Here is a 56458-nt window from a genome sequence, read left to right on the forward strand (position 1 = left end):
CGCATCCTGCGGCCGGTGCTGGCGGTGGTGGTGGCCTACCTGCTGTATCACTGGTTGTTCTGAGGCTGGCCTCAGGGGCGTGGTGCCCCGTTGTTCCAGCTGAGCCTTCAACGAGTAAGCCTGGGACCGTCTCCTGCTGGCCGGCGCGCATTCATCGGCGCCGGCCAGCCAGCATGCTTCAGCTCATGCCCGCTACCTGCCGTAGGGTGCCCGTGGCGGTCGATTCGCCCGTGATCACGGCGGTATGTGGGTGGAAGGTCCATGCGGTGTTAGCACCGATTGCCTGCCCCCAGATGGCCAGATCAGGTAGCCACTGGCTCATCTGGCTGTCGTATGTGCTTTTGAACAACGCCAACTCGGACTGACTCGGTACACGCATACCCAGCCCCCTGCACAGTGTCTCAGCTCTGCTGAAGGTCGCACTGCTAGCGAGCATTTCAAGCCCCACAAGGCCGGCTACGCTCAACGCGTACTGCCTCGTGACGCCACCCGCTAGGGTGGCGGTGATGGTGGTGTTCCCATTGCGCAACACGCTGACATTGCCCGTGCTGTCTACCGTCGCGACGCTCGCGTTACTGCTCGTGTAGCCAGTGGCACCCGTCAGCGGCCGGGCAAAATGCATTTGCGCGGGAAGGTTCTGGGGCAGTTTGATCACGCCATTGTGATAGAAAACCGGCAAACGCTGGGCTGACAGATCCACCGCGTGGACACCGGAAAAGCCGTCACTGATGTCGAGGTTCAAGGGCGCGCTTGGGCCATCCTGGCCTACCGTGTAATAGACCTGCAGCCTACCGCTGCCCCGGGTGAAATACTGGTTGGCAAAGCGCAGGGTGATGGCCTGGTCGTTGTGGTTGACCGGCAGGCTTTTGCTTGCCAGTTGCGTCCCATCTGCTTTGGCCAACACTACGGTGAGTTCCTGGCCTGCATACTCAGCGTCGAGCTGGATGTCGATCGCAGCGCCCTGCGGCGGCATACTTTCAGGGTCCAGCCAGCCGGCGACGGTGTGTTGGGAACTTGGCGCGTTGAGGTTGCTCATGCGGTGTCTCCTGTTGAGGCCGCGGCGCTTTCTTTGACGCGCCGGCCTTGTTGTTGGCCCTGTTACCTACGTTGAGCGCGCAGCTTCTGCACCAGCTGGGCCTGTAAAGGCAGGCTGTTGCCGCCATAACGGCTGTCGCCCCAGGTCACAACCCTGCCATCGTCGGTCAGGGCGATGAACGCGTAGTAGGTGGCATAGATAGCCCTGACGTTGATCAACTGCCCCGCGACAGCGCTTGAGTTGCTACCTGTCGATGCATACCCCCAGCTTTTGACCGAGCCGTCGGCAAACAGGGCCGCGAATGCCCTACCGCTAGCGGCGACCTGAATCACATCTGCACGCCTGGCGATGTCGGCTGGAAGGGTGCCCCCGTTGGACGGGTGCCCCCACGCTACGATGTGGCCATTTTTACGGCGAGCACAGAAGGCGGACGTTGTGGCCGTCACTTCTACGATGTCGGTCAGCCTGGCTATTTCGACAGGTACCGTACCGCCATAGCCTGCGTCTCCGAACGCCAGGACCTGACCCTGACTGGTCAACAGGCAGTATGCATAACGGGCATGCGCTTCGATCGACTCGATGTCCTCCCGCTGCTGGATGGCGGCGGGCATGTTGCCAGCGCCGGATACGTTACCCCAGGAGAACACTTTCTTGCGCCCATCCGCTGTCACTCGCCGGGCAATGAAACCTCTGCTACCGCCTTGGACTTCGACCACATCGTCAAATGCCGCGTAGGCTTGGGGAAGAACAGCGCCATAATCCGGATGCCCCCAGCAAGCCAGACGGCCATTACTGCGTAATGCTGCGACAGCATAAAAACTCGCGGCTACGTCAGTCACATCGCGCAGGTCGAGAATCTGTTGCGGAATCCTCCCGCCCTGCGTCGGCTGACCCCAGCCGGTCAGGCGACGTTCGCCAGCCTCACTGCCATACAACGCGACGAAAGCACCGTGGCTGGAGCGCACCTTGAGGAAGTCCCGCCTGGCGATGTCTTCAGGCCTCATGGTGCCGCCGTAGCCTGCGTGTCCCCAGCACGTAATCGCACCGTTGAGCCGCCTGGCTGCCCTCGCCATGAGAGTGACGGATAGATCGACTATGTCATCGAGCACCGGTGCAACACCTATGCTCCCCCAGGAATGGGCGCTGTAGGCACCCGGGGTCGATGTGTCGGCCAGGGCCGTGACGCCATTTGCATTGCCTATCACGTTCGCGACGTTAAGCACTACACTGTTGGCGCGGCTGCGGACCTCGAGCAGCCGTTCAGGCTGCGTATCGCGCCAAGTCTGCCCAGGCGTCCAATCGGCATCTCCGCTGTAGCGCCATTCGGCGAGCAACGGCACCGATGTCGACGCATGGACCGCAGTAAGCCGTTGTGGGGGTGTGATATCTGCCCTTCCATCGACGTTGTAACGCGCGCCCATGACCCGCAACGGTGCAGCGCTGATCTCCTGGTTGACCGAGTACAGTCGCTCGGCTGATTGCTCCTCCCGACCATCCAGGGAGCGTATGATGCGGTAACTGAGCTTCAAACCTTGATTGAGGTTGGCGGTGATGACGGCGGTCGGGACCACCACATGCAAGGCTCGATTTTCCTCGCCACTTTGCACGGGGTGAGTGAAGTGTTCCACATGATTGGAAACCAGCCCTACCAGCTGCACCACCACTATATCGCCAAGGGCCAGCCTGGCAGCTGCGGCAATGACGACCGTCGCCTGGCCTTGGAGGTCGAATGGGTTGATATTGTCTTGCACCGCCTCATTGATCACGGCCAACGGCAAAGGACCGCGTTGTACCCGGAAGGTGACCACGCCCGACCAGTCCGAAGGGCGCCTGCGATCGAAGCGGATAATTTCATATTGAACATCCACTTCGCCATTTTCACTGGCAAGTACATAACTCAGGTCAATCGGCAAGGTGCGCGGCCTGCCTTCCTCTCCGCGGGCGACCGAGTCATGTACCTCGGTCACACTGTTCGCGTGATCGCCATCCCAGTAGACCACCACCTTGTCACCGGCAGCGAGGCCCGCGGACGCCGGGATGGTCACTGTCGCGCCATGGGTGAGGGTGGAAGGGTCGAGCGTGCTCTGTTGCAGCTCATTGACAGTAGGCAGCGCCAGGTCCAACTGCGGTTGTGCGCCCAGCACCAGTTCGAGATCGTACGAGATCTGGTCGGGTTGGTTGGGCCGTACGATGCGGTAGTAGGCTGTCACGTCCTCGGCCTGGGTCAGGCCACCCACGAGCTGGGCCCGCGGAATCCGAAACCTTATGCTAGTGGCGTTCGCGTCGCTAACGCGTTGCGTGTCGTGGTGGAACCCGCCGCTGGATGTGCTCCATTCGATTTCCACATCATAGGGTACGGCGACTGTACCGGGTAGCGTCACCACCAGATCGACGCCTGCGGCATATTCCGGCAGTGACGGGTCAAGCACGCCATTTTCGGGGGCTGGATCGAGTGATGGCGGCGCCAGGGTTTCTGGCGTTTCACCGACATCCAGTAAAGCCGACTCGGACGGGAGACGCGCGTTGCCTCGGGTCACGGTATAGGAAATGTCCAGCGTACCGCCATCCAGCGGCAGCAGCGCCGTGGCCCTGTCGAGCCGGAACTCTACATCCTCCCCGGCCCGGCTGATAGGCAACGCAGTGCGCTGTATCAGCAGCAGTGTGGTGTCTGACCGCATACCGCGCCATGTCAGGTTGACTATATCGTTGGGCTGCAGTTGCGCGGCTGCTGGAATCACCACGATGACCGGATCCAGGTCGGCGTCCACATAGCCTTGGCTGATGCCGTTGAGCTGTGGCGGCGGCAAACGGAGTGGGGCGCCTACGAAGTTGACCCGGGTGCGCCTGGAGCGCTCCACCTGGCCGCCCTGGATGACTTCGTAGCTGGCCGTCCCACGCCCGCCCCATAACGGCTGCAGGTGCTCGGCAGGCAGGTCGAACACCAACGTACGGTTGCGCCGCACCACCCACTGTGTGCCCAGGTCGACCACGGTGATCACGCCTTGTGCGGTCTCTGCCGTCCAGGTCATGTGGACCTGCGCACCCGGCTCAAAACCCTCTGCAGGTGGGTCTACCTCCACACTCAGCCCGCTACTGCCAGGTTCGCCCTGCCTGAGGCGCAAGACGTTTCTTCCCGTTTGCGGATTGACTACGAAGGGCGCTGGCAACCCTGTTACCTGACCGTTCGGGATGACCGTGTCGGCCGACCAGTCAGCGGACTCGTTACCCACCTCGTCAACTACGTAATAGCTGATTTGCACGTTTGCATCCGAGGCTCCCTCGACCGCATCCTGGGGAATGTCGATGACCACCGCTCTGCCAACTTCGTTGGGCTTGACCTCGTGCCCAAGCTCGTGCCCCGACCAGCTCAGGTGTATGCGGTCGTGTCGACGCATCTTGGCGTAGGGCGCAATCGTTACTTTTACGTTTCTGCTATCCAACTCGATCGTGGTATGGGACACCTGGGGCGCCGCCAGCTCATCCGAATTGGCGGCATCTTCACCTGGATAATTGAACCGCACCAGCACGTTCAGGCGTGCGGACTGTTCTTCGCTATCGGTGCCTGTGCGCGTAAGGCCGTAGTGCAGTTCATTGATGCCCTCTGGGATATTTTCTGGCGGGATGTTCAGCGTTAGTGGAGAGCCGGGCTCACTGACCGTGTCAGTCCCGACCAGATCGTCACCCCAGTAGACCTTGATGACATCGCGCACCTGCATGTTCGGATACGCCTGGACAACCACCGGCAGGCCGGCACTGCCTTCGTTTATCAGATCACCACTGACACCCACTTCTGCGCCCCTGGTCTTGAGCGGTCGCACAGCGTCCGGAATGTAGATATGGCTCAGCGTTCCTGCAGTCACGTTGTTGGGGTCAAGCCCTCTCAGGTACTCGATGAAATCATCGATATCAGTTTGGAGGCCATTTTCGGTAGTCGTGTCAGTCATTACCCTATTCCTCAGCCGTTGCATGAGATATGTAATGTAGGGGTGGCGTCGATATGAAAGTTTGCAAGGGATAGACGCCTTTGTGCTCACTGTTCATCTTTGAGACGACTAGCGCTAACCTATTGCGGGTTGTTATTCGAAGTACTGATCTTCAGGTCGATAGGTAACCAATTCCCCATTTGGAGCCGCCCCATTAATTCGAAGCAGTGGCAGATACCCAGTGCCGGTATCTGCATGGTATTCGCGCTGATAACGCCTTCCGCCTTCCAGGCCCTCATCCAATCTTGAGAAAAAGGCTTCCAATGGCAGGCTGGCAGGAACATTGCTAGGCCAGGCTGCCATCAGCGCTTCATTCCACGCGGTACCCCCAGGCATGTTGTAGTTCGCCCTGATATCGGCGATGGTTTGAAATGAGGAAGCGTCTGTTCCGAAAGCACACGCATAGTTCTTAGTATTACGATACCTATTCAGCCACTGTTGAGCAGTTGCAATTCCCTGGGCGGCGCAAGTGCCTCTAAATGTACACCTGTCTGCCGAGTTCGTAGTGCTGTTGTTGTTGGCGTAAATGCAGCGTAATGAAACCCGTTGTTGCGTCGGGGTACCAGAGGCTAACAATATGAAACCTTGGCGGAATAAAACGTGAGTAACATTCATGTCGGCGGCAAAGTAACTAAAAGATACCCCGTTTCCCCTGATTGAATCAGGGCTCGGATTCCACGCCCTGAAATTCCCCAGACCCGTCGCACGAACCCACACCCCATTGCAGTTATAGCGGCTCGTACCATCGTCGCAGGTGGGTGCTGTATCAGCGAAGCGCGCATTGATGCGTGACGCTACTTCATAGCCTTCAAATAGCTGTTCTCGTTGGGCAAAACCGAACGGCGTCAGCGTGTCGTCCGGCAAATAGCGAAGTAGCGGTAGCCACTCCCCTGTTGCCTGGTACCACGCCAGTTGGTGCCTTTGCCCGCGCCATAATGCGCCCGGTGCACCTAACCGGTAATACAACGCCTGGATGGCTACTTTCCCTGGCACCGTAGCATCCCAGTTACGCACTTCTACGGTGTCCGGTTGCGGTCTTGCATGCACGTCATATTCTTTTTCCTGAGCCATCGCTTCAAAACGATTCATCAGGATAAAGCCGGTTTTCTCCTGCAGCGATGCAGCGGGCAGATCACTGCGCAGGTAGTTGAATGTTTCGCTGCCCCGCTGGCTGGCTGCCGCATCGTGTTCCCAGAAGTTTTGCGCATGAGTTTGCGGCAAAGGCCGGGCCAGTACCCCGCTGCAGGCATAATCGGGTTGATTGGCCGCGCATTGCTCGGGTGTATCGGCCAGGCGTAAATTGAGCGCATCAGCGGTTTCGGCACCACTCATGGCCCAGGTATCAAGAGTGAACAGGCAGAGCAAGGCTAAGCCGCAGGTTCGCAGCAATACAGGACTCATCTTCGACTCCTTGGCGCGTGTAGTGAGATGTTCGTTAGCGGCTTGATGCCTTGCTCCGGCATTTATTACAGGTAGGGGACTGCCGGCCAAGTATTGCACCCTTCAGCTATAGATTGCTGATGGCTGGCATCGGGTCGCACCGGCTCCAGGTTATATGTTGGTTTATTTCGTATTGGTCGACCGTTGTTAGTACCGGCCAAATGACAGACCAGTTGCCTGCGCATGCCGCCACCATACTTGTCACCGCTCCAACGTGGATCATCACCATATTTTCTCAGCAGTTCTGCATACATGGCTTCAGTTTCATCCGCTCCTATGGTTCGTGCATGCGCCGTGGGGGTAACCGATAGCGTCCAGACGCCATTACCCAAATGAGGATCGCCATCACGCTGGATCCATCTTGCGCTCTGAATGTAGCCCGCGGGAGAAGTCTTGTTGATCGGTCGCGGCAGGTCTCGATGCTGCGCGTCAGCCTCGCAGGAGAACCCCGCTCTGCTATTTGCGTCCCGCGGGAAGTCCATTTTGATTACCGGCACCCATCGCCCGGTCTGCTGGTAATAGTCAAACTGGTTTTTCATTGCTTGCTTTTTCCCAGTTTGAATGCTGTAGAAAAAGGCTGCTACTGGAGCTTTGTCCTTTTCCCAGGTGACAACGCGCAACTCTGTCTGTATCTCCTTCGCCTCTGGGGTATCGGCGATTGCTTGGCGGGCAGCAATGAAGTGTTCAAACGCCTGCGTGCGCTGTGCACGTGTCAGGTTCCTGTGCAGGCTAAAGCCACATTGTTTTCTATGCCGCGAATTGCGGCTACTCGCGTTTAATGAATTGTAGTGTTGGGTCCAACTCGTAGCATTGTTGACCCCCAGCGCTTGGCAGCTATCTTCCACTTCTACAGTGCGCGAATTATCCAAGCATCCTCTTCCACTTCGAAAGTCTGTCCAGGCGTCGATCGGAAACGCACAGACTACATTCAATTTTTTTTTCCTATCGTTAACGAATTGGCGTGGCGTAAATATGATCCCGTTATTTGCGCTCAAGCCCGGATCTTTAAAGGCGATACGGTCACTCCGCATCCAGGACACCGATACGCCTCCGGATTGCACCGATGCGGGGCTGGGATTCCAAACGTAGTATTTAAGTGGATCCGTGGGCGCGGGGATTTTTTCAGGGTTACCTGACCTTTCATCCCATCGATGAGTAGCCCTTAACATGACGCCACTGCAGTCGACTGCCGGATCTACACCGCACGTCGATCTTGTGTCGGAATACCAGTTAGTAATTTCCCTGGCAACACCTTCGCATGTCGCAGCGTCAGCAATTGTGGTAAAGAAAAACAGAGGTACTATAACGGCCGAGGCAAACCCGGTTTTCATGTCTTTCATAGCGGTTTCCATCCCGGTTTTTGAAACTGAGGCCCATGCTAGGACTGCGCTGAATCTGCGCCAACTGGCAAAAATGCTAGTTTTTGTGCGCTATTTTATTGCACTTAATTAATTAACTTGGCGTTCAGAGGTGAAGGTCACTCAATCGATGCCATAAGGCTCGGCGAGCAAAGCCTGGGTCTCAGGCTGCTTCGCTATTCACTGTGGAAGGAACAGGAGGAGTACCGCGCGTTCTACGAAAGATCAGGCAGCAATTGTCAGCCGCTAAGCGCCGGGCTATAGTCCAGTTCGTCAATGTCTTTTGAAGATCCGGTAATGCCAGCCATCCCTTCCACCACAAGCTTTGCCTTCGCGCCAGTCGCGGGCACGGTCGTGCGTGGCAGCCAGCAGCCGGCCATGATCAGTCATTACCCACCACCTGTAAGTGGCGTCTTAGGCGGCGTAGCTCCGCCTCCTTGCGTGGTCGTGCTGGGCTGATCGGCTTCTGGCCGCATCCCTTCACACGCGCAACCCACTGAACACGGTCGGCTCCTTCCCTGCTGAAGTTCACGCCCACCGTTCGGCTTCTTTGCCCGAATACAGGTGCAACCATGTCTGTCTTTTCCAAAGCTAGCGTGGCCTCTGCGGCTACTACCAGCCTGTTCGTCCTGCTGTGGAGCAGTGGCGCCATCGTTTCCAAACTCGGCCTGGCCCATGCCAGCCCTTTCGCCTTCCTGCTGTTGCGCTCGGCGCTGGCCCTGGCCGGGTTGTTGCTGATCGGCCCGTTGCTGGGCCTGCGCTGGCCGCGTACCGGGGGGGCGATGTTGCGGGCCCTGGGCACCGGCTGCGTGCTGCTTGGTGCCTACCAGATCTTCTACCTGCTGGCGCTCAATACCCAGGTCACCCCTGGTGTGATGGCCACGGTAATGGGTGTGCAACCGATTCTCACCGTCGTGCTGATGGAGCGCCAGCGCTCGTGGAGCCGGCTGTTTGGCCTGGGCCTTGGGCTTGGCGGGCTGGTGATGGTGGTCTATCAGGGCATCAATCTCGGCGGCGTGTCGCTGGCCGGGATGCTGTTTGCCTTGCTGGCGCTGGCCAGCATGACTTTCGGCTCGATCCTGCAGAAGCGCATCACCGACAACCCCATGGGCACCCTGCCGCTGCAGTACCTGGCGGGGTTTGCCATGTGTGCGGTGTTCGCGCCGTTGCAGCCGCTGCACATTGAGTGGGCCAGCAGTTTTATCGGTGCGCTGCTGTGGATGGGGTTGGTGGTTTCGCTGCTGGCGACCTTGCTGCTGTACCGGCTGATCGCCAAGGGCAACCTGGTCAATGTCACCAGCCTGTTCTACCTGGTGCCGGCGGTTACTGCGGTGATGGATTTCTTGATTTTCGGCAACCGCCTGGCACCGCTCAGCCTGCTGGGCATGGGGCTCATCGTGGTCGGTTTGCTGTTCGTGTTCGGCAAGCCTGCCAGTCGTCTGGCCCGAGCCTAGGCCGTCAGCGAAACTCTTCGGGGATGGGGTGGCGCAGCACGCCTTCCTCGAAGTCCAGGTTGCCGGCTTCGCGCTGGGTCAGCAGGTAGTAGAGCAGGGTGTCGAGTGTGCGCGTAGGCGGGACTTCGACGGCCAGCATCCTGACCGCTTTTTCGACTTCGCTGGTGCAGCCGAACTCTTCGAGTGCTGCACGTACCTGCTCAAGGTCGCCGGTTGCTTTCACAAGAATGCGAAATACCGAAGCGCCGCCACTGTGCAGCAAACCTTCGAACCAGGATTGCTCGCCCTCTTCGCTGATGCTGATGGTATCGCCGGGAGCGATGCCGTAGGCATAGAACGGGAGGCTGTCGACCTGGTAGCCAGCCGCGGTGCGTTTTGCCCACAGGCCTTCGACCGAGGCGGGTGGATAGCCTTGGGCGTCCTGCTCCAGGCGCCAGAGCACGATCTTGTAGGCTGGGGTTTGCTCGGGGGGCATGGGCGTTACGTGTCTTGAGGGCTGCTTATCGTAATGCCCTTTGGCGGCGTTGTCTGTACTGGCCCTATCGCCGGCAAGCCGGCTCCCACCGGGATTGCGCCAGCGTTCAGAAATTGGGCAAGACAGTTGCTTCCACAGTTAAAGCGCTGACCCGAAGAACTGCGCGATCGATGGAGGGAGCCGGCTTGCCGGCGATGGGCTGCGCAGCAGCCCCCTAGCAGAGCTGTAATACCCCGAGTGTGCTCGATGGGACCCGCGAGCATCTGGGGCCGCGTTGCGGCCCATCGCCGGCAAGCCGGCCCACTTGAATTGCGCCAGCTTTTAGAAGTTGAGCAAGGCAGTAGCTCTCTCTCAGGCCTGGGCGCGGCGCGTGGGCTTGAGGACCAGCCAGAGGGCGGCTGCAATCAGCACGCCGCCATACAGGTGGCCCATCGACAGCGATTCGTCCAGCAGCCACGCACCCCACAGCACGCCGAAAACCGGAATCAAAAAGGTCACGGTACTGGCCTTGACCGGCCCTATCTCGGCCAGCAGACGGAAATACAGGATGTAGGCGAAGGCCGTGCACACAAGGCCCAGGCCCAGCAGCGACAGCCATACCTGCCAGCCGCCCCAGCTGGCAGGCGGCTGGGTCAGCGCACTCCAGGCAAACAGGGGCGTCATCATCAGGGTGGCACCGAGCATGCTGCCGAGCGCTGACAGGCGGCTGTCCAGGCCACTGATCCAGCGCCGCGCCAGAAAGCCTGCGAAGCCATAGCACGTGGTTGCCGCCAGGCAGGCCAGGGCGCCCTGCAGCAGTGCCAGGTCCAGCGCCACCGGGCCCGCGCCACTGAGAATGCCGACACCGAACAGGCCAAGGAAGATGCCGCACAGCTTGGGCAGGGTCATGGCCTCGCGGAAGAACAGTGCGCCGATCAGCACACCCATCAGGGGCGTGGTGGCGTTGAAGATCGCCGAATAGCCTGCCGGCAGTACCTGGGCTGCCACCGAATAGAAGGTGGCGGGGATGCCTGAGTTGATCATGCCCAGCACCAGGCAAGCGCCGAGTTTGCCCTCGAAGTTCCAGCGTACGCGCGCTGCTGCGAGTATGGCGATCAGGCCCAGGCAGGCGATGGAGACGCGAAAGAAGGCGGTAGGCACGGTGCCCAGTTCAGGTGCGATGATGCGCATGAACAGAAAGCTCGCCCCCCAGACGGCGGCAAGGGTCAGCAGGCGGGTCAGGGCGATGGGGCTCACGGTGGTCTCCGGGTACAGGGCAGGGCGCGAGTGTACGCGATGGCGCTCGGGCTGATCTTGTCCTTTCTTGCGCTGCAAGCCGGTAGAGGCGTCGCAAAGTTCCACCGGCGGCTAAGCTGTCTATCTCACCCCGCACCGAGGTGTCCTGCATGACCCAGCACTGGCCGGCCGGCGAAATCGCCCGAATGATCCTCGATGGCTTCGATGACTACCGCGAACACTTTCGCCGCATCACCCTGGGCGCCCGCGAGCGCTTCGAGCAGGCGCGCTGGCAGGATATCCAGCGGGCAGCAGCGGCGCGGATCAACCTCTACGAGCAGAAGGTCGGTGAGGTCAACGGCTGGCTGCGGGACGGGTTCGACGAGGAGGTGCTGCTGGAGGTCGAGCAGTGGCCGTTGGTGAAAAGTGCCTATATACGCCTGATCGACCCGCGGCTGGACGATGAGCTGTCGGAGACCTGGTACAACTCCTTGTTCTGCAGCCTGTTCAGCCATGATCAGATCAACGATGGCTGCATGTTCATCCATACCACCCGGCCTTCGATACGCAGCCACGAGCGCGCCGCACAGACCCACACCTATAGACCCGACGGCAGCCTCAAGGGCCTGTTGCGGTCTATCTTCTGCGCCTATGCGTTCGGTTACGGTGATCTCGAGAGCGACCTGTCACGCCTTGAAGAGCAGTTGCGCGACTGCCTGCCTGACTGGGTGTGCAAGGACCCGGCGCTGGCCGTTGAGTTGTTCGTGCCGGTGCTGTACCGCAACAAGGGTGCCTACCTGGTGGGCCGGCTGTACAACAGCGATGAGCAGTGGCCCCTGGTGATACCGCTGCTGCACCGCGAGGGCCATGGCATCGAAGCGGATGCGCTGATCACCGACGAGGCCGAGGTGTCGATCATCTTTTCCTTCACCCGCTCGTACTTCATGGTCGACGTGCCGGTGCCGGCGGAGTTCGTCAATTTTCTCAAGCGCATCTTGCCAGGCAAGCACATTGCCGAGCTGTATACCTCGATCGGCTTCTACAAGCATGGCAAGTCGGAATTCTACCGCGCCCTGATCAACCACCTGGCCAGTACCGACGATCGTTTCATCATGGCACCCGGTGTGCGCGGCATGGTCATGAGTGTGTTTACCCTGCCGGGCTTCAATACCGTATTCAAGATCATCAAGGACCGCTTTTCGCCCTCCAAGACGGTCGACCGCGCCACCGTGATCGACAAGTATCGCCTGGTGAAGAGTGTCGACCGGGTCGGGCGCATGGCCGATACCCAGGAGTTCGCCGACTTTCGTTTCCCCCGGGGCAAGTTCGAGCCAGAGTGCCTGGCCGAGCTGCTGGAGGTGGCGCCGTCCACCGTGACCGTGGAGGGCGACACGGTGCTGGTCCGCCATTGCTGGACCGAACGGCGCATGATCCCGCTCAATCTGTACCTGGAGCAGGCCAGCGCAGCCCAGGTACACGAAGCGCTGGAGGACTATGGCCTGGCCATCAAGCAGCTGGCCGCAGCCAACATCTTTCCGGGGGACATGCTGCTGAAGAACTTCGGGGTTACCCGCCATGGTCGTGTGGTGTTCTACGACTATGACGAGATCAGCTACCTGACCGAGGTGAACTTCCGCCATATCCCACCGCCGCGCTACCCGGAGGACGAGATGTCGGGGGAACCGTGGTATTCGATCGGGCCGCACGATGTGTTCCCGGAGGAGTTCCCGCCGTTTCTGTTTGCCGATATGGGCCAGCGGCGTTTATTCAGCAAGTTGCATGGGGAACTGTACGACGCGGACTACTGGAAAGGGCTGCAGGCGTCCATACGCGAAGGCAAGGTGATCGATGTGTTCCCGTATCGGCGCAAAGGGCGCTGAGGCGGGTTGTCGGGCCGCCTGCCTAGCCCTTCAGGCACTTGAGCTCACTGAAGTCGGTACGCACCTTGGCCAGCCGCTGCTCAAGGTACTGCCGCTGGGCCGGGCTACTCTGTTGCAGCAGGTCGATCAACAGGCTGCGTGTCTGCTGCTCGCTGTTCTCAAAGGCGGCGCGGTATTGCGGGGTCCACAGGCTTTCCTTGCGCTGCAGCAATTGCGCCAGGCGCGGTTCGAAACTGGCATCGCTGCGCTGGTTCATGGCCAGCATCAGCTGTTGTTGCCAGTGCGCACGGTTGGCGATCCACTGGCGGTTCTGGTCGCCCAGCGCCTGTGCCCAGGTTTGCACACGCTGGCGTTGTGCGGCGGTGAGTTCGCCGAACCAGGGTGCCAGGCGCTTTTCCATGCGCTCGGCGCGGCGGGCGACTTGTTTGGGCAGGGGGGTATCGACGTATTTCTTTTGCCGTTCACTGATGTCTTCACGGAATGCATCGCCCATCTGTGCGACCTGGGCGTCGCTCATGCCACGCAGCAGCTCGGTGGCCGACGGGGTGATCGCTTCTGCGACCCGACCGATCGCCTGGCGGGCTTCATTCATGCGCTGTTGCAGTGCCTGGTCAGTGACCTGCCCCTCGGCGACCATGGAGCGTATGCGGTCGAGCCAGTCCAGGTAGCCAGGCAGTTGGGTCGTGCAATGCCAGGCCAGGTGCTGCTTGAGCCGTTCGTCGAGCAGCGACCGCTGGTCGCGGTTCATGGCCAGGTAGTCGTCCAGCGACCACGGGACCAGCCGGTCGAGGTTGCGGTAGGCCAGGTCTATACGGCTGCAGGCCACCAGTGCCAGCGCGAATGCCGTGGCGATGATCAGGGCTTTGGACAGGCGTAGAAACATGTGCTGATCCCTTGCAGATGGCTGGCCACACGGTAGACGCGAGTACCCCGCGACGGTTCCGCCGAATCAGCGGTCGGGCGGCGCGCTGGCTTCAGGTGTAGAATAGTCGCCTTGTCTTGAGGAACATCGGAAATGGCTCTGCTTGGGCGTTACAACAGTTTGCAAATCGTGAAACACGTGGACTTCGGCCTCTACCTGGACGGCGGCCCCGACGGCGAGATCCTGCTGCCCGGGCGCTATATCCCGAAGAACGCCGAAACCGAGGTCGATGACTGGCTCAACGTGTTTCTCTATCTGGACAGCGAAGACCAGCTGATCGCCACCACCGAAAAGCCCAAGGTGCAGGTGGGCGAGTTTGCCAGCCTCAAGGTCAAGGACATCAACGGTGCGGGCATCTTCCTCGATTGGGGCCTGTCCAAGGACCTGCTGATGCCGTACTCGGAAGAGGCGCGGCCACTGAAGGTCGGCGATTACTGCGTGGTGCATGTCTACCTCGACAAGCGCACCCGGCGCATCACCGCCACGTCACGCCTGGACCGCTATCTGGACCGCACCCCGGCCGATTATCAGGTCGGTCAGCCGGTCGAGCTGCTGGTGGCGGGGGAGACGCCGATGGGCTTCAAAGCCATCATCAACAACCGCCATTGGGGCCTGATTCACAAGAATGAGATCTTCAAGTTCATGCGTTCGGGCATGCATGAGAAGGGTTTCATCAAAGAAGTGCGCCATGACGGCAAGATCGCGTTGAGCCTGCAGCCGGTCGGCCAGGCCCTGGCGGACGGGCTGCATGAGCAGATCATGCAGCGCCTGGAGGCCGAAGGGGGCGTGTTGCCGGTGTGCGACAAGAGCGACCCAGCGGTGATCAGCCGCATGTTCAACGTCAGCAAGGGCAACTTCAAGAAGGCCATCGGCGCGTTGTTCAAACAGGGCCGGATCGTCATCCATGACGATCGCATCGAGCGGGTCTGAGGTCAGGCCTGCACGAATGTGCTGAAGTCGAGCTGCTCGCCGCCCGGGCGGGTGTCGCGCAGCAGCGAATCACGGTCGGCGCTCAGCGCCAGGCTGATGGTCGAGCGGCGCTTGCCAGCATTGCGCACTTCCATCTGCTCCTGATGCGCCTTGAGGAAGTTGGTGGGGACCTTCAGGTGCTGCAGTTCGTCGCTTTCAGGGGTGTGCAGCAGCAGGTTGACCCAGTCGGGCTGACCCTTGCGCAGCAGCGCCACCGGCACTTCGAACCACCACAGGTTGCGTTTGGGGTCGAGGATGGCGAACAGCGTGTTGGCACTGGTCAGCACTGGCTTGGCCAATGCTTCGTTGCGCCGGGCAATGGCGGCGGGTTTGTCGAGTTTCATGCAGGTTCCTGCGGCGTGACGCTATAAAGGGCTGCATTGTGAGGCGTGGCGGGTGGCGGAGCAAGGTTTGCGGGCCTCCTCGTCGCGTACCGGCGAGGAGGCCATCGACCCTAACGGCGAAGCGGCTGGCTCAACGCGGAGGTCGCGCCGTCTGCCGTGGTCACGGTGGCGGTGAAGCTGCGCATCCCCTCGGCATTCTCCAGCACCTGGGCAAACTGCGCCTGCCCCTTGGCATCGCTGTTCACCAGCACTTCCCCTAGGTACTGCTCGGCCTCAGTGCCTTGTACCTGGGCATTGCCAAACAGCTCGATCCGCAGCAGGCTCGATGCCGGGCCCTGCACTTCACCGCGCAGCACATTGCCTTCCAGGGCCAGCAGCCGTGGGGCTTGCTGGTTGTGGTTGGGCAACGCCTGGCAGGGCTTGGGCTGGCCCTGGGCATCGCAGATCACGGCCTGGTCCTTTTTCGGCAGCTCTGCACCGACCCCGCGTGAACCTACGTACAGTGCATGGGCCTGGGCTGGCACGCCAAACACGATGGCGCCTGTGCGCTGATCGGGTACGCAGGAGCCGCCAGCTTCGCAGCGGCGGATAGCCTGGCTGTTGCCCCAGATCCGGTTACCGGTCAGGCGCGTGGTGGTGACCTCCGGCTCTGGGCGCAACGCCACGCCGATGCGGTTGCCGTGGATCAGGTTGCCGTCGAGGATATTGCCTTGGCCGGTGACGCTGACCCCGATCGAGTTGCCGCTGAAGGTGTTGGCGCCCAGATAGTTATGGTTGCCCCAGTTGATCTGCAAGCCGTCGGAGTAGTTTTCGAAACGGTTGCGGACCACGCTGTTGTCGTTGCCCAGCAGAATCTCGATGCCTTGGGACGGCTCTGGGTTGGCGTCAGTCGAGCGGAACAGGTTGTCGGCCACCAGGTTGAACGCTGCGCCGCGGGTCAGCTCCAGGCCGTCGCCATTGTCGATCAACTGGTTGCGCAGCACCTTGTTGTTGACCGTGGTGGTGGCTGTGGGGTTACCGGCACCGTCATCGCCGGTGAGCATGATGCCGGCACCGCCCTTGTTGGCGACGATGCGGTTGTCTTCGATGACGTTGTGGCTGGCGCGGTTGACCAGAATGCCGATGCAGAAGTTACGCACTTCCAGGCCACTGAGGTGGACGCCCTGGGTGTCGCGCAGCACCAACCCGGGGTTGGTGGTGGTGCGCACGTTGGTGCCGAACTGGCCGGGCAGGGCGCCGGGGCAGGTACGTACACCCTGGTCCTTGATGTAGCCGGCGCCGTCAATGGCGATGTATTGGCCGTCGCGCGCCCAAGGCAGGCCGGTGATCTGCACCGGGCCTTTGATTTCAGGCAAAGCGCGGGTCGGCCGGATGACGAACGGCGCTTGGCCGACTGCGGCGATGTCGATGCGGTAGTGGCCGGGGTGCTGGTTGCTGGTTTCGATCGCCCAGCGCAGGGTGCCTGGCTGGCCGTCGTCGGCGTAGCGGTCGACCCGCAGGGTTTCGGTGGCCGGTGCGCCAGCGAGCGCAGGCAGGGGAAGCAGCGGCAGCAAAGCTGCGAGCAGGGGCATCAAACGCATGGGTGCAGGGTTCCGTAAGCTGTTGTTTTTATAAGCATGCAGCCGCCATTGGGCTGCTGTTTGCCCGCGATTCTAGGGCAGCAGGCCGGCAATGCGCAGGCGTAGGTAGCCGATTCAGTGCGGTATTCGCCCGCAGATTTACCGCTCGGCTTGCGAGTGCAAAAATGTTTGAAACTCCTGGCGTGGCCGCTGGGTCCACCTTCTGTCGACACGGTTTACGTGTCTCCATTTGCAGGAGATTTGCCATGAGCGGCACCAAAGACAAAATCAAAGGTATGGCCAACGAAGCAGTGGGCAACATCAAGCAAGGTGTTGGCAAAGTCACCGACAATGACAAGCTGCGTGCGGAAGGCAAGGCCCAGGAAGTCAAGGGCGAAGGGCAGCAGATCAAGGGTGACGTCAAAGATGCTGTGAAAAAGCCTTGATTGAGGTTTGACCACAGCCCCGTCGCCTGCAGACGGTGATGGGGCTGTTGTTCAAGGCTGCGAATTTTCTTCAAGTCCAGCAGGGAGCAGCACACCAGTCGCGTGGTCTATTAGACTTCCCTGATGTACTGATCAAGCGGCGAAAGGAGACGCTATGATTTTTCCCGACCTGGGTGGCTTGCCCCTTCACCGTATTCTGGTGCGCACCGTCAAGGAGTTCCTTGACGACGAGATGTCCACTTACGCCTCTGCGCTTGCTTACCAGATGCTGTTTTCCTTGTTCCCGTTCCTGCTGTTCCTCATTGCACTGATCGGCTTTCTGCACTTGCCGGACTTTTTCTCCTGGCTGCGCCTGCAGTCGGAACTGGTATTGCCCCCCCAGGCGTTGGAACAGGTCAACCCCGTCATCGATCAGTTGCAGCAGTCCAAAGGTGGCCTGCTGTCGGTGGGTATCGTCATCGCGCTGTGGACTGCATCTGCAGGCGTACGGCTGATGATGAGTGCCATGAACGCCGCCTATGACGTGCCCGAAGGGCGCCCGGTGTGGAAGCGCATACCGTTGTCGATTTTCTATACCGTCGGCATTGCCGGCATGTTGCTGGCGGCGGCCGCATTGATGGTGCTGGGGCCGCAGGTGATGGAGTGGATCGCCGCGCAGATCGGCATGCAGGAAGTGATCGTCACGGTGTGGACGATCTTGCGTTGGCCGGCAATCATCATCCTGATGATGGTGGCGGTGGCGGTGATCTACTACGTAATGCCCGACGTGAAACAGAAGTTTCGCTTCATCACCCCAGGCTCCGTGCTGGCGGTGGTGGTCTGGATCATCGCTTCGCTGGCTTTCGCTTACTATGTGAAGACTTTCGCCGATTACAATGCCATGTATGGCAGTATCGGTGCGATCATCGTGTTGCTGTTGTATTTCTACATTTCTGCCGCCGTGTTGTTGTTGGGTGCGGAGATGAACGCTGTGATCGAACACATGTCCGCTGAGGGCAAAGACCCTGGCGAAAAGGACTTCGATGGCGATGAACCCAAGCAGACCCTGACCGTGCTCGGCCATGAACACCCTGCCGAGCCCCAGCCCACCGAGCCGAACCCGCGATGATCCGTGACATCCTCAAGATGGGCGACGAACGCCTGCTGCGCGTCGCTGCACCCGTGCCAGCCCACCTGATCGGCAGCGCCGAACTGCAGCAGTTGATCGACGACATGTTCGAAACCATGCGCCATGTCGGTGGCGTCGGGCTGGCCGCACCGCAGGTCGGTATCGACCTGCAACTGGTCATTTTCGGGTTCGAGCGCAGTGAGCGTTACCCGGATGCCGAAGCGGTGCCACAGACCATTCTTCTCAACCCGGTGATCACCCCGCTGTCCACTGAGATCGAGGAGGGTTGGGAAGGCTGCTTGTCTGTACCCGGCCTGCGCGGGGTCGTGCCTCGTTACAAGCACATCAGCTATGAGGGCATCGACCCGCAGGGCAACCCGGTCAACCGGGTCGCTGATGGGTTTCATGCCCGCGTGGTCCAGCATGAGTGCGACCACTTGATCGGGCGGCTGTACCCTTCGCGGATTCAGGATTTCGCCAAGTTCGGTTACACCGAGGTGCTGTTCCCTGGCCTGGACGCCAGCGACGATTGACCCTGCACCATCGCCATCAGCCGTTTGCTGCGTTGATAGCGGGCCAGGCGTGACCCCAACGCTTCAGGCAACACGCTCGCAGGGGAGAAACCCAGGCGTTGGTAAAAGGCTTCGAGGTCCGGGTGGCAGAACAGCCACGTTGGGCCACGCCCTTCGCCCAGTGCTGCGTGGACCAGGCGTGCGGCGACACCTTGGTTTCGCCACGCTGGCGCTACCAGCAGGCCGGTGAGCCACTGGCCACCGGCAACAGCGCTCAAGCTCAAGCCAGCAATGATTGCGCCGCTGCGCGCCACCCACAACTCACCGTCGCTGGCTGCACGCATACGCGAGCCATGCTGGCGATAGAAGTGGTCCAGCAGCCGCCGTTCCAGGTCGGTCAGTGGGGTACAAAGGAGTGGAGGCATGGCGTTCCGCTGGCAAACAGCTCTAGCCCAATGATTTCGGGCCATAAAACCGTTTCGCTTTGTCGCAGATTGTTGCAAAAACTGCAAGGGTGAATGTCCGAGTTCGGGGTTCAACTATTCCATGCCGGGAGTAGAATTTCACCTATCCCCCCTGGCAGTACGACACAGCGGGATCGGTACTTCGTGTCATCTTTGCAGTTGATGACAACTTCTCCGCGCCATTGACGGCATATGAAGTCAATCGATCAGCTTGATTGATTCAAAGGCCAAACATCCATGAAACCATTACTGATTCTTGCACTGGTCGGTATGTCCTCGTTCGCCCTTGCCGATGAGGCCAAACCCGTTTCCACCGAGCCTGTGGCCCAGCAGTACGACTATTCCATGAACCTTGACATCAAACGGGTGATCAACCTCTCGACCATCCCCAATGTCTGCGAAGTGGTGCCTGCGACCATGACCTATGAAGACCATCAAGGCCAGGTGCACACCATTCAGTACCGGGCCATGGGCGAAGGTTGCCAGCAGGGTTGATGGCCCTGCGTCAGCGGCCTATTCGCACCGGGCAGTAGCGGGCAGGCCGCTTGCGTCACCCTCGGGTCAGTACCTGCCGCACCACCTCCAGCCCACGTTTGAGTTCAGCCCGGCTGCTTGCCGCCGACAGGCTGATGCGCACGGCCTGCACCTCGCTCGCGCCAATGGCGAAGACACTCGCCGGGACGACTTCCACACCTTGCTCACGGCACCGCCGTACCACCCCCTCAGCCCCCTGCGGCGTGCCCAGCCACGCATGGGGTGAAGGCTCGCCTGTGTTGTGCAACCCATCGGCCAGCAGCCTGCGTGCCAGGCGCCAGCGCTGGCTAAGTTCTGCTTTCTGCCAGGCCAGCCGCCGGGCGGCAGTGCCGTCATCGATCCACTGGCAGGCGACATGCAGGGCCAATGGCGACACGGGCCAGTGGCTGGCCTGGGCGTGCGGGTCGACCTGTGACAGCAACTTCGGGCTGGCCACGATCCAGCCCAGCCTCAAGCCTGCAGCCACCGTCTTGGACAGGCTGCTGATGTAGATCCCCTGATCGCCCAATAATGGGTAGAGCGGCGGTCGTCCGCTGAGCGCGCCATAAACATCATCCTCGATCACCAGCAGCCCCAGGCGTTTGACCACCCCAGCGATTGCCTGGCGGCGACCATCATCCATGCAGGCGCCTGTGGGGTTGTGCAGGGTGGGGGTGGTTACCAGCACGCGGGCACCGCTGGCGCGCGCCACCCGGTCCAGGTCATCGGGCCGCAGGCCTTGGTCGTCCAGGGCCACGCCATGTACGGGCAGCCGCAGTTGCCGGCAGGCGGCCTTGATGCCCGGCGCGGTCAGGGCTTCAAGCATCACGGGCTCGCCCGCCTGGCAGAATGACTGCAGTACCAGTGCCAGCGCTTGCTGGGCCCCGCCGCACAGCAACAGTTGCTCCGCCGACAGGGCCAGGCCGCGATTGGCCAGCCAGTGGGCGCCACGGATGCGCCCCAGCAGCAACTGCTCGGGGCCCAGGTAATGATCGAGCAAGCCCTGGTCGCGATCTTGCAGCAGCTGGCGCAAGCAGTCGTGCAGATCATGATTGTGCGGATCGGCGACTGGCACATTGGTCGACAGGTCGATCAGCGTTTTTTGCCCTTCGCAGTGCTTGAGGCGAAACAAGGTCGCTTCCTTGCTTCCAGCCAGCACATAGGTCCCGCGGCCCACTTCGCCGGCCACCAGGTGGCGGGCGGCGGCTTCACGGTAGGCTTGTTGGGTGGTGCTGGGGTTCAGCCCCAGTTTCCAGGCCAGGCGCCTTTGCGGCGGCAGGCGGTCACCGACCTTGAGCACGCCGCTCTCGATCGCGTTGCCTATTGCATCGACCAGTGCCAGATACCGGGGTTGGTCATCATCGACGAGCTGCGGGATCCACACGAAATTGCTACCCATGCAATATAAGGTTGTACCCATACAATGCCCGTCGCTTAGGATCGGATCAACTACACACCGAGAAGGGATGATCGCCATGTTCGACCTCGCCGCCCTGCGCGAAGCCGCCGATTACGTTCACCAACACGTACCCGCTACCCCCCAGCACGCCTGGCCGTTGCTGGCTGAGCGGCTGGGCTGCAAGGTGTGGGTGAAGCACGAAAATCACGCACCTACCGGGGCCTTCAAGGTCCGGGGCGGGCTGGTGTATGTGCGCTCGCTGCTGGCCGGCGGCAATCCTCCCCGCGGGCTGGTGACCGCGACACGTGGCAACCACGGGCAAAGCATGGCCCTGGCGGCGCGGCAGGCAGGTATTGCGTTGGTCATCGTAGTGCCTGAGGGCAACTCCTCAGAGAAGAACGCTGCCATGCGCTCGCTGGGCGCCGAGTTGGTCGAGTACGGTGTGGACTTCGATGTGGCCCGTGAGGAGGCCGCGCGGCTGGCTGAAGAATTGGGTTATGCCATGGTGCCTTCGTTTCACCCGGAGTTGGTGCGCGGCGTGGCCACTTATGCCCTGGAGCTGTTTGAGGCTGTGAGTGATCTGGACTGCGTTTACGTGCCGATCGGCATGGGGTCGGGCATTTGCGGGCTGATCCAGGCGCGTAACCTGCTAGGTTTGAGTACCCAGATCGTCGGTGTGGTGTCCAGTGCCGCCGATGCCTATGCACAAAGCTTCGAGCAGGGTCGTATCGTCACCACCGCTACTGCTGAAACCTTCGCCGATGGCATGGCTTGCCGGGTACCCCATCCACAAGCCTTTGCCCTGGTGCACGAACATGCTGCGCGGATCGTGCGGGTCACCGACAGTGAGGTCGCCGAGGCCATGCGGGTTTACCACGAGGCTACGCACAACACTGCCGAAGGTGCAGGCGCTGCAGCGCTGGCTGCGTTGATGCAAGAGCGCGAACGGCAGGCCGGCAAGCGTGTGGCGGTGGTGTTGAGCGGGGCGAACGTGGACCGGGGCCGGTATGCGCAGATTCTCACGGGCAGTGAAGGTTTTGAATGATCCTTTTGCCATGAGTGCCAGCTGGTTTTGACAGCATTGTTGTGATGGGAACCTGATGCAACCTACTCGTGGTAGGCTCTACGGCGCTCATCAGCGGCCATCGAGTACCCCATGCCTTTCTCCAACGGTTTTCTCCTCAGCCTGTCCCTGTGCCTGGATATCGGTGTGGCCAATATCGCCATGATCACCTTGGCCATGCAGCGCGGTTTCCTGCAAGGCTTCTGGCTTGGCCTGGGGACGTGCGTCGGTGACCTGGTGTACGCAATCGCAGCGCTGGCCGGCATGACCGTGTTGTTGCAGTTCGAGAGCGTGCGCTGGGCCTTGTGGCTGGGTGGTTCAGCGCTGTTGGTGTGGTTCGCCCTGAAGATGCTGCTGGCGGCCTGGCGCGGCGGGCATATGCAAGTGCGTAGCGAGGCGGTGGCGGAATCGGCCTGGCGCGAGTTCATGCGAGGTATCTTCCTGGCCATGTCGTCGCCCACCGCCATTTTGTGGTTCGCCGCTGTCGGTGGCGTGCTGATTTCCCGTTCCGGTGGCGGTAGCGTGCTGGAGGCCGGCTTGTTTCTTGGCGGCTTTTTCGCCGCAGGGCTGGTCTGGTGCCTGAGCCTGTGCGGCATCGCCAGCCATGGTGGGCGTCTGCTCGGTGACCGTTTGCTGACCTGGTCGTACCTGCTTTCGGCGGCGATTTTCTGCTATTTCGCGGTGTACGTGATCGTTTCAGGTTATCGCGAATTCATACTGGCCAGCCCGGCGGTGTAGGCGGCTACTGGGGGGCAACCACGCTCTTCAGCCTTTTTTCTGCCTGTTGTCGATTTGCTGCGCTCCCGTTCGACCAGTGGTGAAGGCGCCGAGTACCGGCGCCACCAGCACGTCGGAGAGCCCCTCATGAATACCCAGGCCGAAAGCGAAATCCGTGAACTGATCGAGCGCTGGATGCAAGCGGTGCGCGATCGTGACATCCCAGCAATCACCGCCCCCTATGCCGACGACATCGTCGCCTTCGATGCGATAAAGCAATTGCAGTTCAAGGGCAAGGCCACGTACCAGGCCCATTGGGAATTGTGCATGGGCTTTTGCACCGGCCCGATGATTTTCGAATTGGCCGAACTCACGGTATACGCCGATGGCGACCTGGGCCTGGCCCATTGGCTCAACCGCTGCGGCCCGTCGGACGACGAAAACCAGTGCGGTTTCATGCGTGTCACCGTGGGCTATCGCAAGGCCGCCGGCCAGTGGCGGGTCATCCACGAACATTGGTCGGCGCCTTTCGATATGGAAACCCAGAAAGCGCTGTTCGATCTCAAACCCTGATCCGCTATCGCCAAACGCACTTTGCCAATGCCGTGGAGATCACCATGAAATACCTGTGCCTGGTCTATTGTGACGAGGGGCTGCTGCACAGCCTGCCCGACAGCCCCGAAGACGCCGAATGCATGGCTTACGCCGAGTCGCTGCAGCGCTGTGGGCGGATGCTCGCGGCCGAGGCGCTGAAACCGGTGCAGACCGCAACCACGGTGCGCGTGCGCAGTGGCCACATGAGCCTGACCGATGGCCCGTTCGCCGAGACCAAAGAGCAGCTCGCGGGTTTTTACCTGGTCGATGCCCGCGATCTCAACGAGGCATTGAACATTGCCAAAGGCATCCCGGCAGCACGGGTCGGCAGCGTTGAAGTGAGGCCCGTGCGCGACCTGCAACCCTGACCGCAACGGAGAACAACAAGAATGAGCCTTGCCCAACCTGCGCAAGCGCAGCACGAGTTGTCCATCAGCCGCCTGATCGACGCCCCGCCCGCCAAGGTGTTTCGTGCCTGGACCGAGCCACGGTGGCTGATGCAGTGGTGGGGGCCGCATGGCATGACCACGCCGGAATGTGAAATGCAGCTCTGGGTCGGCGGCCTGTTTCGCACTTTGATGCGCGCGCCCGACGGTACCGAGTACCCCACCCAGGGTGTGTTCCTGGAGATTGCCGCGCCACGTCGGCTGGTGTTCACCGATGCGTTCGGGCCAGGCTGGGTGCCGTCTGCCAAAGCCTTCATGACCGCAGTGGTGACGTTTGACGAGGAACATGGCAAGACCCGCTATACCGCTCGGGCCTGGCACTGGAGCGCTGCCGACTGCACGGCCCATGAAGAAATGGGGTTTCACCAGGGGTGGGGAGAAAGCCTGGACCGCCTGGTGGAGGTGGTGACCCAGCGGATGCCGGACTGATGGCAACGCTGTTGCAGGTGCGCGCTGAAATCGAGGCGGTTTACCGCCGGGACTCACGGCGTATCCTGGCCACGCTGATCCGCCTGCTGGGGGATTTCGACCTGGCAGAGGAGGCCATGCATGATGCCTTCTTCATTGCCGTCGAGCGCTGGCAACGCGACGGTATTCCGCAAAATCCACGTGCATGGCTGGTATCGACCGGCCGTTTCAAGGCCATTGACGCGGTGCGGCGCCGCGCGCGTTTCGACCGTTCCCAGGCTGACCTGATCATGCTCATCGAGGGCCAGGGGCCAGACCCCAGTGAAGAGGCGTTGCTCGCCGATGATCGCCTGCGGCTGATTTTCACATGTTGCCACCCGGCCCTGGCTGCCGATGCGCAGGTGCCTTTGACCCTGCGCGAAGTCTGTGACCTGACCACCGAGCAGATCGCCCGTGCCTTCCTGCAGAGCCCGGCGACCATCGCCCAACGCATCGTGCGCGCCAAGGCCAAGATCCGCGATGCACGCATCCCTTACCAGGTGCCGGAGCTGAACGAATTGCCTGAGCGCCTGGAAAGCGTGTTGCGGGTGATTTACCTGGTGTTCAACGAAGGCTATTCGGCGTCTTCGGGCGAGGCTTTGTTGCAGCAGGCGTTAAGTGACGAAGCGATTCGGTTGGGCCGCTTGCTGGTGCAATTGCTACCGGACCCGGAGGCGGTCGGGTTGCTGGCGCTGATGTTGTTGCAGGCCTCACGCCAGCGAGCACGGTGCGATGCCGAGGGCAATCTGGTGCTGCTCGACCAGCAGGATCGCAGCCTGTGGGACAGTGCGCAAATCAACGAAGGTTGTGAACTGGTGCAGCGGGCGTTGCGCAGCCGGGCGTTCGGTGCCTACACGGTGCAGGCGGCCATTGTAGCGGTGCATGCGCAGGCCAGGAGCGCCAGTGAAACAGACTGGGCGCAGATTGTCGGCCTTTACGATGTGCTGCAGCGGCAATGGCCGTCCCCAGTGGTGGCGCTCAACCGAGCGGTGGCGCTGGCCAAACGGGATGGGCCGCAGGCGGGGTTGGCGGAGGTTGAAACGATCCTGGCGACGGGTGAGTTGCGCGACTACCACCTGGCGCATGCGGCAAGGGCGGAGCTGCATTGCCAGTTGGGGCAGGTAGAAAAGGCCCGTGCGGCCTGGCGGCAGGCGCTGGACTTGACGCGTCAGGCGCCGGAGCGGCGGCATATCGAGGGCAAGCTCAAGGCGTTGGAATGACCCGGCAGCACCGGCCCTGTCGCCGGTACTGCCTCAATGATCAGCTGGCGACGAAATTCGGCGGCGAGACCAGCTCTACCGTCTGCTGCTTGCGCGGCGCCAGGATCTCTGCCTCGCCCTCTACCACCAGCTCATCGTTCTGGTTGTACACGTTGGTGGCGATACGCACTTTGAATTTGGGCAGCTTCTCGAGGATTTCCAGGCGTACGGTCAAGGTATCGCCGATTTTCACCGGCTTCTGGAAGCTCATCTTCTGGCCCAGGTAGATGGTGCCGGGGCCGGGCAGGGTGCAGGCCACTGCCGCGCTGATCAGCGCGCCGCTGAACATGCCATGGGCGATGCGCTCACGGAACATGCTCTTGGCTGCGAATTCGGCATCCAGGTGCACCGGGTTGTGGTCACCGGACATCGCGGCGAACAGCTGGATGTCGCGTTCTTCCACAGACTTTTCGTAACTGGCCTTCTGGCCGACTTCTAGAGCTTCGTAAGGCGTGTTGGTGACCTGGGTCATTGGCGCTTCCTTGATGGGCGGACAAGGCCGTTATCATTCACTGCGGGCAGGGCGGCCAAGGGCCAGCGCCTGTTCCAGCCACGCGAGGATATCGGCGGTGACCTCGTCCCGGTTGAGTTCATTGAGCACTTCGTGGCGCGCCTTAGGGTAGACGCGCAGTTGTACATGTCGATTGCCGGTCGCGCGCAGGGCGTCGGCCAGATGGGTGAGACGCTTGCCGGCACTCACCGGATCACATTCACCGCCAATCACCAGCAACGGCAGGTTCGGATCGATCTGCGCAAGGTTCTTCGCCTGGCTGATCTGCGCCAGGCCGAGCAGCAAGTCTAGCCACAACTGGTTGCTGCAGCGAAAACCGCACAAAGGGTCGCTGACGTACCTGTCCACCTCGTCAGGGTCGCGGCTGAGCCAGTCGAAGGGCGTGCGGTTGGGTTTGAACGCGTTGTTGAACGAACCGAACGACAGCCACTCGATCAGCCCACTCTTGCCTTGCGGCCCTTGGCGCCAGGCCTCCAGCCGGGCGATCAGGCGCGCCAGGCGATACAGCGCCGGCGGCTGGAAATTGGAGCCACTGAGGATCGCCCCGTGCACGCTGCCACTGTGGTGCATCAGGTAGGCCTGGGCGATGTAGCTGCCCATGCTGTGGCCGAACAGGAACAGGGGTGTGCAGGGGAACTGCTGGCCGATGTGCTGGGTGAGCAGGGCCAGGTCGTTGATCACGGCATTCCAGCCATGTTGCCGGGCGAACAGGCCGAGGCTGCCCTGTTCGGCGGTACGCCCGTGGCCGCGCAGGTCTGCAGCCAGCAGCGCATAGCCGGCAGCGCTCAGCGCCTGGCCCAGGTGCTGGTAGCGCCCGCCATGTTCGGCCATGCCATGGGCCAGCAGCACCACCGCCTTGACCGGGGTAGCCGGCAGCCATTGGTGCACGTAGAGGTTGCAATGCTCGCTGGCCGGCAGCCAAAAGGCGTCGTAAGGCATGGCGTATCCTTTGCATTGGGGTACGAGCACAGAGTATGCGCAAGCGGCCGGATTGCAGGAAGGGCACAAATAAGATTCACAATGTTAATGGCGGCCCTTGGCATATAGGCCACCTCTGGCTTACCTGCTAACGTCGGTTGAACGCCTTTTTGCCATCAGGCAAAGGGATTACAGGCTAAGAGCGGGTTCAGGCAGAGGAACAATAATAAATGCAAGCCGACTTCTGGAATGACAAGCGCCCGGCGGGCGTGCCTTCCACCATCGATATCCATGCGTATAGCTCGGTCGTCGAGGTTTTCGAGCGCTCCTGCAAGCGCTTCGCTGACCGCCCGGCGTTCAGCAACCTGGGCAAGACCCTGACCTATGGCGAACTCGACCGCCTGTCGGCGGCCTTTGCTGCCTGGCTGCAGCAGCACACCGACCTGGTGCCGGGTGACCGCATCGCCGTACAGATGCCCAACGTGCTGCAGTATCCCATTGCGGTGTTCGGCGCCCTGCGCGCCGGGCTGATCGTGGTCAACACCAACCCGCTGTACACCGAGCGTGAAATGCGCCACCAGTTCAAAGACGCCGGTGCCCGCGCCCTGGTCTACCTGAACATGTTCGGCAAGCGGGTCCAGGAGGTGTTGCCCGATACCGGCATCCAATACCTGATCGAGGCGAAGATGGGCGACCTGTTGCCTACGGCCAAGGGCTGGTTGATCAACACCGTGGTCGACAAGGTAAAGAAAATGGTCCCGGCCTATCATTTGCCGCAGGCCATCTCGTTCAAGCAGGCACTGCGCCAGGGCGCGGCGCTGAGCCACAAACCGGTAACGCTGAGCCTCGACGACATCGCCGTGCTGCAGTACACCGGCGGCACCACGGGCCTGGCCAAGGGCGCGATGCTCACCCACGGCAACCTGGTGGCCAACATGCTGCAGGTGCTGGCGTGCTTTTCGCAGCATGGCCCGGACGGCCAGAAGCTGATCAAGGAAGGCCAGGAGGTGATGATCGCGCCGCTGCCGCTGTACCACATCTATGCCTTTACCGCGAACTGCATGTGCATGATGGTCACCGGCAACCATAACGTGTTGATCACCAACCCGCGCGATATCCCTGGCTTCATCAAGGAACTGGGCAAATGGCGGTTCACCGCACTGCTGGGGTTGAACACCCTGTTCGTGGCGCTGATGGATCACCCGGGCTTCCGCCAGCTGGATTTCTCGGCGCTCAAGGTGACCAACTCTGGCGGTACGGCGCTGGTCAAAGCCACCGCCGAACGTTGGGAGAGCCTGACCGGCTGCCGCATTGTCGAGGGTTACGGCCTGACAGAAACGTCGCCAGTGGCCAGCACCAACCCTTATGGCGAGCTGGCACGCCTGGGTACCGTGGGCATACCGGTGGCAGACACCGCGTTCAAGGTGATCGACGATGAGGGCAATGAACTGCCGTTGGGCGAGCGGGGCGAGTTGTGTATCAAGGGCCCGCAGGTGATGAAGGGGTACTGGCAGCAACCCGAGGCGACGGCGCAGACCCTGGATGCCGATGGCTGGCTGAAGACCGGCGACATTGCGGTGATCGACCCGGACGGCTTCACGCGTATCGTCGACCGCAAGAAGGACATGATCATCGTCTCTGGCTTCAACGTGTACCCCAACGAGATCGAGGACGTGATCATGGGCCACCCGAAAGTGGCCAACTGCGCCGCCATCGGCGTGCCGGACGAGCGCTCGGGGGAGGCCGTGAAACTGTTCGTGGTGCCCCGTGAGGGCGGCCTGAGCGTCGATGAACTCAAGGCCTACTGCAAGGCCAACTTCACAGGTTACAAAGTGCCCAAGCACATCGTGCTGCGTGAGTCGTTGCCGATGACACCGGTGGGCAAGATCCTGCGTCGCGAGCTGCGCGACATCGCCTAGGGAGCTGCAAGCTTCAAGCTGCAAGCTGCAAGCGGGGCGCGCATGGCTCTAGCTTGCAGCTTGCGGCTTGAAGCTCGCCACTTTAAGTCAAATACTCTAAAAATGACTTGTATCGTTCATTGAGTCATTTTTGTGACCATAAGGCCCGATTTGGCCTCTAGGCGACCCTTTGCAAAGCTGTTACTCTCGGCCCGCTTTCAGATGATTCGGTTTGCAACGAACCGCCATCTCATATCAATAATAAACGCATCGACGCGTAAATCGAACTTCGCTGTTGCTGAAGGAGTGGGCTTCCATGATCGACCATTTTTGGAAGGATAAATACCCAGCCGGGATTACGGCGGAAATCAATCCTGACGAATTTCCCAATATCCAGGCGGTACTCAAGCAATCCTGCCAACGCTTTGCCGATAAACCGGCCTTTAGCAACCTGGGCAAGACCATCACCTACGGCGAGTTGTATGCCCTGTCGGGCGCTTTTGCGGCCTGGCTGCAGCAGCACACCGACCTCAAGCCGGGTGATCGCATTGCCGTGCAGCTGCCGAATGTCCTGCAGTACCCGGTAGCAGTGTTCGGCGCCATGCGCGCCGGGCTGATCGTGGTCAACACCAACCCGCTTTACACCGCACGGGAGATGGAACACCAGTTCAACGACTCCGGTGCCAAGGCCCTGGTGTGCCTGGCCAACATGGCTCACCTGGCCGAGAAGGTGGTACCCAAGACCCAGGTCAGGCATGTCATCGTCACCGAAGTGGCCGACCTGTTGCCACCGCTCAAGCGCCTGCTGATCAACAGCGTGGTCAAGTACGTGAAGAAGATGGTGCCGGCCTACAACCTGCCGAACGCCGTGCGCTTCAACGATGCCCTGGCGCGGGGCAAGGGCCAGCCGGTGGTCGAGGCCAACCCGCAAGCCAATGATGTTGCCGTGCTGCAGTACACCGGCGGTACCACCGGTGTGGCCAAGGGCGCAATGCTGACGCACCGCAACCTGGTGGCCAACATGCTGCAGTGCCGGGCGCTGATGGGGTCGAACCTGCATGAAGGTTGCGAGATCCTCATCACCCCGCTGCCGCTGTACCACATCTATGCCTTTACCTTCCATTGCATGGCGATGATGCTGATCGGCAACCATAACGTGCTGATCAGCAACCCGCGTGACTTGCCGGCAATGGTCAAGGAGCTGGGCAAGTGGAAGTTCAGCGGCTTCGTCGGCCTCAACACCCTGTTCGTTGCCCTGTGCAACAACGAGGCGTTCCGTGCGCTGGACTTCTCGGCGTTGAAGATCACCCTCTCCGGTGGCATGGCGCTGCAACTGAGTGTGGCCGAGCGCTGGAAAACCGTCACCGGTTGCGCCATTTGCGAAGGCTATGGCATGACCGAGACCAGCCCGGTTGCGGCGGTCAATCCGGCCGAAGCCAACCAGGTCGGTACCATCGGTATCCCGGTGCCCTCGACCCTGTGCAAGGTCATCGATGACAGTGGCAGCGAACTGCCGTTGGGCGAGGTGGGCGAGCTGTGCGTCAAGGGGCCGCAGGTGATGAAGGGCTACTGGCAGCGTGAAGAGGCCACCGCCGAGATCCTCGACAGTGACGGCTGGCTCAAGACCGGGGACATTGCCCTGATCCAGCCCGATGGCTACATGCGCATCGTCGATCGCAAGAAGGACATGATCCTGGTCTCGGGCTTCAACGTGTATCCCAACGAGCTGGAGGACGTACTGGCTGCCCTGCCGGGCGTACTGCAGTGCGCTGCGATCGGTGTGCCGGACGAAAAGTCGGGCGAATTGATCAAGGTGTTCATTGTGGTCAAGCCGGGCATGACCGTCACCAAGGAGCAGGTGATGGAGCACATGCGCGCCAACGTCACCGGCTACAAGGTGCCGCGTTACATCGAGTTCCGCGATGCGTTGCCAACCACCAACGTGGGCAAGATCCTGCGCCGGGAGCTGCGTGATGAAGAGCTGAAGAAGCAGGGCCTGAAGAAGATCGCCTGATCCTCACCAACGCCCGGCAATATCCGCATCACACTGGAAAACTGGGGCCGCTTCGCGGCCCCTTTCGCGACATCCCGCCGCGCCTGCCTGGGAGTGCAATCAGCGCAGTTTTTCCAGCATCTGGTAGTACCACATCCCCGCCGCCAACAGCGGATTGCCCAGCAGGTCCCCCATCGGCACCTTGATGTGCTTGCACCCGGCAAAGGTATCGAACTTCTCCAACGTACCGGTCAGCGCCTCGGCCATGATTTCGCCCATGATGTGGCTGGTGGCGATGCCGTGCCCCGAATAGCCCTGGCAGTACCAGACGTTGTCCGAAAGCTTGCCCAGTTGCGGTATGCGATTGACCACGATCCCCATCGCGCAACTCCACTGGAACTCGATCGGCACCCCTTTGAGGGCCGGGAAGGTGCGCTCGATGCACGGGCGCAACTCACCTGCGATATCACGTGAATCCTTGCCTGAATAGTTGGCGCCGCCGCCGAACAGCAGGCGTTTGTCGGCAGTGAGGCGATAGTAGTCGAGCACGAAACGGCAGTCGTACACCGCCAGGTCCTGGGGGTTGATCTGTTCGGCCAGTTCGCCCAGCGGCGCGGTGGTGACGATGCCGCCCATGGCGGGGAAGATCTTGCCCTTGAGCTGACGCTTTTCCAGCTTGTGGTAAACGTCGCCGGCCAGCATCACCTGGCGTGCTTCGATTCGGCCTTGGGCAGTGACCACTGCAGGGCGCGGGCCGTGCACGATGTTCAGCACCTCGGAGTTCTCGAAGATCAGCGCGCCCAAGGCGTGCGCGGCACGCGCTTCGCCCAGGCACAGGTTGAGCGGATGCAGGTGCAAGTTGCGCAGGTTCTTCAGGGCGCCCAGGTACAACGGGCTTTGCAGATGCTCGGCAACCGCGTTGCGGTCGAGCATCTGCACCTGGTCGCCCATGCCGCGGCGATGCGCCTGGGCTTCGAAGGCGCGCAGTTCATTGAGGTGTGACGGTTTCATCGCTGCATGCAGGTGGCCACGCTTGAGGTCACAGGCGATGCCATAGCGCTCGATCCGCTGCTCGATGATCTGGTGCCCGCGCCAGCGCAAGTGCCAGATAAAGTCATCCACCTCGCTGCCCAGGCGGTCGCGCATCTGCGTGCGCATGGCCTCGTCGCCCGAGAGGCTGCCGGTGACCTGTCCGCCGTTGCGGCCGCTGGCGCCCCAGCCGATGCGGTTGGTTTCCACCACTGCCACTTTCAGGCCGCGCTCGGCCAGCTCCACGGCGGTGGCCACGCCGGTGAAACCGCCGCCGATAATCGCCACGTCGACCTGCACAGTGCCCTTTAGCTGCGGGTACTGCGTGTGGTCGTTGAGCGAAGCACTGTAATAGGAGGGCGCGCGCTGGGCCGGGCCGTTGTTCACTGCTGCGTTCATGGGTGTTCCTTATTCTGAATTGGGTGAGGCTCAGGCCTGGTGCAGGTACCAGCGCCAGTCCTGTTCGCTGACTTCGGCCATGAACTGGCGGTACTCGGCGCGCTTGACCTTCAGGTACACCCCGAGGAAGTCCTTGCCGAGTGCTTCGCGTGCCCACGCCGAACGCTCCAGGGCGTCGAGGGCGGTCAGCCAGTCGGTGGGCAGGTGCTCGGTGGCCTGGGCGTAGCCGTTGCCTTCGACCGGTGCGCCCGGGTCGAGTCGTTCGCGGATGCCGCAGTGGCTGGCCGCGAGAATCGCCGCGGCGGCCAGGTACGGATTGGCGTCGGCGCCACAGATCCGGTGTTCGACATGGCGGCTGTTGGCCGGCCCGCCGGGCACGCGCAAGCTCACCGTGCGGTTGTCGACACCCCAGGTTGGCGCCAGCGGTGCATAGCTGTTGGCCTGGAAGCGGCGGAACGAGTTGGCGTTGGGGCAGAACAGCAGCAGCGAGTCGCGCAGGTGGCGCAGCATGCCGGCAACCGCTTGGCGCAGCAGCGGGGTGCCGGCCTTGTCCTGGCTGGCGAACAGGTTGTTACCGGCGCTGTCGGCCAGGCTCAGGTGCATGTGCATGCCGGTGCCGGCCAGATGCTCGAAGGGTTTGGCCATGAAGCACGCCTGCATGCCGTGGGCGTGCGCCACGCCTTTGACCAGGCGCTTGTAGCGCACGGCCTGGTCCATCGCTTCCAAGGCATCGCCATGTTCGAGGGTAATTTCCACCTGGCCGGGGGCGTACTCCGAAATCGCCGTGCGGGCCGGGATGCCCTGGGCTTTGCAGGCCGCGTAAAGGTCGGCGAGAAACGGCTCTATCTGCTCCAGTTCACGCAGGCCATAGACCTGGGTGCTGCGCGGGCGGCCACCGTCGTTGTCCAACGCCGGTTGCGGACGGCCCTGGGCATCACGCTGCTGGTCGAGCAGGAAGAACTCCAGCTCGCAGGCCATCACCGGGTGGTAGCCATCGGCCTTGAGCGCTTCGATCGTGCGTACCAGTACATGGCGCGGGTCGGCGACGCTGGCCGGCAGGCCTTCGCTGGGGTGCATGCTGACTTGCACGGCGGCGGTCGGCACGCGGCGCCACGGCAGGCGCACCAGGCTGCCCTCCAAGGGGTAGGCGCGACAGTCGATGTCGCCGACGTCCCAGACCAGCCCGGAGTTTTCCACGTCATCGCCGTTGAGGGTCAGGCCCAGGATGGTGCTGGGCAGCGGGCGGCCGCTCTGGTACACCGCCAGCAGTTCCTCGCGGTGCAGCAGCTTGCCGCGCGGCACACCGTTGGCGTCGAGGATGAACAGTTCGAACAGCTCGATATCGGGGTTTTCGGCAAGGAAACGTTGGGCGTGTTCTACGGGTGCAAAGTGCATGAGAAATTCGCTCGTGAGCATACAGGGCCGCCGCCTGGTGGCGGCCCGGCTGAGTCAATCGGCCGAAGGGTGGCCGGGTTTTGTCAGATGCGCGAGTGAAGTGTCCGGTGGGCGGGCGTGGCGACAGTGCCAGAGAGCCCAGAAGGCCAGGATCACATGGACCAGCGGGTTCTCACCGGCGCACGTGCGGGCCTTCGGTAGCGAAGGGCGCGAAAGCGGCGGGGCGATGGGCTGGGCACAGATCATGCGTTGGATACTCACATGCGACGTCAGGTTGATTAAAGCAGTGAATGGCAACCTTCACTCTGGTATCGGCTAAACATTCGGGCGGGCCGGTACAGACAGCAAAATGCCGGTAAATCTGCGACAATCGCGCATCCATCGAATGCCGATCATGCACAAGCAGGCTCACCTGCATCACTAAAAAGCCCCATGACTGACCACGCCATCGACAAACTGCTGCAAAACCTCGACCACGCCATGATCGCCGACCGCCATCGCCTGCGCCGGCAACTGCATGAGCTGCGCAAGCGCCCCGACGAGGCCAAGCTCGCGCAGTGGGTGGAGAAGGTTCAGGCGTCTTGCGCCCAGGTCACCGCGCGCCAGCACAGCGTGCCGCGTATCCGCTACGACGACAGCCTGCCGATTGCCGCCAAGCGCGACGAGATCAAAAAGGCATTGGCCGAAAACCAGGTCCTGGTGATTGCCGGTGAGACCGGTTCGGGCAAGACCACCCAGTTGCCCAAGATCTGCCTGGAGCTGGGCCGCGGCAGCCACGGCCTGATCGCCCACACTCAGCCACGGCGGATTGCGGCGCGCAGCGTTGCTGCCCGGGTGGCTGAAGAGCTGGGCACACCGCTGGGCGCCCTGGTCGGTTACCAGGTGCGGTTCGAGGACCAGAGCGACGCCAACACCTTGGTCAAGCTGATGACCGATGGCATCTTGCTGGCCGAAACCCAACATGACCGCTTCCTCGAGCGCTACGACACGATCATCGTCGACGAGGCGCACGAGCGCAGCCTGAACATCGATTTTTTGCTCGGCTACCTCAAGACCCTGCTGCATCGCCGCCCGGACCTGAAGCTGATCATCACCTCGGCGACCATCGACCTGGAGCGCTTCTCCAAGCATTTCGACGGGGCGCCGATCATCGAGGTGTCTGGTCGTACCTATCCGGTGGACACCTGGTATCGCCCGCTGACCAGCGAACAGGACGAAGAAGGCAACCAGGTCGAAGAGGACCTCACCGTCGACCAGGCCATCCTCGCCACCCTCGATGAGATCGCCCACCACGAGCGCAGCGAGGGCAAGGGCCCCGGCGACGTGCTGGTGTTCCTGCCGGGGGAGCGCGAGATTCGCGACGCCGCCGAAATCCTGCGCAAGGCCCAGTTGCGTCACACCGAGATCCTGCCGCTGTATGCGCGCCTGTCTCCGGCCGAGCAGCAGCGTATCTTCCAGTCGCATACCGGCCGGCGTGTGGTGCTGGCCACCAACGTGGCAGAAACCTCGCTGACCGTGCCCGGCATCCGTTACGTGATCGACACCGGTACTGCGCGCATCAGCCGCTACAGCTACCGTGCCAAGGTCCAGCGTTTGCCGATCGAAGCGGTGTCCCAAGCCAGCGCCAACCAGCGTAAAGGCCGTTGCGGCCGTGTCGAGCCGGGCATCTGCATTCGTCTTTACAGCGAAGAAGACTTCAACGGCCGGCCAGCCTTCACCGACCCCGAGATCCTGCGCACCAACCTGGCGGCGGTGATCCTGCAGATGCTGCACCTGCGTCTGGGCGCCATCGATGCCTTCCCGTTCATCGAACCGCCCGATGGCAAGGCCATCAGTGACGGCTTCAACCTTCTGCAGGAGCTGTCGGCGGTCAACCGTGAAAACCAGCTGACGCCCCTGGGCCGTCAGCTGGCGCGCCTGCCGATCGACCCCCGGCTGGGCCGGATGCTGCTCGAAGGCGCTCGCCAGGGCAGCCTGCAGGAAGTGCTGATCGTCACCAGTGCATTGTCGGTGCAGGACCCACGCGAGCGCCCGCCGGAGCGTCAGCAGGCGGCTGACCAGGCGCATGCGCAGTGGAAGGATGTGGATTCCGATTTCGCCGCGCTGGTCAACCTGTGGCGTGGCTTCGAGGAGCAGCGCCAGGCGCTGACGGCCAACCCGCTGCGTAACTGGTGCCGCAAGCATTTCCTCAACTATTTGCGTCTTCGCGAATGGCGCGATGCCCACCGTCAGTTGTCGCTGATCTGCCGTGACCTGCAGCTGACGGTCAACAAGGAACCGTCCGACTACCAGAAGATGCACAAAGCCATCCTCAGCGGGCTGCTCAGCCAGATCGGCCACAAGACCGAAGACGGCGACTACCAGGGGGCGCGTCAGCGGCGCTTCTGGGTGCACCCTTCCTCGGGTATTGGCCGCAAGCGCCCGCAATGGGTGATGGCCGCCGAGCTGGTGGAGACCACGAAGCTGTATGCGCGCATGGTGGCCAAGATCGAGCCCGACTGGATCGAGCCGCTGGCGACTCACCTGGTCAAGAAGAACCACTTCGAACCGCACTGGGAGAAGAAGCGCGGGCAGGTGGTGGCCTACGAACAGATCACCCTATACGGGTTGATCCTGGTCGGCCGCCGCCCAGTGCACTATGGCCCGATCGACCCGGTTACCTCGCGTGAACTGTTCATACGCGAAGGGCTGGTTGGCGGCGAGATCCAGTCGCGGGCCAAGTGCCTGGCCGCCAACAAACGCCTGCTTGAAGAGCTCGACGAGCTGGAAGCCAAGGCGCGCCGGCGTGACATTCTGGCGGATGAAGAAACCCTTTACGCCTTCTACGAAGCGCGCCTGCCAGCGGAGATCCACCAGACCGCGACCTTCGACAGCTGGTACCGCATGGGCAGCCAGAAGGATGCCAGCCTGCTGATCATGCGTGAGGAAGACGTGTTGGCCCGTGAGGCCAGTGAAGTCACGGCGGCGCAATACCCGGACAGCTTGCAGGTAGGCGAACTGCGCCTGCCGTTGAGCTACCACTTCGAACCGGGCCACCCCCGCGACGGTGTGACTGTAAGGGTACCTGCGCCGCTGCTGCCAAGCCTGCCGGGCGAGCGCCTGGAGTGGCTGGTGCCGGGCTTGCTCGAAGCCAAGTGCGTGGCGCTGGTGCGCAACCTGCCCAAGGCCTTGCGCAAGAACTTCGTACCGGTCCCGGACTTCGTCAAGGCGTCGCTGGCGCGCATGACGTTCGGCCAGGGTGCCTTGCCTCAGGCCTTGGGCCAGGAGCTGTTGCGCATGACCGGCGCCCGTGTGTCCGATGAGGCCTGGGCAGAGTCGGTAGGCCTGGTCGAAGGGCATCTGCGCATGAACATCGAGGTGGTCGATGGCCAGGGCAAGTTCCTCGGTGAGGGCCGCGACCTGGCCGAGCTGACCGCACGCTTTGCCGCCGCCAGCCAGGCAGCGCTGGCGGTGCCGCGCGAAGACAAGAGCGCGCAGCCGGTTCAGGCCAAGGCCTTCAGTGAGGTCAAGCAGACCGCCCAACAGAAGATCGCCGGGCTGTCGATGACGGTGTACCCGGCGCTGGTGGAAGAGAGCGGCAGCGTGCGCGAAGGGCGTTTCTCGACCCAGGCCGAAGCCGAGTTCCAGCATCGCCGTGCTTTGCAGCGCCTGTTGCTGCAGCAGTTGGCCGAGCCTGCCAAGTTCTTGCGTGGCAAGCTCCCAGGGCTGACCGAACTGGGCTTGCTGTACCGCGAACTGGGCCGCGTCGAAGCGCTGGTAGAGGACATTCTGCTGGCCAGCCTCGATAGCTGCATCCTCGAAGGGGAGGCCACGCTACCGCGCGATGGCGCGGCATTGGCCGGGCTTGCCGAGCGCAAGCGGGGAAGCTGGGCGGAACATGCCGAGCGCCTGGCCCGCCAGACGCTGGAAGTGCTCAAACTCTGGCACGGCCTGCAAAAGCGCTTCAAAGGCAAGATCGACCTGAGCCAGGCGGTGGCGCTTAACGACATCAAGCAGCAGTTGGCCAACCTGGTGTATCCGGGCTTCGTGCGCGAGACGCCTGGGGTGTGGTTCAAGGAGCTGCCCCGCTACCTCAAAGCGGTGGAGTTGCGCCTTGAGAAGCTTGGCAGCCAGGTGCAGAAGGACCGGGTTTGGAGTGGCGAGCTGACCAACCTCTGGGCCCAGTACAAGGCCCGTGCCGACAAGCATGCCCAGGAGGGCAAGCGCGACGCGCAGTTGACCTTGTACCGCTGGTTGCTGGAGGAATATCGGGTGTCGCTGTTTGCCCAGCAGTTGGGCACGAAAGTACCGATTTCTGACAAGCGTCTCAGCAAACAGTGGTCTCAGGTAGAAGCCTAAACCCGGGAACTTGTGGCAATATTGAGGCAATTCGGGGCCGCATTGCGGCCCCTCGCGGGTTCAACCTGCGCCTTGGACTTGGTACTAAAGTGCTATTACTCCAGCCAGCGCCCTGTGGCGATGGCCTTTGACCAGAGGAACGATCGTGCATAACGTCGTGATCAGCGGCACCGGCCTGTATACCCCGGCCCAGAGCATTTCCAACGAAGAACTGGTGGAATCTTTCAACACCTGGTCGCAACAGTTCAACCGCGACAACGCTGCCGCCATCGAGCGCGGCGAGGTCGAGGCTGCGCCTCTTTCGGACGCCGCCTTTATCGAGAAGGCCTCGGGTATCAAGAGCCGCTTCGTCATGGACAAGGCCGGCATTCTCGACCCGCAGCGCATGAAGCCGAGGCTGGCGGAGCGTTCAAATGACGAGCAGTCGATCCTCTGCGAGATGGGCGTGGCCGCTGCCCGTCAGGCGCTTGAGCGCGCAGGGCGCACGCCTGCCGATGTCGACGGTGTGATCGTCGCCTGCTCCAACCTGCAGCGCCCGTACCCGGCCATCGCCATCGAAGTGCAGCAGGCGCTGGGTATTGAGGGCTTCGCCTTCGACATGAACGTGGCTTGCTCCTCGGCCACGTTCGGTATCCAGACCGCAGCCAACAGCGTGCAGTTGGGCCAGGCCCGTGCCTTGCTGGTGGTCAGCCCGGAAATCTGTACCGGCCACCTGAACTTCCGCGACCGCGACAGCCATTTCATTTTTGGTGACGCCGCCACCGCCGTGCTGGTCGAGCGTGCCGACCAGGCCACCTCGGCGCACCAGTTCGATATCCTCGGTACCAAGTTGCAGACCTCGTTCTCCAACAATATCCGCAACAATTTCGGCTTCCTCAACCGTGCTGCGGAAGAAGGTATCGGGACGCGGGACAAGTTGTTCGTGCAGGAAGGCCGCAAGGTATTCAAGGAAGTGTGCCCGATGGTCGCCGAGCTGATCGGCAAGCACCTGGGTGAGAACGGTCTGCAGCCCTCAGACGTCAAGCGCTTCTGGCTGCACCAGGCCAACCTGAGCATGAACCACCTGATCGTCAAGAAGCTGCTGGGGCGTGAGGTGGCCGAGGAAGATGCTCCGGTCATTCTCGACCGTTATGCCAACACCAGCTCGGCGGGGTCGGTGATCGCCTTCCACCTGTACCAGGATGACTTGGCCAAGGGTTCGCTGGGCGTGTTGAGCTCATTTGGGGCAGGTTATTCGATTGGCAGTGTGATTCTGCGCAAACGCTGACGGTGGGCACTGGCCCTGCGCCGGGTTGCCGGCGGCAGGGCCTGTGTATTTCTGGCAGGCGAAAAAAGGCGGGAAATGCCGGATGGGGTCGGCATTTCCCGCCTTGAGTGAAGCTTGGCCGTTGCAGCTTAGAACTTGGCTTCCAGGTCCACCTGCAGCGTGTCGACATCGGCGTTGCTGTTGGGCAACTGCGACAGGTCGGTCTTGGCCATCAGGTAGGCAGCGCCCAGCGAGAAGTTCTTGTCGATTTCATAACCGACCTTGAACTTGTGGCCGCGCGAGCCGGTGTAACCGTTGCCGAAGTCGGAGTCGGTGAACAGGCTGACCACGGCGTTGCGCTGAACATCGCGGTAGTTGTAGTCCAGGCTCCAGGCGCCGACTTTGGTCTTCAGGCCAGCCAGCCAGGCCTGGTCTTCGCCGTCGGTGCTTTCGGTGTTCTTCACGTACTGGCCATACGCCGACAATGGGATGGCGAGGCCGGTGAAGTCCAGCTGGCCGAAGCCTTCCACCAGGTTGAACTCATTGGTGGTATTGCCGAACGACTGCAGGATGGTCGCTTCCTTGTCGTTGTCGTAGCCATAGATGCTCGCGCCGACGGTGAGCTTGAGCACATCGGCGGGGGCGAACTTGGCGCCCAACTGGCCGTGGTAGACCTGGGCGTCGTGCTTGTACTGCACGCCGTCACCGTCCACGTTGTCCTTGAGCGTGTACTGGCCCGCGCTGGCGAAGACTTCGGCGCCGCCGAGGTCGGCCTTGTAGGTAGCGGCAACGCCTTCCGGGTTGATGTCGCCGTCCCAGATGATGTCACCCATGCTCACCCAAGGCTGTGCCATCTTGCCGCCGATCAGGTGCAGGTTCGGGATTGCGGTGGGGTGCCAGTCGAGGTAGGCCAGGTCGACCCACAGCGATTTCTTGTCGAAGTAGTTGTCGAAGCTCTGGTTGGTCGAACGGCGGTCTGCGCTGCTGCCGGTGGCGATGCGGATGCCAGCGTCAACTTGCGGGTTGATCTCGCTGTAGAAACCGACGCGGGCGCGGACGCGCTGGCGGTCCTGGTTGCCGCTGCTGCTGTTCGGGTCGTCGACGTTGACGTCCTCGTAGCGCAGGCGCACATCGCCTTTGACCTGGGTCTTGGCAGCCCATGCCACTTTTTGTTCGAAGGAGCTCATGCGTTCAGACTGAGCTTTCTGGTCGGCCTTTTCCTTGGTTTCTTTTGCCAGGTCACCTTGCAGTTCGTTGTACTGCGCCTGGTTGATCGAGCCGTTGGCGCGGAGCATCTCGAGCAGCTTGGCGTCGACAGCCGCACTGGCCGGAGTACTCAGAGCCAGCATCATGCCGGTAAGGCTCACTCCGGTAAGTGTAGAAACAAGACGCATAAGGTTCTCCCTACTAAAAAATATTGGGGAGGCTCAGCGTCCACCCCCATGTTGGCATGTCTTCGGAAAGGGCCTGAATAGACAGGTTCTGAGGTTCCGGAAAACAGGCGCAAGTATTGCGGGGGCGAATGACAGAATAATGTCTATTTGGTGGCACTGCCGTTAAGTAATTGAGAATCAAAGGGTCGGGCCGGCATTCGGCATTTGAGTGAGAGGCCGGTATTCCCTGATACTGATGCCCTCACTCCGCGAGTCGACATCGTGACCAGCCTCTACAGCCTTGCCCATTTGCGTGACCTCCCTGCTGCGACCTGGGACGCCCTGGTGCCTGCCGGCCAGCCGTTCCTGCGCCATGCCTTCCTGAGCGCCATGGAGGACAGTGGCAGTGTCGCGCCAGCTACCGGCTGGGCGGCAGAACACCTGGTGCTGGAGCGTGACGGGCAGGTGCGTGCGCTGCTGCCGGCGTACCGCAAGTGGCACTCGTACGGTGAGTACGTGTTCGATCATGGTTGGGCCGACGCTTGTGAGCGTGCCGGTATTGCCTATTACCCCAAACTGCTCGGCGCCGTGCCGTTCAGCCCGGTCAGCGGCCCGCGCCTGCTCAGCGTCGACCCGGCCGATGGCCTGCTGGTGCTCCAGGCGTTGCCTGAGTATCTGAGCAAAGCCGGGCTATCCGGGGCTCACATCAACTTCACCGACCCTGGCCTGGATGCAGATATGGCCGGCTTGCCTGGCTGGATGGAGCGCCTGGGGTGCCAGTTCCACTGGCGCAACCGTGGCTACCGCGACTTTCAGGACTTTCTCGACAGCTTGAGTTCGCGCAAGCGCAAACAGATGCGCAAGGAACGTGAGCAGGTGGCGGGGCAGGGCATCGACTTCCGTTGGTACCGAGGCGATGAACTCGAAGAGGCCCAATGGGATTTCATCTACCTCTGCTACGCCAATACCTACGCCGTGCGTAGGCGTACGCCGTACCTGACCCGCGAATTCTTCAGCCTGCTGGCCCAGCGCATGCCCGAGGCCCTAAGGGTGGTGATGGCCCGTCAGGGCGGTCGCGATGTGGCCATGGCCCTGAGCCTGGTGGGGGGCGACAGCCTGTTTGGGCGCTATTGGGGCTGCCTGGATGAGTTCGACCGGCTGCACTTCGAGACCTGCTTCTACCAAGGCATGGACTTTGCGATTGCCGAAGGCTTGCAGCGCTTCGATGCCGGCGCGCAGGGCGAGCACAAGCTGATTCGTGGCTTCGAGCCGGTGCTGACCCGCTCCTGGCATTATCTGCTTCACCCAGGGCTGCGCAGGGCGGTGGGTGATTTCCTGCAGCAGGAGCGGGCAGGGGTCATGGGGTATGCCGAGCAGGCGCGTGAGATGTTGCCTTACCGCCGGGATTGAGACCTGCCAGGCCTCAATCCACCCCGACGAAGCCGCCCGTCTGGTGATGCCATAGCCTGGCATACAACCCTTGCTGGGCCAGCAGTTCACTGTGGCTGCCACTTTCGACGATATGCCCCTGGTCCAGCACCACCAGGCGGTCCATCCGCGCAATGGTCGAGAGGCGGTGGGCGATGGCGATCACCGTCTTGCCTTGCATCAGGGTTTCCAGGCTTTCCTGGATCGCCGCTTCCACCTCAGAGTCCAGCGCTGAGGTGGCCTCGTCCATGATCAGGATGGGCGCGTTCTTGAGCAGCACCCGTGCGATGGCGATGCGCTGGCGCTGGCCACCGGAGAGCTTGACCCCACGCTCGCCCACATGCGCGTCGAAGCCCGTGCGGCCTTGGGCATCCGACAACTGCGGAATGAATTCGTCGGCACGGGCCCGGCGTACGGCTTCGTGCAGCGCTTGCTCGCTGGCATCAGGGCGCCCGTACAACAGGTTGTCGCGGATCGAGCGATGCAGCAGTGAGGTGTCCTGGGTGATCATGCCGATCTGCGCCCGCAGGCTGGCCTGGCTCACCTCGGCGATGTCCTGCCCGTCGATCAGGATACGCCCTGCACGTCGTAAAGGCGCAGCAGCAGGTTGACCAAGGTAGATTTGCCGGCGCCGGAGGGGCCGATCAGGCCGATCTTTTCGCCCGGGCGTATGTCCAGGTTCAGCCCGTCGATCACGTTGCGAGCCTTGCCGTAATGGAAGTCGACGTTATCGAAGCGCACTGCGCCACGGGTCACTTTCAGCGGCGCTGCCTTGGGTTTGTCGGTGACGGTGACCGGCTGGGCGATGGTCTGCAAGCCGTCCTGCACCATGCCGATGTTCTCGAAGATGCCGTTGACCACCCACATGATCCAGCCCGACATGTTGACGATACGGATCACCAGCCCGGTGGCCAGGGCGATGGCGCCGACGGTGATCAGCGATTGGCTCCACAGCCAAAGGGCCAGGCCGGTGGTGGCGACCACCAGCAAGCCGTTAAGGCTGGTGATGACCACGTCCATGCTGGTGATCACCCGCGACGCCAGCTGGGTCTTTTCAGTCTGCTCGCGAATCGCTTCGCGGGCGTACTGCTGCTCGTAGTCGGTGTGGGCGAACAGCTTGAGGGTGGCGATGTTGGTGTAGCCGTCGACGATACGCCCCATCAGCTTGGAGCGGGCATCGGAGGAGATCACCGAGCGTTCCTTGACCCGTGGCACGAAGTAGAACAGCGCGGCGACATAGCTGGCAATCCAGGCCAGTAACGGCAGCATCAGGCGCCAGTCGGCCTCGGCGAACAGCACCAGCGAGGTGATCGCATAGATCAGTACATGCCACAACGCATCCACCGCCTGTACTGCCGAGTCGCGCAGGGAGTTGCCGGTCTGCATGATGCGCTGGGCGATACGCCCGGCAAAGTCGCTCTGGAAGAAGTTCAGGCTCTGCTTGAGCACATAGGTGTGGTTTTGCCAGCGGATCAGGCTGGTCATGCCCGGGTTGATGGTCTGGTGCACCAGCAGGTCATGCAGACCGAAAAACACCGGCCGTAGCAGCAGGATCACCACCAGCATCCAGATCAGCTCACCGCTGTGCTCGCTGAAGAAGTTGGCATTGGGCGTGCCCTGGGCCAGGTCGATGATGCGGCTCAGGTAGCTGAACATCGCCACCTCGATCAGCGAGGCGACCAGGCCGACCACCAGCAGGGCGAGAAAACTCGGCCACACCTGGCGTAGGTAGTAAAGGTAGAACGGCCACACCTGGGTGGGCGGCGACTCGCTGGGCGCATCGCGGAAAATATCGATCAGTTGTTCGAAACGGCGGTACAGCATGGGTGACAACACTCCTGTTCAACCCGACCCTCAGGCGGTTTCACGTCCTTGTGAAGCCTGCGGTCAGTCGATGCGTTTGGCTGACTTGATGAACACCGGGTCGGCCGGCACATCGCGCATGCCTTTCTTGACGGTGGTGGGCGAGTTGACGATCTGGTCGACCACTTCCATGCCCTTGGTCACTTTGCCGAACACCGCGTAGCCGGCGTCGCGGCCTGGGTTGAGGAAGTCGTTGTCGGCCACGTTGATGAAGAACTGGCTGGTGGCCGAGTTCGGGTTGGACGTGCGGGCCATCGATAGGGTGCCGCGGGTGTTCTGCAGGCCGTTGCTGGCTTCGTTGCGGATCGGGTCACGGGTCGGTTTTTGCACCATCTGCTCGGTGAAGCCCCCGCCCTGGACCATGAAGCCCGGGATCACGCGGTGGAAAATGGTGTTGTTGTAGAAGCCGCTATCGACGTATTCGAGGAAATTCTTGGTACTGAGCGGCGCCTTCTCGGCATTGAGCTCGATTTCGACCTGGCCGAAGCTGGTGTCGAGCACTACGTGAGGGGTCTTGTCGGAGGCCATGACGGTGGTGGCAAAGGCGACCGAGCAGGCGGTGAGCAGAAGTTTTTTCAGCATGAGCTCAAAGATCCTTGAGAGGTGGAAGCGGCTGCGAGGAACTGCAGCAAAGTCTGGTTGAAGACTTCGGGTTGATCGAGGGGTGTAGCGTGCCGGGAATCATCGATGACTACCAGCCTTGCCTGCGGCATCAGGGCAACGTAGCGCTCTTTGAGTTGTACCGGGGTGTAATCGTGGTCGGCAGCGACCACCAGCGTGGGACAGTGTATCTGGCCGATGCGTTCCTGCACGCCCCAGTCGACGATGGCGTCGAAACTCTTGAGGTAGGCGCGTTTGTCGTTGCGTGCCCAGCGTTGCGCCATTTTCTGGCGCAAGTCGGCTTGCTCCGGTTTGGGGAACAGGCGCTGGGCCAGGCCCTTGCCGACTGTCTCGACACTGAGGATGCGCGCCAGGCCCCAGCGCTTGGCCCACCAGACCCAATCGCTGCGTGTGCGGCGTTTGACCTCGGGGGCGCTGTTGACGATGCACAGGCTGCGCAGCCATTGCGGATGGTCGACGGCGAACTGGAAGCCGACCATGCCGCCCATCGACAGCCCCACGAAGTGCACCGGGCCGGTCTGCAGGTGTTCGAGCAGGGCCAGCAGGTCTTCGCTGAATGTGGCGATCTGGTAGCCCTCGCGGGGCTTGTCGGAGCGGCCGTGGCCGCGGATGTCCATGAGGATCACCCGGTAGTGACGGCTGAGCGCGGGTAGCTGCAGCTCCCAGTCCTGGCTGCTGGAGCCCAGGCCGTGCAGCAGTACCAGGGGGTCGCCCTGGCCGTATTCCTGATAATGCAGCGAGCATCCTTCATGTTCGAAATAGGCCATGGGCGCGGTTCTCTCAGGCTTGCGGCGGGGCTGCGAAGGGCACGTCCAGTGGCGCTGTATCGAAATTGCGCAGCAGGTCGATGAGGATCTGCGTGGCCGGGCCCAAGGTCTTTTCTTTGCTCGAATAAAGGTAGAACAGTGGATGTCGGCTGCCACCCTGGTCCAGTGGCAGCGGCTTGAGCACCCCTTCGCGCAGTTCGCGGTCGATCATGTGCCGCGGCAGCCAGGCAAAACCCAGCCCGCTGCTGACGAAGGTGGTGGCGGTACCCAGGCTACCGACGGTCCAGCGCTGTTCGGCGCCTAGCCAGCCCACATCGCGGGGTTGGGCGCGGCCGGAGTCGCGGATCACCACCTGCAACTGGCTTTCCAGGTCCTGGAAGGTGATCTCCCGGCCCAGGCGGTGCAAGCTGTGCTCGGGGTGGGCGACGGCCACGAACTCCACTGCACTGAGCTCGGTGCCCAGATAGCCGCCGATGCTGTAGCTGCTGATGGCAAGGTCGGCGATGCCTTCATGCATGACCTCCTCCACGCCCGACAGCACTTCCTCGCGCAGGCGCACCCGGCAACCACGGCTCTGTGGCATGAACGCCGCCAGGGCACGTACCAGGCGGGCACTGGGGTAGGCGGCATCGACCACGACCCGTACCTCGGCTTCCCAGCCTTGCTCCATGTGGTGCGCCAGGTCTTCCAGCTGGCTGGCCTGCTTGACCAGGTGCCGTGAGCGGCGCAGCAGTACGTTACCGGCCTCGGTCAGCACGGCTTTGCGGCCATCGATGCGCAGCAGTGGCACGCCGAGCTGCTCTTGCATGCGCGCCACTGTGTAACTGACCGACGACTGAGAACGGTGCAGAGCTTCGGCTGCCTGGGCAAACCCACCGTGATCGACCACTGCCTGCAAGGTTCGCCACTGATCCAGGGTTACGCGCGGCGCTTTCATCTTTGGCTCCTGTTGACCTAAGCTGCGCTCTTTCAAGGAGAGCGCCCCATGAAGAAATGTTGTGCGGCAATACTGATGTGCCTGCCCCTCGGGGCCATGGCTTACCCCATCGACGTGGAGAAGGAACTGGCCGGAGTCAAGCTGGACTACACCGCCTACGACACCGCGTACGACATCGGCGCCATCACCCTGAACAACTATGGGCAAGTGCCGGCGGCCTGCAAGGTGACGTTCCGCAACGGCCCGGAGGCGCCACGGGTACGCCGGGTGAACGTACCGGCGGGCAAAAGTGTGGACGTCACGGCCAAGTTCAACCGGCAGATCATCAAGCTGCGGATCGCCTTGGACTGCAAAGCGGTATAAAACTGATTATTCGATAAATTGAACCCACTTTTTACGCTTTTTTATCGATAGGTCAAGCCTTAATCTCACCTCCATCGAATCGCAACCCTTTCTGCCGATGGAGGCACCCATGTCCCGCGTACTGATCATCGAAAGCAGCGCCCGCCAACAGGATTCCGTTTCCCGTCAACTGACCCGCGACTTCATCGAACAATGGCAAGCAGCGCACCCGGCCGACGAGATCACGGTTCGCGATCTGGCGGTGACCCCGGTGCCGCACCTGGACGCCAACCTGCTCGGTGGCTGGATGAAGCCTGAAGAACAGCGCAATGCCGCTGAGCTGGACGCCCTGGCCCGTTCCAACGAGCTGACAGATGAACTGCTGGCGGCCGACGTGCTGGTGATGGCTGCACCGATGTACAACTTCACCATCCCCAGCACGCTCAAGGCCTGGCTTGACCACGTCCTGCGCGCCGGCATCACCTTCAAGTACACCCCGACCGGCCCGCAAGGCCTGCTGACCGGCAAGCGTGCCATTGTGCTGACGGCCCGTGGCGGCATCCACGCTGGCGCCACCAGCGACCATCAAGAACCCTACCTGCGCCAGGTGATGGCATTCATCGGCATTCACGATGTGAACTTCATCCATGCCGAAGGCCTGAACATGAGCGGTGACTTCCACGAAAAAGGCCTCAACCAGGCCAAGGCCAAGCTCGCCACCATGGCCTGAGCGGCAACGAATTCCCAACCCTGACACCTTGTTTGCTCCTTTGGGTGTACCCGCCCGGCCTCGATGGCCGGGCTTTTTTGTGGGTGAATCGCTCACGCCCATGAAATGCGCAACCCCCACATCGCGCAGGGTTGAACACATCGGGCGCAACCCGCTAAGGTCGCGGCCTTGATTTACGAGAGGCAACCATGGGCTACCTGATAATCGTCGCGCTGATCCAGGCGTTTTCCTTCAGCCTGATCGGCGAGTACCTGGCCGGGCACGTCGACAGCTACTTTGCCGTGCTCGCACGGGTGGTGCTGGCGGGCCTGGTCTTCCTGCCGCTGACCCGCTGGCGCCAGGTTGAACCGCGCTTCATGCGCTCCATGCTGCTGATCGGTGCGCTGCAGTACGGCATCACCTATGTCTGCCTGTACCTGAGCTTCCGCGTGCTGACCGTACCTGAGGTGCTGCTGTTCACCATTCTCACGCCCTTGCACGTGACCCTGATCGAGGACGCGCTGAACCGCCGTTTCAATCCTTGGGCCTTGCTCGCCGCCCTGGTGGCGGTCGCAGGTGCGGCGGTGATCCGCTTCGACAGCATCAGTGGCGACTTCTTCATTGGCTTCCTGCTGCTGCAGTTGGCCAACTTCACCTACGCTGCCGGGCAGGTGCTGTACCGCCATCTGGTTGCCCGCCACCCCAGCGACCTGCCGCATTACAAGCGTTTCGGCTACTTCTATCTGGGTGCGTTGATCATCGTGCTGCCGGCCTTCCTGCTGTTTGGCAACACCCAGCATTTGCCGAGCACCGACGTGCAATGGCTGGTGCTGCTGTTCCTCGGGCTATGCCCGACGGCGCTGGGCTTGTACTGGTGGAACAAGGGCGCGTGCATGGTCTCAGGCGGTACGCTGGCAGTGATGAACAACCTGCACGTGCCGGTGGGGCTGCTGGTCAACCTCCTTATCTGGAACCAGCACGAGCCATTGGGACGCCTGTTCATCGGTGGTGCGATCATCCTGGCCTCGGTGTGGCTGAGCCGCCTGGGCAGCCGTACGGATGCACCGCTGGTGCGCAGGGCCTGACATGCACACCATCCTGGTCATCGTCGCGCCGATCTTTGCGCTGATCCTGGTCGGTTACCTTTGCCGCCGGACCAACAAGCTTGGCGACAAGGCGGCGGCCGAGATCAACAAGATGGTGGTCTGGCTGTGCCTGCCGGCCCTGTTGTTCAAAGTCACGGCCACTGCAACCTGGAGTGAGGTATGGCACCCAGGGTTCATCGTGGCCTTTGGCGCAGGGGCGCTGGCCATGTTCGTGGCCACGCTGGCCTGGCGGCTGTGCAACGGCCACGGGCTGGTCGCGGCCAGTATCGATGGGCTCAGCGCGGGGTATGCCAACACCGGCTATATCGGCATCCCATTGTGTTTGCTGCTGTTCGGTCAGCCCGGATTGCAGCCGGCGTTGATTTCGTCGTTGATCGTGGTCTGCCTGGTATTCGCGATATCGCTGACGCTGATCGAGATCGGCCTACAGGAAGAGAAGCGGATCGGCCGCGCCATGTGGGTAGTGGGCAAGGCGCTGGCGAAGAATCCCTTGGTGATTTCGCCCGTGGTGGGGGCTGCTTGGGCAATGACCGGTCTGGGTTTGGCGGAACCGGTGATGCATTTTCTCGACATGCTCGCCGTGGCGACCACGCCGTGTGCGTTGATTTCGCTGGGGGCGTTTCTGGCAGAGAAACGCAGCGGCGCCCAGGCCAGCCCATGGCCACTGATTGCGATGAAGCTGGTGGGGCAGCCGGCGCTGACGTGGGTGTTGGCGTTCAAGGTGTTCAGCCTGCCGACCATGTGGGCCGCTTCAGCGGTACTGCTGGCTGCGCTGCCGACGGGGACCGGGCCGTTCATGCTGGCGGAGTATTACAACCGGGAAGCGGGGCTGATATCGCGCACGATCCTGTTGTCGACGGTGGCTTCTCTGGTCACCTTGACTGGTTTGCTGTACCTGCTGGGGTATGCGGGGTGATTTGGAGTTGCTGTCCAGCCCTTTCGCGACACAAGGCCGCTTCCATGGACGAATCTTGAAGCGCACATGGTCTGCACGCCTTACACGCTGTTACGTCTAGCGGATAACTAAATCAGATTTAGTCCCTTTCCTGTAGGGCATTTCCCAAAGATACTGCCGGTGATTGTGGTGTTTTGGGTTGGCTACTAGTCTCGGCTGGTCGTTGAGTTTCAACGATCGGCTTTGACAGGCCGACTCAAATTGCAATCCATAGCTTTGCCTTCAATGGTGGCTGTGCGTGGGGCGCCTTCGGGTGCGCCGGGTTTCTCAATTTGACCGGTCTGTCAACCCGTGCACAGCTGCCACCCTTTGTTTGACAGCAAAGGGCGGTGGTCCCGATCCACAAATTGAGGGTTACATCATGCTGAAGATAGTCCCCGATCCACCCTACAACCTCCACTCCCTGGAAGACACGCTGCTGATGGCCGCCGACTATGCGCTATGTGCAGAAGCCGTTGCTCAGCAAGCCGTTTTGTTGCAACCGAGGTCACCCGTTTCGGTGTTGATGATGACGTCCATGCACGAACTTGAAACCCTGCGCAGGTTACTTGAATCAGCGCTGGCTCAAGTCCAAAAGCCAGCGGATTCTCAAACGTTACATTAATCCGCATCATGATTTGCCTGGGCTGACCTGTGGTGATAGGGCGAGTCCAGGCATCTGGAACTTCAGGGAGATGAATCTGTGGCCACCGAAGAAAGCAACTTCACTGTTGGCAGAACCATCTTTTACCAAGGTGAAAATCAAAACCATCCATTATTCCGCATCGAACCCCGCATCCCTTGCCAGAGTGCTCGCGAACAGGCCTCAGAACTGATGGGTTATGCCCGTGACCTGTCCATCGACGGGCTGATGGAAGATAAACCCCAGCTACTTTGGGCCTCGCATTACCTCTGCGCCCTAGCCAAGGCCCTGCTTGATGATGCCGAATTGGGGATGATGAAAAGCTCTTGAACCAGTCACTGCGCCGTTCTCCTTTTGTGTATATGCGGGGTAGCTGAGGGCCTCATCGCCGGCAAGCCGGCTCCCACCACGACCGCGCAGTTCTTCAGGCCTGCGCTTTACCTGTCCAAGCAACCGTCTTGTCCAATTTTTAGAGGCCGGCGCAATCCATGTGGGAGCCGGGCTTGCCGGCGATGGGCCGCACAGCGGCCCCTGGGATCTCAAGCCTCGCTCAGGTCTTCCAGGCGATGCGGCGCTCGCTCCGTCGAAGCGCGCCCCGCCAGCCCGATGCGCATGTCATTACCGCTCGGCTGCTGATACAGGCTCAGCCCGAACTCCGGCAACACTGCCAGCAGGTAATCGAAGATATCCCCCTGGATCCGCTCGTAATCCGCCCACACCGTGGTGGTGGTGAAGCAGTAGATCTCCAGCGGCACCCCCTCGGCGCCGGTCTGCATCTGCCGGACCATGCAGGTCATGTCCTGATGCACGTTGGGGTGGTTTCTCAGGTAAGCCAGGGCAAAGGCGCGGAAGGTGCCGATGTTGGTCAACTGGCGACGGTTGGCCGACAGCTCGGCCACAGGCCCAAGTGCTTCGTTCCACTCAAGAAGTTCCTGGCGCTTGCCGGCCAGGTAGTCACCGAGCAGGCGCACGCCGCTCAGACGCTGTTCTTCTGCCCGGGTCAGAAAACGCACGCCCGATGCATCGATGAACAGGCTGCGTTTGATCCGCCGGCCGCCCGATTGCTGCATGCCCCGGTAGTTGCGGAACGACTCGCTCATCAGCCGCCAGGTTGGGATCGAAACGATGGTCTTGTCGAAATTCTGCACCTTCACCGTATGCAGAGTGATATCGACCACATCGCCATCGGCACCAACCTGGGGCATCTCGATCCAGTCGCCGACATGCAGCATGTCGTTACTGGTGAGCTGCACGCTGGCGACGAACGACAGCAAGGTGTCCTTGTACACCAACAGCAATACGGCCGACATCGCACCCAGGCCAGACAGCAGCAGCAGGGGGGAACGGTCGATCAGCGTGGCGACGATGACGATGGAGGCGAAAATCCACAGCATCATCTTCGCCAGTTGCACATAACCCTTGATCGAGCGGGTGCGGGCATGTTCGGTGCGGGCATAGATGTCGAGCAGGCCATCGAGCAGGCACGACAGCGCCAGGGTCATGAACAGCAGGGTGAAGGCCAGCGCCATGTTGCCAAGGAAATGCTGGGCGGTATCGGACAGCTCCGGTACCAGTTTCAGCCCGAACTGGATCACCAGCGACGGTGTGGTCTGCGCCAGGCGGTGAAACACCTTGTTGTGGCGCAGGTCGTCGAGCCATTTGAGCGCAGGCTGACGGGCCAGTAGGCGCGTGCCGTGCAGGATCAGAAAGCGCGCCAGGCGGCCGATTACCAGGGAAACCAACAGCAGCACGGCCAGGCCGATGGCGGCGTGGAGCATGGGGTGTTGGTCGAGGGTGCCCCACAGGTCGAGGCTGTCGCGCCAGAGTTTTTGCATATCCATGAGCTTCAGTACGGTCTTTGCTTGCGAAACGAAGCGCCATTAGAGCGCGGTTGGCGACAAAGTTGCCAAAAGAAATTCGGCTCCGGCTGCAGAAAACGTTACCCTATGCAACTGAATTTCCCGCACTTGCCTGAGGTTACCTCCGTGTTCTCCCAATTCGCCCTGCATGAACGCCTGCTTAAAGCCGTGGCCGAGCTTAAATTTGTCGAGCCAACCCCGGTGCAGGCCGCGGCCATCCCCTTGGCCCTGCAAGGGCGTGATCTGCGGGTGACCGCGCAGACCGGCAGCGGCAAGACCGCGGCCTTCGTCCTGCCGCTGCTCAACCGCCTGGTCGACCTCAAAGGCGCGCGCGTCGAGATCCGCGCGCTGATCCTGCTGCCGACTCGCGAGCTGGCCCAGCAGACCCTCAAGCAAGTGCAGCTGTTCTCGCAGTTCACCTACATCAAGGCGGGCCTGGTCACCGGCGGTGAAGACTTCAAGGAACAGGCCGCCATGCTGCGCAAGGTGCCGGATGTGCTGATCGGCACCCCGGGCCGCCTGCTCGAACAGCTCAATGCCGGCAACCTCGACCTGTCCCATGTACAGGTGATGATCCTCGACGAAGCCGACCGCATGCTCGACATGGGCTTCGCCGAAGACATGGAGCGCCTGTGCAAAGAATGCGAAAACCGTGAGCAAACCCTGCTGTTCTCGGCCACCACCGGCGGCGCGGCCCTGCGCGACATCATCGGCAAAGTGCTGAAAAACCCTGAGCACCTGATGCTCAACAGTGTCTCGCAGCTGGCCGAAGGCACTCGCCAGCAGGTCATCACCGCGGACCACGACCAGCACAAAGAGGCGATCGTGCAGTGGCTGCTGGCCAACGAAAAGTTCGACAAGGCGATCATCTTCACCAATACCCGCGTGCTCGCTGACCGCATCTATGGCCACCTAGTCGCCAAAGACGTAAAAGCGTTCGTGTTGCACGGTGAAAAGGACCAGAAGGACCGCAAGCTGGCCATCGAGCGCTTCAAGCAAGGCAGCTCCAAGGTACTGGTAGCCACCGACGTGGCGGCCCGTGGCCTGGACATCGACGGCCTGGACCTGGTGATCAACTTCGACATGCCGCGCAGCGGCGACGAGTATGTGCACCGCATTGGCCGCACCGGCCGTGCCGGCGGCGAAGGCCTGGCGATCTCGTTGATCACCCACAATGACTGGAACCTGATGTCCAGCATCGAGCGCTACCTCAAGCAGCAGTTCGAGCGCCGTGTGATCAAGGAAGTGAAAGGCACCTACAACGGGCCGAAGAAGGTCAAGGCGTCGGGCAAGGCTGCCGGTACCAAGAAGAAAAAGACCGAGAAGAAGGCTGGCGACAAAAAAGCGGCTGCCAAGCGTAAGCCGACCGCCAAGCCAAAGACCAACGCGCCACTGGCGAGCTCCGATGGCATGGCGCCGTTGAAGAAGCGCAAGCCTGCTGCTGAGTAATACCCTGCGCTAAGGCGCAATCGGCGGCAAGCCGGCTCCCGGGTGTTCACCTGCGAGAGCGGCTTTGCCGGCGATTGCGCCAGCAGCCCTGCTGTCAATCCGCTTTCTTTTCCGCCTCTTTCAATTCCTTGATCCGCTTGTCGATCAGCTGACACTTGTCGGGCAGGTCCTTACTCGCCGTGCCCAGCTCCATCCCTTGGAGCTCATCATTGATCTCCTTCGCTTTCTGCGGGTTTTGTGCGGTCAACTGGCTCACCAGCCCTGCCAGTTCCTCACGTTTCTGGGTAGCCTCTTCCGGTGTGCAGGCCCAGGCGGGCAGGGCGCAGAACACGGCAGTCGCACAGGCGATGCGCAGCAGCGGTTTCATCCTTTATACCTCCGGCGGTGGTTGTGCTCGGTGGAGAGCTTGTGCGGCCCGGAAGTTCAGCGTCCGTGACGGGCGGCCGTGCCGGCAAATCTGGCTACCCCTGTGCCGAGAACATTGGAACGTACTCAAACCCCGGCTGGTCCCAACCTGTGTACTCCATTCGTACATCGCATGAGGCCATAGCCATGAGCATCACCTACGACTGGGACTTGATCGAGCGTTTGTTGCACGAGGTGCAGAACGGCGCCGGTCATAGTTTTACACCACGCCCCTATGCCGAGCAGCACGCTGCGGCGATCGCCTGCGAAGGTCAGCAAGTCACCGATGTGGATCAACTCAAGACCCGTGCCTGCGAGTACGAGAAGCTGCTGTTCGAGCGCGGTTTCATCGAGAGCCGGCCGCCGGAAGAGGGTGGTAACGGCGAGAACTTCGTGCTGACCGAACGTGGTTCGCGGCTGATGAGCCTGATCGACAGCAGCATCCCGGGCTTCGAGCACCCCCGCCAAGTGCTCGATGAACAGGAGGATGCGCTGGACGAAACCACCTTCGAGCAGGTGTCGGCGAAGGCGCAGATCGCTTGAGGTCGTATTGAGGCTGGCAAGGCCTGCTCGGAAAAACCGATAATCGGCATTTCCTGAATACTGCCGAGCCTTGCCCATGCCATCGTTCACCCAAGAGGTCCGCCCATGAGTGCGGCCCGCAAGAATCCCGATGCGTTTGCCTTTCAGGTCATGCTGGGGCTGTGCCTGATCTGGGGTTGCCAACAGGTATTGATCAAATCTGCTGCGGTTGATATTGCGCCGGTGATGCAGGCTGCACTGCGTAACGGCCTTGCCGCCGTGCTGGTTGGCTTGATGATCTGCTGGCGCGGTGGCTGGGGGCAGGTGGGGAGTACTTGGCGAGGCGGGCTGCTGGCCGGCGGTTTGTTTGGCCTGGAGTTCCTGTTCATCGCCGAGGGGCTGAAGCTGACATCCGCGGCGCATATGTCAGTGTTTCTCTATACCGCACCGGTGTTCACGGCACTTGGGCTGCATCTGATGTTGCCCAGCGAGCGGCTGCGCCTGTTGCAGTGGCTGGGCATCGTCTTGGCGTTCGGCGGCATCGCTACCGCATTTGCCGGGGGGCTGTCGTTCGAGGAGATGGACGGGCGCATGCTGCTCGGCGATGCATTCGGTGTCCTGGCCGGTTTGGCTTGGGGGGCAACGACGGTGGTGGTACGGGGTTCGCGTTTGTCTGAGGCGCCTGCGACGTTGACGCTGTTCTATCAGCTGGCGGTGGGGTTTGTCGGGTTGGTGCTGATCGCCTTGCTTAGCGGGCAGATCGACAAGGTCGTGTGGACGCCTTTGGCGGTCGGCAGCGTGCTGTTCCAGGGCATTGTGGTTTCGTTCGTCAGCTACCTGACGTGGTTCTGGTTGCTGCGTAAGTACCTGGCTTCGAATCTGGCGGTGTTTTCCTTCATTACCCCGTTGTTTGGGGTGACGTTTGGCGTGCTATTGCTGGATGAACCGCTGAGCGTGAATTTCGTGCTTGGGGCAGTGATGGTTTTGCTCGGCGTGGTGCTGGTCAGTGCCGAGCCTTGGGTAAAGCAGCAGTTGCGCAGGTTTGTGGGGTAGGCGTCGTCTTTGCTGTACGTGCCGACCGGATCGGTAATCATCCGATCGCGCTCGACCAGATTAGCGTGGCTTTGGGGCCGCTATGCGGCCCATCGCCGGCAAGCCGGCTCCCACCTCCGTCCGCGAAGTTCTTCAGGCCTACGCTTCACCTGTGGCAGCAACTGCCTTACTCAACTTCTAAAAGCTGGCGCGATCCCATGTGGCCGGCTTGCCGGCGATAGGGCCGGTACTGATCAGCCTCGATCCATCAGGCAACCCGTCCCGCAATCTGGCAGTCGCGGTTGTGGCGTGTGCCCGTAAGCACCAACACCCCCGCCAGCCCCAACCCAGCCGCCGCCGTTGCCAGCGCCGGCTGCAAGCCCCCGCTGTAATGGTTGCTCAACGCCGCCAGCAACGGGCCGCTCAACTGTCCCAGCGCAAAGCACGCTGTCAGCAGCCCGGCATTGCGCTGCGTGGCATGGGGCGCCAGCTCCCTCGAGCGTTGCATCACCAACTGCATGCATGCCAGAAACGGCGTACCGCAGAGCACCACGCCCAAGGCCAAGCCAAGGCCGCCGCCCATCAGGCAGGCCAGTACGCCAAGGCCTTGCAGCCACAAGGTCGCGGTCAGCCAGGCCGAAGTGCGGCCGGCGCGTCGCACACTCACCAGCACCACGCCCAACGCCGCCGCCACACCAAACCCCGGCCAGAACAGGTCCGCCATCCAGTTGCCTTGGAACTGTTGGTTGGCCATTTGCGCCAGGAACGTGGCCGGCAGGATGTAGCCCACGCCATACAAGCCATACACCAGGCCAAGGCGGCCGATGCCAACGCTGCGTGTCGCCCCTCCCTGCACCGTGCTCGGCACCACAGCGGGTGCCTGAGCGCGAGGCAGCCAAGGGCGCACCGCCAGCAACATGACCAGCGCGGCAACGCTATACACCAGCCACAACGCCGCGGAGCTCAGCCCAAGCGAATGAGCGACCAGTGCCAGCAGGCCGGTCACGGCGATGCCCAGCCCAGGCCCGGCGAACACCAGGGCGCCAAGGCGCGGACGATTGTTGGCGTTGGCCAGTTGCTGGCTGAGGCTGGTGATCATCACCAGCACCCAGGCACTGGCTACGCCCGTACCGAAACG

Annotated in this window: 50 protein-coding genes and 1 pseudogene (2 of these 51 only partly in view); 28 read left to right on the forward strand and 23 right to left on the reverse strand. The window is 61.8% G+C overall.

Annotated features, from left to right (window positions below; genetic code table 11):
* Window positions 1-63 carry the 3' end of an aspartyl/asparaginyl beta-hydroxylase domain-containing protein gene (locus ACIPZH_RS08905; protein ID WP_387528766.1) on the forward strand. It extends 873 nt beyond the left edge of the window, so the window shows 63 of its 936 coding nt (coding positions 874-936); the start codon falls outside the window, past its left edge; it ends in the stop codon at window positions 61-63.
* Between the two features lie 115 nt (window positions 64-178).
* On the opposite strand, the gene ACIPZH_RS08910 is transcribed toward ACIPZH_RS08905, so the two are convergent.
* The 4 genes from ACIPZH_RS08910 to ACIPZH_RS08925 all read right to left on the reverse strand — a co-directional run bounded on the left by ACIPZH_RS08910 (window position 179) and on the right by ACIPZH_RS08925 (window position 7799).
* Window positions 179-1036 (reverse strand): Ig-like domain-containing protein, encoded by an 858-nt coding sequence (locus ACIPZH_RS08910; protein ID WP_400635968.1) that lies wholly within the window; start codon window positions 1034-1036, stop codon window positions 179-181.
* Between the two features lie 62 nt (window positions 1037-1098).
* Window positions 1099-4980: an RCC1 domain-containing protein gene (locus tag ACIPZH_RS08915; RefSeq protein ID WP_400635969.1), complete on the reverse strand. Its 3882-nt coding sequence runs from the start codon at window positions 4978-4980 to the stop codon at window positions 1099-1101.
* A 132-nt stretch (window positions 4981-5112) separates the two neighbouring features.
* A complete protein-coding gene (locus ACIPZH_RS08920; protein ID WP_267818000.1) occupies window positions 5113-6420 on the reverse strand; it encodes a hypothetical protein in 1308 nt (435 codons plus the stop codon).
* A 65-nt stretch (window positions 6421-6485) separates the two neighbouring features.
* Window positions 6486-7799 carry a DUF2599 domain-containing protein gene (locus tag ACIPZH_RS08925; RefSeq protein ID WP_400635970.1) on the reverse strand — a complete coding sequence of 438 codons (1314 nt, stop codon included), beginning with the start codon at window positions 7797-7799 and terminating at the stop codon, window positions 6486-6488.
* A 590-nt stretch (window positions 7800-8389) separates the two neighbouring features.
* Here ACIPZH_RS08925 and ACIPZH_RS08930 point away from each other — a divergent pair.
* A complete protein-coding gene (locus ACIPZH_RS08930) occupies window positions 8390-9271 on the forward strand; it encodes a DMT family transporter (protein WP_400635971.1) in 882 nt (293 codons plus the stop codon).
* A gap of 4 nt (window positions 9272-9275) precedes the next feature.
* On the opposite strand, the gene ACIPZH_RS08935 is transcribed toward ACIPZH_RS08930, so the two are convergent.
* Window positions 9276-9746 carry a DUF4265 domain-containing protein gene (locus tag ACIPZH_RS08935; protein ID WP_400635972.1) on the reverse strand — a complete coding sequence of 157 codons (471 nt, stop codon included), beginning with the start codon at window positions 9744-9746 and terminating at the stop codon, window positions 9276-9278.
* A 351-nt stretch (window positions 9747-10097) separates the two neighbouring features.
* Window positions 10098-10982: a DMT family transporter gene (locus ACIPZH_RS08940; RefSeq protein WP_241806051.1), complete on the reverse strand. Its 885-nt coding sequence runs from the start codon at window positions 10980-10982 to the stop codon at window positions 10098-10100.
* 149 nt (window positions 10983-11131) lie between these two features.
* Between ACIPZH_RS08940 and aceK the strand changes: the two genes are divergently transcribed.
* Window positions 11132-12841, forward strand: a complete 1710-nt coding sequence (gene aceK / locus ACIPZH_RS08945; protein WP_400635973.1) for a bifunctional isocitrate dehydrogenase kinase/phosphatase — start codon at window positions 11132-11134, stop codon at window positions 12839-12841.
* 22 nt (window positions 12842-12863) lie between these two features.
* On the opposite strand, the gene ACIPZH_RS08950 is transcribed toward aceK, so the two are convergent.
* Entirely contained in the window at window positions 12864-13724 is an 861-nt protein-coding gene (locus ACIPZH_RS08950; RefSeq protein ID WP_400627303.1) for a DUF6279 family lipoprotein, read from the reverse strand.
* 132 nt (window positions 13725-13856) lie between these two features.
* On the opposite strand from ACIPZH_RS08950, the gene ACIPZH_RS08955 reads away from it, so the two are divergent.
* A complete protein-coding gene (locus tag ACIPZH_RS08955) occupies window positions 13857-14693 on the forward strand; it encodes a S1 RNA-binding domain-containing protein (RefSeq protein ID WP_241806054.1) in 837 nt (278 codons plus the stop codon).
* Between the two features lie 2 nt (window positions 14694-14695).
* Here ACIPZH_RS08955 and ACIPZH_RS08960 read toward each other — a convergent pair whose 3' ends face one another.
* Both ACIPZH_RS08960 and ACIPZH_RS08965 read right to left on the reverse strand, forming a co-directional pair.
* The gene (locus tag ACIPZH_RS08960) at window positions 14696-15076 is read right to left on the reverse strand and encodes a hypothetical protein (RefSeq protein WP_012315687.1); all 381 of its coding nucleotides are present in this window, start codon (window positions 15074-15076) and stop codon (window positions 14696-14698) included.
* A gap of 110 nt (window positions 15077-15186) precedes the next feature.
* The gene (locus tag ACIPZH_RS08965; RefSeq protein ID WP_400635974.1) at window positions 15187-16656 is read right to left on the reverse strand and encodes a nitrous oxide reductase family maturation protein NosD; all 1470 of its coding nucleotides are present in this window, start codon (window positions 16654-16656) and stop codon (window positions 15187-15189) included.
* Between the two features lie 245 nt (window positions 16657-16901).
* Here ACIPZH_RS08965 and ACIPZH_RS08970 point away from each other — a divergent pair, with 245 nt between their 5' ends.
* The 3 genes from ACIPZH_RS08970 to def all read left to right on the forward strand — a co-directional run bounded on the left by ACIPZH_RS08970 (window position 16902) and on the right by def (window position 18722).
* Window positions 16902-17081, forward strand: a complete 180-nt coding sequence (locus tag ACIPZH_RS08970) for a CsbD family protein (RefSeq protein ID WP_267817971.1) — start codon at window positions 16902-16904, stop codon at window positions 17079-17081.
* 154 nt (window positions 17082-17235) lie between these two features.
* Complete coding sequence (locus ACIPZH_RS08975; RefSeq protein WP_241806058.1) at window positions 17236-18189, forward strand: YihY/virulence factor BrkB family protein; 954 nt, start codon at window positions 17236-17238, stop codon at window positions 18187-18189.
* The gene (def, locus tag ACIPZH_RS08980; RefSeq protein ID WP_267817967.1) at window positions 18186-18722 is read left to right on the forward strand and encodes a peptide deformylase; all 537 of its coding nucleotides are present in this window, start codon (window positions 18186-18188) and stop codon (window positions 18720-18722) included. Before ACIPZH_RS08975 ends, def begins: the two co-directional genes overlap by 4 nt.
* Here the strand turns inward: def and ACIPZH_RS08985 are convergent.
* Entirely contained in the window at window positions 18677-19126 is a 450-nt protein-coding gene (locus ACIPZH_RS08985) for a GNAT family N-acetyltransferase (protein ID WP_241806060.1), read from the reverse strand. The two genes, def and ACIPZH_RS08985, sit on opposite strands and share 46 nt — an antisense overlap.
* Before the next feature lie 276 nt (window positions 19127-19402).
* On the opposite strand from ACIPZH_RS08985, the gene ACIPZH_RS08990 reads away from it, so the two are divergent.
* Window positions 19403-19660, forward strand: a complete 258-nt coding sequence (locus ACIPZH_RS08990; protein ID WP_008098787.1) for a DUF2790 domain-containing protein — start codon at window positions 19403-19405, stop codon at window positions 19658-19660.
* A 55-nt stretch (window positions 19661-19715) separates the two neighbouring features.
* On the opposite strand, the gene ACIPZH_RS08995 is transcribed toward ACIPZH_RS08990, so the two are convergent.
* Window positions 19716-21077: a PLP-dependent aminotransferase family protein gene (locus ACIPZH_RS08995; RefSeq protein WP_400636085.1), complete on the reverse strand. Its 1362-nt coding sequence runs from the start codon at window positions 21075-21077 to the stop codon at window positions 19716-19718.
* Window positions 21078-21153: 76 nt separating this feature from the next.
* On the opposite strand from ACIPZH_RS08995, the gene ACIPZH_RS09000 reads away from it, so the two are divergent.
* The 6 genes from ACIPZH_RS09000 to ACIPZH_RS09025 all read left to right on the forward strand — a co-directional run bounded on the left by ACIPZH_RS09000 (window position 21154) and on the right by ACIPZH_RS09025 (window position 25564).
* Complete coding sequence (locus ACIPZH_RS09000; RefSeq protein ID WP_400635975.1) at window positions 21154-22122, forward strand: threonine dehydratase; 969 nt, start codon at window positions 21154-21156, stop codon at window positions 22120-22122.
* Between the two features lie 111 nt (window positions 22123-22233).
* Window positions 22234-22878, forward strand: a complete 645-nt coding sequence (locus ACIPZH_RS09005) for a LysE family translocator (RefSeq protein WP_267817959.1) — start codon at window positions 22234-22236, stop codon at window positions 22876-22878.
* Between the two features lie 126 nt (window positions 22879-23004).
* A complete protein-coding gene (locus ACIPZH_RS09010) occupies window positions 23005-23430 on the forward strand; it encodes a YybH family protein (protein WP_400635976.1) in 426 nt (141 codons plus the stop codon).
* 44 nt (window positions 23431-23474) lie between these two features.
* Window positions 23475-23819 (forward strand): YciI family protein, encoded by a 345-nt coding sequence (locus ACIPZH_RS09015; protein WP_241806064.1) that lies wholly within the window; start codon window positions 23475-23477, stop codon window positions 23817-23819.
* Between the two features lie 21 nt (window positions 23820-23840).
* Window positions 23841-24326, forward strand: a complete 486-nt coding sequence (locus ACIPZH_RS09020; RefSeq protein WP_241806065.1) for an SRPBCC family protein — start codon at window positions 23841-23843, stop codon at window positions 24324-24326.
* The gene (locus tag ACIPZH_RS09025) at window positions 24326-25564 is read left to right on the forward strand and encodes an RNA polymerase sigma factor (RefSeq protein WP_400635977.1); all 1239 of its coding nucleotides are present in this window, start codon (window positions 24326-24328) and stop codon (window positions 25562-25564) included. The genes ACIPZH_RS09020 and ACIPZH_RS09025 overlap by 1 nt, the downstream gene beginning before the upstream one ends.
* Before the next feature lie 40 nt (window positions 25565-25604).
* Here ACIPZH_RS09025 and ACIPZH_RS09030 read toward each other — a convergent pair whose 3' ends face one another.
* Together ACIPZH_RS09030 and ACIPZH_RS09035 are read right to left on the reverse strand one after the other, a co-directional pair.
* Window positions 25605-26075 (reverse strand): MaoC family dehydratase, encoded by a 471-nt coding sequence (locus tag ACIPZH_RS09030; protein WP_012315672.1) that lies wholly within the window; start codon window positions 26073-26075, stop codon window positions 25605-25607.
* Between the two features lie 33 nt (window positions 26076-26108).
* Window positions 26109-27053 (reverse strand): lysophospholipase, encoded by a 945-nt coding sequence (locus ACIPZH_RS09035; protein WP_400635978.1) that lies wholly within the window; start codon window positions 27051-27053, stop codon window positions 26109-26111.
* A gap of 209 nt (window positions 27054-27262) precedes the next feature.
* Between ACIPZH_RS09035 and fadD2 the strand changes: the two genes are divergently transcribed.
* A complete protein-coding gene (fadD2, locus tag ACIPZH_RS09040) occupies window positions 27263-28951 on the forward strand; it encodes a long-chain-fatty-acid--CoA ligase FadD2 (RefSeq protein WP_400635979.1) in 1689 nt (562 codons plus the stop codon).
* A gap of 295 nt (window positions 28952-29246) precedes the next feature.
* Window positions 29247-30944 (forward strand): long-chain-fatty-acid--CoA ligase FadD1, encoded by a 1698-nt coding sequence (gene fadD1, locus ACIPZH_RS09045; RefSeq protein WP_241806069.1) that lies wholly within the window; start codon window positions 29247-29249, stop codon window positions 30942-30944.
* A gap of 99 nt (window positions 30945-31043) precedes the next feature.
* On the opposite strand, the gene ACIPZH_RS09050 is transcribed toward fadD1, so the two are convergent.
* Complete coding sequence (locus ACIPZH_RS09050) at window positions 31044-32351, reverse strand: NAD(P)/FAD-dependent oxidoreductase (RefSeq protein WP_400635980.1); 1308 nt, start codon at window positions 32349-32351, stop codon at window positions 31044-31046.
* 30 nt (window positions 32352-32381) lie between these two features.
* Window positions 32382-33746, reverse strand: a complete 1365-nt coding sequence (locus ACIPZH_RS09055; RefSeq protein WP_400635981.1) for a glutamine synthetase family protein — start codon at window positions 33744-33746, stop codon at window positions 32382-32384.
* A gap of 432 nt (window positions 33747-34178) precedes the next feature.
* Here ACIPZH_RS09055 and hrpA point away from each other — a divergent pair, with 432 nt between their 5' ends.
* Together hrpA and ACIPZH_RS09065 are read left to right on the forward strand one after the other, a co-directional pair.
* Window positions 34179-38084, forward strand: a complete 3906-nt coding sequence (hrpA, locus tag ACIPZH_RS09060; RefSeq protein WP_400635982.1) for an ATP-dependent RNA helicase HrpA — start codon at window positions 34179-34181, stop codon at window positions 38082-38084.
* A 145-nt stretch (window positions 38085-38229) separates the two neighbouring features.
* On the forward strand, window positions 38230-39351 hold the full coding sequence (locus ACIPZH_RS09065; protein WP_400627328.1) for a beta-ketoacyl-ACP synthase III: 1122 nt from the start codon (window positions 38230-38232) through the stop codon (window positions 39349-39351).
* 128 nt (window positions 39352-39479) lie between these two features.
* On the opposite strand, the gene ACIPZH_RS09070 is transcribed toward ACIPZH_RS09065, so the two are convergent.
* Window positions 39480-40724: a putative porin gene (locus ACIPZH_RS09070; protein ID WP_349974645.1), complete on the reverse strand. Its 1245-nt coding sequence runs from the start codon at window positions 40722-40724 to the stop codon at window positions 39480-39482.
* Window positions 40725-40985: 261 nt separating this feature from the next.
* Here ACIPZH_RS09070 and ACIPZH_RS09075 point away from each other — a divergent pair, with 261 nt between their 5' ends.
* Window positions 40986-42113: a GNAT family N-acetyltransferase gene (locus tag ACIPZH_RS09075; RefSeq protein ID WP_400635983.1), complete on the forward strand. Its 1128-nt coding sequence runs from the start codon at window positions 40986-40988 to the stop codon at window positions 42111-42113.
* 13 nt (window positions 42114-42126) lie between these two features.
* On the opposite strand, the pseudogene ACIPZH_RS09080 reads toward ACIPZH_RS09075, so the two are convergent.
* The 4 genes and pseudogenes from ACIPZH_RS09080 to ACIPZH_RS09095 form a co-directional block, all read right to left on the reverse strand.
* A pseudogene (locus ACIPZH_RS09080) lies at window positions 42127-43955 on the reverse strand (ABC transporter ATP-binding protein).
* A gap of 63 nt (window positions 43956-44018) precedes the next feature.
* A complete protein-coding gene (locus tag ACIPZH_RS09085; RefSeq protein ID WP_241806077.1) occupies window positions 44019-44576 on the reverse strand; it encodes a peptidylprolyl isomerase in 558 nt (185 codons plus the stop codon).
* Window positions 44570-45382: an alpha/beta fold hydrolase gene (locus ACIPZH_RS09090; protein WP_267817930.1), complete on the reverse strand. Its 813-nt coding sequence runs from the start codon at window positions 45380-45382 to the stop codon at window positions 44570-44572. Before ACIPZH_RS09090 ends, ACIPZH_RS09085 begins: the two co-directional genes overlap by 7 nt.
* Window positions 45383-45395: 13 nt before the next feature.
* Entirely contained in the window at window positions 45396-46319 is a 924-nt protein-coding gene (locus ACIPZH_RS09095; protein WP_012315658.1) for a LysR family transcriptional regulator, read from the reverse strand.
* Window positions 46320-46367: 48 nt separating this feature from the next.
* Between ACIPZH_RS09095 and ACIPZH_RS09100 the strand changes: the two genes are divergently transcribed.
* The 6 genes from ACIPZH_RS09100 (at window position 46368) to ACIPZH_RS09125 (ending at window position 50383) form a co-directional block, all read left to right on the forward strand.
* Window positions 46368-46682, forward strand: a complete 315-nt coding sequence (locus ACIPZH_RS09100; RefSeq protein WP_241806080.1) for a 3-phosphoglycerate kinase — start codon at window positions 46368-46370, stop codon at window positions 46680-46682.
* Window positions 46683-46791: 109 nt separating this feature from the next.
* On the forward strand, window positions 46792-47391 hold the full coding sequence (locus tag ACIPZH_RS09105) for an FMN-dependent NADH-azoreductase (protein WP_400635984.1): 600 nt from the start codon (window positions 46792-46794) through the stop codon (window positions 47389-47391).
* A 188-nt stretch (window positions 47392-47579) separates the two neighbouring features.
* Window positions 47580-48455 (forward strand): carboxylate/amino acid/amine transporter, encoded by an 876-nt coding sequence (locus tag ACIPZH_RS09110; RefSeq protein ID WP_400635985.1) that lies wholly within the window; start codon window positions 47580-47582, stop codon window positions 48453-48455.
* 1 nt (window position 48456) lies between these two features.
* The gene (locus tag ACIPZH_RS09115) at window positions 48457-49392 is read left to right on the forward strand and encodes an AEC family transporter (protein ID WP_400635986.1); all 936 of its coding nucleotides are present in this window, start codon (window positions 48457-48459) and stop codon (window positions 49390-49392) included.
* A gap of 400 nt (window positions 49393-49792) precedes the next feature.
* Complete coding sequence (locus tag ACIPZH_RS09120) at window positions 49793-50035, forward strand: hypothetical protein (protein ID WP_400627338.1); 243 nt, start codon at window positions 49793-49795, stop codon at window positions 50033-50035.
* A gap of 78 nt (window positions 50036-50113) precedes the next feature.
* The gene (locus ACIPZH_RS09125; RefSeq protein WP_400635987.1) at window positions 50114-50383 is read left to right on the forward strand and encodes a DUF3077 domain-containing protein; all 270 of its coding nucleotides are present in this window, start codon (window positions 50114-50116) and stop codon (window positions 50381-50383) included.
* 209 nt (window positions 50384-50592) lie between these two features.
* On the opposite strand, the gene ACIPZH_RS09130 is transcribed toward ACIPZH_RS09125, so the two are convergent.
* Window positions 50593-51894, reverse strand: a complete 1302-nt coding sequence (locus ACIPZH_RS09130; RefSeq protein WP_400635988.1) for a mechanosensitive ion channel family protein — start codon at window positions 51892-51894, stop codon at window positions 50593-50595.
* Between the two features lie 105 nt (window positions 51895-51999).
* Here ACIPZH_RS09130 and ACIPZH_RS09135 point away from each other — a divergent pair, with 105 nt between their 5' ends.
* Window positions 52000-53361 carry a DEAD/DEAH box helicase gene (locus ACIPZH_RS09135; protein WP_400635989.1) on the forward strand — a complete coding sequence of 454 codons (1362 nt, stop codon included), beginning with the start codon at window positions 52000-52002 and terminating at the stop codon, window positions 53359-53361.
* 94 nt (window positions 53362-53455) lie between these two features.
* Here the strand turns inward: ACIPZH_RS09135 and ACIPZH_RS09140 are convergent, their stop codons facing one another.
* A complete protein-coding gene (locus tag ACIPZH_RS09140; RefSeq protein ID WP_400635990.1) occupies window positions 53456-53728 on the reverse strand; it encodes a hypothetical protein in 273 nt (90 codons plus the stop codon).
* Between the two features lie 185 nt (window positions 53729-53913).
* Here ACIPZH_RS09140 and ACIPZH_RS09145 point away from each other — a divergent pair, with 185 nt between their 5' ends.
* A complete protein-coding gene (locus ACIPZH_RS09145; protein ID WP_241807210.1) occupies window positions 53914-54309 on the forward strand; it encodes a transcriptional regulator in 396 nt (131 codons plus the stop codon).
* Between the two features lie 105 nt (window positions 54310-54414).
* Window positions 54415-55341 (forward strand): DMT family transporter, encoded by a 927-nt coding sequence (locus ACIPZH_RS09150; protein ID WP_241807209.1) that lies wholly within the window; start codon window positions 54415-54417, stop codon window positions 55339-55341.
* 247 nt (window positions 55342-55588) lie between these two features.
* On the opposite strand, the gene ACIPZH_RS09155 is transcribed toward ACIPZH_RS09150, so the two are convergent.
* On the reverse strand, window positions 55589-56458 hold the 3' portion of the coding sequence (locus ACIPZH_RS09155; protein ID WP_400635991.1) for an MFS transporter. The gene runs 300 nt beyond the window's last position; 870 of the gene's 1170 nt are visible here — the last part of the coding sequence; the start codon falls outside the window, past its right edge; the stop codon is at window positions 55589-55591.

This window comes from Pseudomonas sp. NPDC089758 (assembly GCF_044748705.1).
Classification (GTDB): domain Bacteria; phylum Pseudomonadota; class Gammaproteobacteria; order Pseudomonadales; family Pseudomonadaceae; genus Aquipseudomonas; species Aquipseudomonas putida_X.

Coding starts and splice junctions, on each gene's coding strand:
- ACIPZH_RS08910 (WP_400635968.1), bottom strand. CDS start 1,036: ATGAGCAACCTCAACGCGCCAAGTTCCCAACACACCGTCGCCGGCTGG.
- ACIPZH_RS08915 (WP_400635969.1), bottom strand. CDS start 4,980: ATGACTGACACGACTACCGAAAATGGCCTCCAAACTGATATCGATGAT.
- ACIPZH_RS08920 (WP_267818000.1), bottom strand. CDS start 6,420: ATGAGTCCTGTATTGCTGCGAACCTGCGGCTTAGCCTTGCTCTGCCTG.
- ACIPZH_RS08925 (WP_400635970.1), bottom strand. CDS start 7,799: ATGAAAGACATGAAAACCGGGTTTGCCTCGGCCGTTATAGTACCTCTG.
- ACIPZH_RS08930 (WP_400635971.1), top strand. CDS start 8,390: ATGTCTGTCTTTTCCAAAGCTAGCGTGGCCTCTGCGGCTACTACCAGC.
- ACIPZH_RS08935 (WP_400635972.1), bottom strand. CDS start 9,746: ATGCCCCCCGAGCAAACCCCAGCCTACAAGATCGTGCTCTGGCGCCTG.
- aceK (WP_400635973.1), top strand. CDS start 11,132: ATGACCCAGCACTGGCCGGCCGGCGAAATCGCCCGAATGATCCTCGAT.
- ACIPZH_RS08950 (WP_400627303.1), bottom strand. CDS start 13,724: ATGTTTCTACGCCTGTCCAAAGCCCTGATCATCGCCACGGCATTCGCG.
- ACIPZH_RS08955 (WP_241806054.1), top strand. CDS start 13,857: ATGGCTCTGCTTGGGCGTTACAACAGTTTGCAAATCGTGAAACACGTG.
- ACIPZH_RS08960 (WP_012315687.1), bottom strand. CDS start 15,076: ATGAAACTCGACAAACCCGCCGCCATTGCCCGGCGCAACGAAGCATTG.
- ACIPZH_RS08965 (WP_400635974.1), bottom strand. CDS start 16,656: ATGCGTTTGATGCCCCTGCTCGCAGCTTTGCTGCCGCTGCTTCCCCTG.
- ACIPZH_RS08970 (WP_267817971.1), top strand. CDS start 16,902: ATGAGCGGCACCAAAGACAAAATCAAAGGTATGGCCAACGAAGCAGTG.
- ACIPZH_RS08975 (WP_241806058.1), top strand. CDS start 17,236: ATGATTTTTCCCGACCTGGGTGGCTTGCCCCTTCACCGTATTCTGGTG.
- def (WP_267817967.1), top strand. CDS start 18,186: ATGATCCGTGACATCCTCAAGATGGGCGACGAACGCCTGCTGCGCGTC.
- ACIPZH_RS08985 (WP_241806060.1), bottom strand. CDS start 19,126: ATGCCTCCACTCCTTTGTACCCCACTGACCGACCTGGAACGGCGGCTG.
- ACIPZH_RS08990 (WP_008098787.1), top strand. CDS start 19,403: ATGAAACCATTACTGATTCTTGCACTGGTCGGTATGTCCTCGTTCGCC.
- ACIPZH_RS08995 (WP_400636085.1), bottom strand. CDS start 21,077: ATGGGTAGCAATTTCGTGTGGATCCCGCAGCTCGTCGATGATGACCAA.
- ACIPZH_RS09000 (WP_400635975.1), top strand. CDS start 21,154: ATGTTCGACCTCGCCGCCCTGCGCGAAGCCGCCGATTACGTTCACCAA.
- ACIPZH_RS09005 (WP_267817959.1), top strand. CDS start 22,234: ATGCCTTTCTCCAACGGTTTTCTCCTCAGCCTGTCCCTGTGCCTGGAT.
- ACIPZH_RS09010 (WP_400635976.1), top strand. CDS start 23,005: ATGAATACCCAGGCCGAAAGCGAAATCCGTGAACTGATCGAGCGCTGG.
- ACIPZH_RS09015 (WP_241806064.1), top strand. CDS start 23,475: ATGAAATACCTGTGCCTGGTCTATTGTGACGAGGGGCTGCTGCACAGC.
- ACIPZH_RS09020 (WP_241806065.1), top strand. CDS start 23,841: ATGAGCCTTGCCCAACCTGCGCAAGCGCAGCACGAGTTGTCCATCAGC.
- ACIPZH_RS09025 (WP_400635977.1), top strand. CDS start 24,326: ATGGCAACGCTGTTGCAGGTGCGCGCTGAAATCGAGGCGGTTTACCGC.
- ACIPZH_RS09030 (WP_012315672.1), bottom strand. CDS start 26,075: ATGACCCAGGTCACCAACACGCCTTACGAAGCTCTAGAAGTCGGCCAG.
- ACIPZH_RS09035 (WP_400635978.1), bottom strand. CDS start 27,053: ATGCCTTACGACGCCTTTTGGCTGCCGGCCAGCGAGCATTGCAACCTC.
- fadD2 (WP_400635979.1), top strand. CDS start 27,263: ATGCAAGCCGACTTCTGGAATGACAAGCGCCCGGCGGGCGTGCCTTCC.
- fadD1 (WP_241806069.1), top strand. CDS start 29,247: ATGATCGACCATTTTTGGAAGGATAAATACCCAGCCGGGATTACGGCG.
- ACIPZH_RS09050 (WP_400635980.1), bottom strand. CDS start 32,351: ATGAACGCAGCAGTGAACAACGGCCCGGCCCAGCGCGCGCCCTCCTAT.
- ACIPZH_RS09055 (WP_400635981.1), bottom strand. CDS start 33,746: ATGCACTTTGCACCCGTAGAACACGCCCAACGTTTCCTTGCCGAAAAC.
- hrpA (WP_400635982.1), top strand. CDS start 34,179: ATGACTGACCACGCCATCGACAAACTGCTGCAAAACCTCGACCACGCC.
- ACIPZH_RS09070 (WP_349974645.1), bottom strand. CDS start 40,724: ATGCGTCTTGTTTCTACACTTACCGGAGTGAGCCTTACCGGCATGATG.
- ACIPZH_RS09085 (WP_241806077.1), bottom strand. CDS start 44,576: ATGCTGAAAAAACTTCTGCTCACCGCCTGCTCGGTCGCCTTTGCCACC.
- ACIPZH_RS09090 (WP_267817930.1), bottom strand. CDS start 45,382: ATGGCCTATTTCGAACATGAAGGATGCTCGCTGCATTATCAGGAATAC.
- ACIPZH_RS09095 (WP_012315658.1), bottom strand. CDS start 46,319: ATGAAAGCGCCGCGCGTAACCCTGGATCAGTGGCGAACCTTGCAGGCA.
- ACIPZH_RS09100 (WP_241806080.1), top strand. CDS start 46,368: ATGAAGAAATGTTGTGCGGCAATACTGATGTGCCTGCCCCTCGGGGCC.
- ACIPZH_RS09105 (WP_400635984.1), top strand. CDS start 46,792: ATGTCCCGCGTACTGATCATCGAAAGCAGCGCCCGCCAACAGGATTCC.
- ACIPZH_RS09110 (WP_400635985.1), top strand. CDS start 47,580: ATGGGCTACCTGATAATCGTCGCGCTGATCCAGGCGTTTTCCTTCAGC.
- ACIPZH_RS09115 (WP_400635986.1), top strand. CDS start 48,457: ATGCACACCATCCTGGTCATCGTCGCGCCGATCTTTGCGCTGATCCTG.
- ACIPZH_RS09120 (WP_400627338.1), top strand. CDS start 49,793: ATGCTGAAGATAGTCCCCGATCCACCCTACAACCTCCACTCCCTGGAA.
- ACIPZH_RS09130 (WP_400635988.1), bottom strand. CDS start 51,894: ATGGATATGCAAAAACTCTGGCGCGACAGCCTCGACCTGTGGGGCACC.
- ACIPZH_RS09135 (WP_400635989.1), top strand. CDS start 52,000: ATGCAACTGAATTTCCCGCACTTGCCTGAGGTTACCTCCGTGTTCTCC.
- ACIPZH_RS09140 (WP_400635990.1), bottom strand. CDS start 53,728: ATGAAACCGCTGCTGCGCATCGCCTGTGCGACTGCCGTGTTCTGCGCC.
- ACIPZH_RS09145 (WP_241807210.1), top strand. CDS start 53,914: ATGAGCATCACCTACGACTGGGACTTGATCGAGCGTTTGTTGCACGAG.
- ACIPZH_RS09150 (WP_241807209.1), top strand. CDS start 54,415: ATGAGTGCGGCCCGCAAGAATCCCGATGCGTTTGCCTTTCAGGTCATG.